At 36.3% G+C, this 57,671-nt stretch carries 52 protein-coding genes; 23 read left to right on the top strand and 29 right to left on the bottom strand.

Annotated elements, in window-relative coordinates; genetic code table 11:
* Positions 1-56 precede the first annotated feature (56 nt).
* Positions 57-2,480 (bottom strand): ABC transporter permease, encoded by a 2,424-nt coding sequence (locus B0A80_RS13045; RefSeq protein WP_089077553.1) that lies wholly within the window; start codon positions 2,478-2,480, stop codon positions 57-59.
* A gap of 3 nt (positions 2,481-2,483) precedes the next feature.
* Positions 2,484-3,197: an ABC transporter ATP-binding protein gene (locus tag B0A80_RS13040; RefSeq protein ID WP_089077552.1), complete on the bottom strand. Its 714-nt coding sequence runs from the start codon at positions 3,195-3,197 to the stop codon at positions 2,484-2,486.
* Positions 3,198-3,477: 280 nt separating this feature from the next.
* Here B0A80_RS13040 and B0A80_RS13035 point away from each other — a divergent pair, with 280 nt between their 5' ends.
* Entirely contained in the window at positions 3,478-4,827 is a 1,350-nt protein-coding gene (locus B0A80_RS13035; RefSeq protein ID WP_089077551.1) for a sigma-54-dependent transcriptional regulator, read from the top strand.
* Position 4,828: 1 nt separating this feature from the next.
* Positions 4,829-6,160 carry a sensor histidine kinase gene (locus B0A80_RS13030; RefSeq protein WP_165769254.1) on the top strand — a complete coding sequence of 444 codons (1,332 nt, stop codon included), beginning with the start codon at positions 4,829-4,831 and terminating at the stop codon, positions 6,158-6,160.
* A gap of 91 nt (positions 6,161-6,251) precedes the next feature.
* Here B0A80_RS13030 and B0A80_RS13025 read toward each other — a convergent pair whose 3' ends face one another.
* The 5 genes from B0A80_RS13025 to B0A80_RS13005 form a co-directional block, all read right to left on the bottom strand.
* A complete protein-coding gene (locus B0A80_RS13025; protein ID WP_089077550.1) occupies positions 6,252-6,968 on the bottom strand; it encodes a DUF3667 domain-containing protein in 717 nt (238 codons plus the stop codon).
* A gap of 270 nt (positions 6,969-7,238) precedes the next feature.
* The gene (metQ, locus tag B0A80_RS13020; RefSeq protein ID WP_089077549.1) at positions 7,239-8,057 is read right to left on the bottom strand and encodes a methionine ABC transporter substrate-binding lipoprotein MetQ; all 819 of its coding nucleotides are present in this window, start codon (positions 8,055-8,057) and stop codon (positions 7,239-7,241) included.
* 100 nt (positions 8,058-8,157) lie between these two features.
* The gene (metI, locus tag B0A80_RS13015; protein WP_089077548.1) at positions 8,158-8,811 is read right to left on the bottom strand and encodes a methionine ABC transporter permease MetI; all 654 of its coding nucleotides are present in this window, start codon (positions 8,809-8,811) and stop codon (positions 8,158-8,160) included.
* A complete protein-coding gene (gene metN, locus B0A80_RS13010; protein WP_089077547.1) occupies positions 8,804-9,835 on the bottom strand; it encodes a methionine ABC transporter ATP-binding protein MetN in 1,032 nt (343 codons plus the stop codon). Before metN ends, metI begins: the two co-directional genes overlap by 8 nt.
* 469 nt (positions 9,836-10,304) lie before the next feature.
* Complete coding sequence (locus tag B0A80_RS13005) at positions 10,305-11,531, bottom strand: PQQ-dependent sugar dehydrogenase (protein ID WP_089077546.1); 1,227 nt, start codon at positions 11,529-11,531, stop codon at positions 10,305-10,307.
* 235 nt (positions 11,532-11,766) lie between these two features.
* Between B0A80_RS13005 and B0A80_RS13000 the strand changes: the two genes are divergently transcribed.
* The 6 genes from B0A80_RS13000 to B0A80_RS12975 all read left to right on the top strand — a co-directional run bounded on the left by B0A80_RS13000 (position 11,767) and on the right by B0A80_RS12975 (position 19,548).
* Positions 11,767-12,492 (top strand): FadR/GntR family transcriptional regulator, encoded by a 726-nt coding sequence (locus B0A80_RS13000; RefSeq protein WP_233430745.1) that lies wholly within the window; start codon positions 11,767-11,769, stop codon positions 12,490-12,492.
* 43 nt (positions 12,493-12,535) lie between these two features.
* The gene (locus B0A80_RS12995; protein WP_089077544.1) at positions 12,536-13,771 is read left to right on the top strand and encodes an MFS transporter; all 1,236 of its coding nucleotides are present in this window, start codon (positions 12,536-12,538) and stop codon (positions 13,769-13,771) included.
* Positions 13,772-14,091: 320 nt separating this feature from the next.
* A complete protein-coding gene (locus B0A80_RS12990; RefSeq protein ID WP_089077543.1) occupies positions 14,092-15,585 on the top strand; it encodes an ankyrin repeat domain-containing protein in 1,494 nt (497 codons plus the stop codon).
* Between the two features lie 89 nt (positions 15,586-15,674).
* Positions 15,675-16,154 (top strand): DUF2271 domain-containing protein, encoded by a 480-nt coding sequence (locus B0A80_RS12985; RefSeq protein WP_089077542.1) that lies wholly within the window; start codon positions 15,675-15,677, stop codon positions 16,152-16,154.
* A 141-nt stretch (positions 16,155-16,295) separates the two neighbouring features.
* Complete coding sequence (locus tag B0A80_RS12980) at positions 16,296-18,488, top strand: PepSY domain-containing protein (protein WP_089077541.1); 2,193 nt, start codon at positions 16,296-16,298, stop codon at positions 18,486-18,488.
* Between the two features lie 46 nt (positions 18,489-18,534).
* The gene (locus B0A80_RS12975; RefSeq protein ID WP_089077540.1) at positions 18,535-19,548 is read left to right on the top strand and encodes an FAD:protein FMN transferase; all 1,014 of its coding nucleotides are present in this window, start codon (positions 18,535-18,537) and stop codon (positions 19,546-19,548) included.
* Between the two features lie 272 nt (positions 19,549-19,820).
* On the opposite strand, the gene B0A80_RS12970 is transcribed toward B0A80_RS12975, so the two are convergent.
* Both B0A80_RS12970 and B0A80_RS12965 read right to left on the bottom strand, forming a co-directional pair.
* Complete coding sequence (locus B0A80_RS12970) at positions 19,821-20,951, bottom strand: FAD-dependent oxidoreductase (protein WP_089077539.1); 1,131 nt, start codon at positions 20,949-20,951, stop codon at positions 19,821-19,823.
* A gap of 46 nt (positions 20,952-20,997) precedes the next feature.
* Positions 20,998-21,831, bottom strand: coding sequence for a helix-turn-helix domain-containing protein (locus B0A80_RS12965; RefSeq protein WP_070908304.1), 834 nt, complete (start codon positions 21,829-21,831; stop codon positions 20,998-21,000).
* A 369-nt stretch (positions 21,832-22,200) separates the two neighbouring features.
* Here B0A80_RS12965 and B0A80_RS12960 point away from each other — a divergent pair, with 369 nt between their 5' ends.
* The 3 genes from B0A80_RS12960 to B0A80_RS12950 all read left to right on the top strand — a co-directional run bounded on the left by B0A80_RS12960 (position 22,201) and on the right by B0A80_RS12950 (position 27,994).
* Positions 22,201-24,606: a TonB-dependent receptor gene (locus tag B0A80_RS12960; protein WP_089077538.1), complete on the top strand. Its 2,406-nt coding sequence runs from the start codon at positions 22,201-22,203 to the stop codon at positions 24,604-24,606.
* A gap of 26 nt (positions 24,607-24,632) precedes the next feature.
* Complete coding sequence (locus B0A80_RS12955) at positions 24,633-25,964, top strand: hypothetical protein (protein WP_165769253.1); 1,332 nt, start codon at positions 24,633-24,635, stop codon at positions 25,962-25,964.
* Positions 25,965-26,299: 335 nt separating this feature from the next.
* The gene (locus B0A80_RS12950; protein ID WP_233430744.1) at positions 26,300-27,994 is read left to right on the top strand and encodes a glycoside hydrolase family 28 protein; all 1,695 of its coding nucleotides are present in this window, start codon (positions 26,300-26,302) and stop codon (positions 27,992-27,994) included.
* Positions 27,995-28,123: 129 nt separating this feature from the next.
* On the opposite strand, the gene B0A80_RS12945 is transcribed toward B0A80_RS12950, so the two are convergent.
* The 3 genes from B0A80_RS12945 to B0A80_RS12935 are packed head-to-tail and all read right to left on the bottom strand — an operon-like array spanning position 28,124 to position 33,889.
* Positions 28,124-29,530: an efflux transporter outer membrane subunit gene (locus tag B0A80_RS12945; RefSeq protein WP_089077536.1), complete on the bottom strand. Its 1,407-nt coding sequence runs from the start codon at positions 29,528-29,530 to the stop codon at positions 28,124-28,126.
* An 18-nt stretch (positions 29,531-29,548) separates the two neighbouring features.
* Complete coding sequence (locus B0A80_RS12940) at positions 29,549-32,719, bottom strand: efflux RND transporter permease subunit (protein ID WP_089077535.1); 3,171 nt, start codon at positions 32,717-32,719, stop codon at positions 29,549-29,551.
* A 6-nt stretch (positions 32,720-32,725) separates the two neighbouring features.
* Entirely contained in the window at positions 32,726-33,889 is a 1,164-nt protein-coding gene (locus B0A80_RS12935) for an efflux RND transporter periplasmic adaptor subunit (protein WP_089077534.1), read from the bottom strand.
* Positions 33,890-34,156: 267 nt separating this feature from the next.
* On the opposite strand from B0A80_RS12935, the gene B0A80_RS12930 reads away from it, so the two are divergent.
* The 3 genes from B0A80_RS12930 to B0A80_RS12920 are packed head-to-tail and all read left to right on the top strand — an operon-like array spanning position 34,157 to position 36,249.
* Positions 34,157-35,206 (top strand): sensor histidine kinase, encoded by a 1,050-nt coding sequence (locus B0A80_RS12930; protein ID WP_089077533.1) that lies wholly within the window; start codon positions 34,157-34,159, stop codon positions 35,204-35,206.
* Positions 35,203-35,937, top strand: a complete 735-nt coding sequence (locus tag B0A80_RS12925) for a LytR/AlgR family response regulator transcription factor (protein ID WP_017495651.1) — start codon at positions 35,203-35,205, stop codon at positions 35,935-35,937. The genes B0A80_RS12930 and B0A80_RS12925 overlap by 4 nt, the downstream gene beginning before the upstream one ends.
* Before the next feature lie 18 nt (positions 35,938-35,955).
* The gene (locus B0A80_RS12920; RefSeq protein WP_017495650.1) at positions 35,956-36,249 is read left to right on the top strand and encodes a DUF3861 domain-containing protein; all 294 of its coding nucleotides are present in this window, start codon (positions 35,956-35,958) and stop codon (positions 36,247-36,249) included.
* Positions 36,250-36,365: 116 nt separating this feature from the next.
* Here the strand turns inward: B0A80_RS12920 and B0A80_RS12915 are convergent, their stop codons facing one another.
* On the bottom strand, positions 36,366-36,629 hold the full coding sequence (locus B0A80_RS12915) for a DUF2024 family protein (RefSeq protein WP_017495649.1): 264 nt from the start codon (positions 36,627-36,629) through the stop codon (positions 36,366-36,368).
* 37 nt (positions 36,630-36,666) lie between these two features.
* Positions 36,667-36,900, bottom strand: coding sequence for a thioredoxin family protein (locus B0A80_RS12910; RefSeq protein ID WP_089077532.1), 234 nt, complete (start codon positions 36,898-36,900; stop codon positions 36,667-36,669).
* 182 nt (positions 36,901-37,082) lie between these two features.
* On the opposite strand from B0A80_RS12910, the gene B0A80_RS12905 reads away from it, so the two are divergent.
* The gene (locus B0A80_RS12905) at positions 37,083-37,814 is read left to right on the top strand and encodes a YggS family pyridoxal phosphate-dependent enzyme (protein ID WP_089077531.1); all 732 of its coding nucleotides are present in this window, start codon (positions 37,083-37,085) and stop codon (positions 37,812-37,814) included.
* A 30-nt stretch (positions 37,815-37,844) separates the two neighbouring features.
* Positions 37,845-38,579, top strand: a complete 735-nt coding sequence (locus B0A80_RS12900; protein ID WP_089077530.1) for an AAA family ATPase — start codon at positions 37,845-37,847, stop codon at positions 38,577-38,579.
* Between the two features lie 52 nt (positions 38,580-38,631).
* Here the strand turns inward: B0A80_RS12900 and B0A80_RS12895 are convergent, their stop codons facing one another.
* The 4 genes from B0A80_RS12895 to B0A80_RS12880 form a co-directional block, all read right to left on the bottom strand.
* Entirely contained in the window at positions 38,632-39,246 is a 615-nt protein-coding gene (locus B0A80_RS12895; RefSeq protein WP_070908286.1) for a thioredoxin family protein, read from the bottom strand.
* A gap of 3 nt (positions 39,247-39,249) precedes the next feature.
* Positions 39,250-39,723: a TlpA family protein disulfide reductase gene (locus B0A80_RS12890; protein ID WP_089077529.1), complete on the bottom strand. Its 474-nt coding sequence runs from the start codon at positions 39,721-39,723 to the stop codon at positions 39,250-39,252.
* A gap of 90 nt (positions 39,724-39,813) precedes the next feature.
* A complete protein-coding gene (locus tag B0A80_RS12885; protein ID WP_233430743.1) occupies positions 39,814-40,212 on the bottom strand; it encodes an LIM domain-containing protein in 399 nt (132 codons plus the stop codon).
* A 61-nt stretch (positions 40,213-40,273) separates the two neighbouring features.
* Positions 40,274-40,591, bottom strand: a complete 318-nt coding sequence (locus B0A80_RS12880; protein WP_089077527.1) for a winged helix-turn-helix transcriptional regulator — start codon at positions 40,589-40,591, stop codon at positions 40,274-40,276.
* 164 nt (positions 40,592-40,755) lie between these two features.
* On the opposite strand from B0A80_RS12880, the gene B0A80_RS12875 reads away from it, so the two are divergent.
* Both B0A80_RS12875 and B0A80_RS12870 read left to right on the top strand, forming a co-directional pair.
* On the top strand, positions 40,756-41,673 hold the full coding sequence (locus B0A80_RS12875; protein ID WP_089077526.1) for a DsbA family protein: 918 nt from the start codon (positions 40,756-40,758) through the stop codon (positions 41,671-41,673).
* 516 nt (positions 41,674-42,189) lie between these two features.
* A complete protein-coding gene (locus B0A80_RS12870) occupies positions 42,190-42,459 on the top strand; it encodes a hypothetical protein (protein WP_070908282.1) in 270 nt (89 codons plus the stop codon).
* Between the two features lie 125 nt (positions 42,460-42,584).
* Here B0A80_RS12870 and B0A80_RS12865 read toward each other — a convergent pair whose 3' ends face one another.
* A complete protein-coding gene (locus tag B0A80_RS12865) occupies positions 42,585-42,959 on the bottom strand; it encodes a SpoIIAA family protein (RefSeq protein WP_089077525.1) in 375 nt (124 codons plus the stop codon).
* A 329-nt stretch (positions 42,960-43,288) separates the two neighbouring features.
* Here B0A80_RS12865 and B0A80_RS12860 point away from each other — a divergent pair, with 329 nt between their 5' ends.
* The 5 genes from B0A80_RS12860 (at position 43,289) to B0A80_RS12840 (ending at position 46,670) form a co-directional block, all read left to right on the top strand.
* On the top strand, positions 43,289-43,663 hold the full coding sequence (locus B0A80_RS12860; RefSeq protein WP_089077524.1) for a YdeI/OmpD-associated family protein: 375 nt from the start codon (positions 43,289-43,291) through the stop codon (positions 43,661-43,663).
* Positions 43,664-44,133: 470 nt separating this feature from the next.
* Positions 44,134-44,583 (top strand): YhcH/YjgK/YiaL family protein, encoded by a 450-nt coding sequence (locus B0A80_RS12855; RefSeq protein ID WP_089077523.1) that lies wholly within the window; start codon positions 44,134-44,136, stop codon positions 44,581-44,583.
* 43 nt (positions 44,584-44,626) lie between these two features.
* The gene (locus tag B0A80_RS12850; protein WP_070908280.1) at positions 44,627-45,439 is read left to right on the top strand and encodes an SDR family oxidoreductase; all 813 of its coding nucleotides are present in this window, start codon (positions 44,627-44,629) and stop codon (positions 45,437-45,439) included.
* A 125-nt stretch (positions 45,440-45,564) separates the two neighbouring features.
* Positions 45,565-46,125 (top strand): DUF2911 domain-containing protein, encoded by a 561-nt coding sequence (locus B0A80_RS12845; protein WP_089077522.1) that lies wholly within the window; start codon positions 45,565-45,567, stop codon positions 46,123-46,125.
* 212 nt (positions 46,126-46,337) lie between these two features.
* Positions 46,338-46,670, top strand: a complete 333-nt coding sequence (locus B0A80_RS12840) for a YegP family protein (protein WP_070908279.1) — start codon at positions 46,338-46,340, stop codon at positions 46,668-46,670.
* A gap of 62 nt (positions 46,671-46,732) precedes the next feature.
* Here the strand turns inward: B0A80_RS12840 and B0A80_RS12835 are convergent, their stop codons facing one another.
* The 10 genes from B0A80_RS12835 to B0A80_RS12790 all read right to left on the bottom strand — a co-directional run.
* Positions 46,733-47,119, bottom strand: coding sequence for a helix-turn-helix domain-containing protein (locus tag B0A80_RS12835; protein WP_017495631.1), 387 nt, complete (start codon positions 47,117-47,119; stop codon positions 46,733-46,735).
* Positions 47,120-47,342: 223 nt separating this feature from the next.
* Entirely contained in the window at positions 47,343-47,756 is a 414-nt protein-coding gene (locus B0A80_RS12830; RefSeq protein WP_070908278.1) for a hypothetical protein, read from the bottom strand.
* 351 nt (positions 47,757-48,107) lie between these two features.
* Positions 48,108-49,010 carry a carbohydrate kinase family protein gene (locus B0A80_RS12825; RefSeq protein WP_089077521.1) on the bottom strand — a complete coding sequence of 301 codons (903 nt, stop codon included), beginning with the start codon at positions 49,008-49,010 and terminating at the stop codon, positions 48,108-48,110.
* Between the two features lie 334 nt (positions 49,011-49,344).
* A complete protein-coding gene (locus tag B0A80_RS12820) occupies positions 49,345-49,521 on the bottom strand; it encodes a histone H1-like protein Hc1 (protein WP_017495627.1) in 177 nt (58 codons plus the stop codon).
* A gap of 446 nt (positions 49,522-49,967) precedes the next feature.
* Positions 49,968-50,402, bottom strand: coding sequence for a YcxB family protein (locus B0A80_RS21125; RefSeq protein WP_165769252.1), 435 nt, complete (start codon positions 50,400-50,402; stop codon positions 49,968-49,970).
* A gap of 303 nt (positions 50,403-50,705) precedes the next feature.
* Positions 50,706-51,452 carry a rhamnogalacturonan acetylesterase gene (locus B0A80_RS12810; protein WP_089077519.1) on the bottom strand — a complete coding sequence of 249 codons (747 nt, stop codon included), beginning with the start codon at positions 51,450-51,452 and terminating at the stop codon, positions 50,706-50,708.
* A gap of 73 nt (positions 51,453-51,525) precedes the next feature.
* Entirely contained in the window at positions 51,526-52,875 is a 1,350-nt protein-coding gene (locus B0A80_RS12805; protein ID WP_089077518.1) for a glycoside hydrolase family 28 protein, read from the bottom strand.
* A gap of 222 nt (positions 52,876-53,097) precedes the next feature.
* Positions 53,098-55,107: a pectate lyase gene (gene pelA / locus B0A80_RS12800; RefSeq protein WP_089077517.1), complete on the bottom strand. Its 2,010-nt coding sequence runs from the start codon at positions 55,105-55,107 to the stop codon at positions 53,098-53,100.
* 73 nt (positions 55,108-55,180) lie between these two features.
* Positions 55,181-56,401 (bottom strand): glycoside hydrolase family 88/105 protein, encoded by a 1,221-nt coding sequence (locus tag B0A80_RS12795; RefSeq protein ID WP_089077516.1) that lies wholly within the window; start codon positions 56,399-56,401, stop codon positions 55,181-55,183.
* A gap of 22 nt (positions 56,402-56,423) precedes the next feature.
* A partial coding sequence (locus tag B0A80_RS12790; protein ID WP_317048186.1) for a glycoside hydrolase family 88/105 protein occupies positions 56,424-57,671 on the bottom strand: 1,248 nt, incomplete at its 5' end.

The raw sequence follows: 57,671 nt of genomic DNA, 5'->3' as shown, positions 1-57,671 counted from the left end.
TGCCATTAAAAAAGCCTCCAAAATGTTCTCACTTTGAAGGCTTTACTTTTTATGATTTATTCGTATTTCAAGTATTTCAAAACATCTATTTTAGTGGCCTGATAAGCTCTTGAAAGCACCACTGCTAGTGTTAGCAGCAATAAGGCGATAAATCCAATTAAAAATGGATAAACCGATATTGTAATGCGGTACGAGAAATTTTCTAACCATTTGTTAAGTAAATAATAAGCCGGAAATAAAGCCATTAAAAAACCTATAATACTGAAAACCACATACTGCTTGCAAAGTTCTTTTAATAGAACATTTGTCTCGGCACCCAGAGTTTTTCGAATCGCGATTTCTTTCATGCGTCGTTCAATAGAGTACGAAGCCAGTGCAAACAATCCAAAAAGCGCAATTACAATGACAATGACATTTAATAACGAAAATAGATTTTTTTGTCTTACATAATTGCTATAAGATCTTTTGTATCCTTTATCGACAAAATCATACGAGAATGGATATTCCGTATCTACTTTTTTAACCCAAAGATTTTCAATATCAGTCAAAGTCTGCTGCATGTTTTTAGCATCCACAGTAATATAAATATTATTCAAAAGTTCAGTAAACCAAGGCACTGTCTTAAAATGAAAAAAGGACATGGGAGGAATAGCCTGACCCGGATCCATCAGATTAAAATCTTTTACAACTCCCACAATAATGGCATCCTGACCATTCCAGTTTAACTTTTTCCCTATCGGATCTTTTTCGTTCAATAACTTGAGTGCAGTCTCATTAATCAACATTGAACTGACGGTATCCTGAGCAAATTTGGGATCTAAATAGCGTCCTTTAACTATTTTAATTTTCAACATTTCCAATAATCCGAAGTCAATTGGTATATTATTTCCATCTATACTTTTGTCTTTATATTGATAAGTGATGGTCGATTTTGGGCCATATCCTAAGACAAAACCTCCACCGGAAACTTCTTTAACCCCCTTGATATGAAGCAACTGATTCCTGATGCTATTATATCGGTCCAATCGCTCTTTGTTGCTGATTTTTTCTCCATAGATATTCTTATACGAAATGTTCAGAATTTGTTTTCCATTAAAACCTAACTCTTTAGAGTTCATATGTTCTATTTGCTGGTAAACAATATAAGATCCGATAATGAAAAAAGCGGCCACACTAAATTGAAAAATCAACATCCCGTTACGAAGCCAAATACCGTTTTTACTTCGGCCAAAGTTTCCTTTCAAAACCTTTAGTGGTTCAAAATTAGAAACATAAACCGCCGGTAGTATACCCGCCAGTACAACCGTTATAAAAAATATAGCCACCAGCTGCAGGTAAAACTGACTGCTTTGTAATACCAGTGATTTTTCTAAAAAAGCATTGTAATACGGTAACGAAATTTCGACAATAACCAATGACACTAAAATGGCAAACAACGTAATGAGAGCCGTTTCAAAAACAAACTGTTGGATTATACCATATTTTGAAGCGCCTATAATTTTTCGAACTCCAACCTCCTTAGCTCTTTTTACCGCATTTGCCGTAGCCGAATTAACATAATTTACAATTGATAACAACAGAATTAAAACCGATAATCCCACCATAATAAGTAAAAATTGAAAATTCCCTTTTGATTCTGCCATACCACCGGTCTTGGTATGCAGACGAACGGAAGCCAGTGACTCTAAAATTGGTTTCACTTCACCGTATTTGCGAATTAGCTCTTGAGGAGTAATTCCCTGCTCCTTTGCAAATCGGACTGTTAAGTTTTCAAAGTATACTTTTTGGAGATTCTTTGCTACTGGTTTCTCATCCTCCTGATTTTTCAGTTTCAGCAATAAAACATACTGAAAATTTCCCCAAAACTGAATGTTTGCATTAATGCGCTGGTCCATAAAATTAACCACACAAGAAGGATTATAGGCTGATTTTTTATCTAACTTATAAACACCTCGTACCATCAAAACTTTCTTCTGTAAAACTACTTTTTTACCTACAGCAGTTTCATTTCCAAAAAGCTTAAACGCCAAATCCTGCGATAAACAAATACTGTTTACATCTGGTAAAGCCCCCTTTCGACTGCCCTCAGTAAATTCATACGGAAAATATTCAAAGAAGTTTCCCTGGGCAATGGTAATCTTGTCAGATTGTACTTTTTTGTCCTTAAAATAAAGAATGTCATTATCATAACCTCCGTTCAAATAACAAAAAGATTCGACTTCAGGACTTATAGCTTTTAGCGCTGCCCCAACAGGTGCCGAACTTGAAGACCAATAGGTTGTAGCATTCATTTTATTGGCTACTAAAAAAATCTTGTCTTTATTAGGGTTCCATTGATCGTAGGATTGTTCCTCATTCCAGTACAAAATGGCAAAAATTAATCCTGCAATTCCAATACTCAAACCCAAAACATTTAAGGCTGTAAAAACCTTATTGTTTTTAATGTGGTAAATAAATATGTTGATCCAGTTCTTTAGCATGATTTAATTTGTTGAATGGTTTACTAATACATCTACATTTCTATGATTCATTTTCTCCGAAAGAATAGCTCCATCTTTCATCACAATAGTTCTTTGCGAAAACGAAGCATCATAATCCGAATGTGTAACCATTAGAATTGTCGCACCTCCCGCATGAAGATCCGTCAACAATTCCATTACTTCATTACCATTTTTACTGTCCAGATTTCCTGTAGGTTCATCGGCAAGAATAATTTTCGGATCATTGATTAAAGCCCTGGCAACGGCTACACGCTGCTGCTGCCCTCCCGAAAGCTGTTGCGGATAATGTTTCAAACGATGTGAAATACCCAAGATAGTAGCAATTTCCTGCACTTTTTTCTTTCTTTCAGATGACGGCACCTTATTGTAAATCAGCGGTAATTCAATATTATCAAAAACCGATAATTCATCAATTAAGTTAAAATTCTGAAAAATGAATCCGATGTTTTCTTTTCTCGCTTTTGATTTTAAATTTTCCTTCAGACCAATCATTTCCTGTCCTAACAGTTCATAACTTCCCCCCGAAGCACTGTCTAATAATCCGATAATATTCAATAAAGTCGATTTTCCACTTCCTGATGGCCCCATGATCGATACAAAATCGCCTTCGTTTACGGTTAATGAAATTTCACTTAAAGCTTTTGTTTCTACTTCTTCGGTTCTAAAAATTTTAGAAAGCTTTTTAATTTTGATCATACTACTTTGTTTTTGATGTTTGTTTTTCTTTCTTAGAATTTTATTGCCGAAGTAAAAAACAGATCCTAAATTAAGATAATTGATAACATAATCTATAAATATCTATTTTTGTTACATTTACCGGCAATAATCATTCTCCTATTTGATGATTTGCTAATAGTAATATGATTTTCGTGCCAAAAATTTAAAATTCGTAACTACCTTATTTTAAATTTTTTAGTATCTAAAAGAATTTAAAAGTGTCCAATAATGGACAGCTTTCGTCCAAAACTGAACAAAAATGAAAAAGACAAATGCTGCAATATTAATCATAGACGATCAGGAAGACATCCTTTTTGCGTCGAAAGTGTTCCTAAAAAAGTACTTTGAAGACATTTATACCCTCAATAATCCAAAAAATATTGTCGAATTATTGTCACAAAAACACATTGATGTTGTTTTACTCGACATGAATTACAGAATAGGTTTTGAAGACGGAAGAGAAGGTTTGTATTTATTGAAAGAAATAAAAACACTATCTCCGAAAACGGTTGTTATTTTAATGACCGCTTTTGGTAAAGTTGAAACAGCTGTTGAAGGCTTAAAATCCGGTGCTTTTGATTATATCTTAAAACCTTGGGAAAATAAAAAACTGCTTGAATCTGTCAAACAGGCTGTAGATCAATCCCGAAAGGAACAGAGGAACGTAAAAAATACTGAAGTCGAAAATGACTTTTTTATTGGTACCTCAGAAATGATCAAAAAATCCTATTCCCTTGCTGATAAAGTGGCTAAAACGGATGCTAACGTTTTGATTTTGGGCGAAAACGGAACAGGCAAATTTGTTTTAGCACATCATATCTTTAGCCAATCCGAAAGGAAAAGCCATCCATTTGTAGCTGTCGATTTGGGAGCCTTAAATTCGAATATTTTCGAAAGTGAGCTGTTTGGTTATGCCAAAGGTGCTTTTACAGATGCCAAAACCGATACTCCCGGGCGTTTCGAAATGGCGCAAAACGGAACTATCTTTTTGGATGAAATTGGAAATGTACCGCTGCATTTACAATCGAAATTGCTGCAGGTTATTCAAACCAAAACAGTAACCAGACTAGGTGAAACAAAGCCAAGACCGCTAAATGTCCGCATCATTACAGCAACCAACCTAAATCTTAAACAAGAAGTTACCGATAAAAACTTTAGGGAAGACCTTTATTATCGTATCAATACCATGGAAATCGTTCTGCCACCTTTACGGGAACGTCACGAAGATAAAATTCCGCTGGCAGAATACCTTCTCGACAAAATGATTGCAAAATACAACCGAAATACAATTCAATTTGACAAAAAAGTACTGGAACAAATTGAAAAACATGCCTGGAATGGTAACATCAGAGAAATGGAAAATAAAATTGAACGTGCTGTTATTCTGTGCGAAAACAATAAAATTACTACTTCCGATTTAGATTTAGAGACCATAACTCCCTACGAAGAAAATCCGGATGATATTCAGCTCTCTTCTGTAGAGAAGGCAGCAGTTGAGAAAGCCTTGCTGAAAAACAACAATAATATCAGTAAAACGGCAGAAGAACTAGGATTGTCCAGAGGCTCTTTATACCGTCGTTTAGAAAAATACAACATCAATATCAATTAATATGTTTCAGACCTTCCAAACCTATAAACTGCTGTTTTTACGATTGATTCTGATTGTGTTGATGATCGAAATCTCTTTTTATTTTTTTAAAACAGACCTTTTCTTTACCGGAATCTTTGGCCTTTTTGTTGTATTCCTGCTTGTTCGCGAAATGTACTTTTATACTCGGAATTTTATTTTGCTTTACAACAAAACCATCTCTTCAATCTTACAAAATGATTTTAGTTCCGATTTTTCACAGCATAAATACAATAAAAACTACCACGAATTGTTTCTCTTATACGATACTCTAAAAGGCAAACAAAACGAACAGATCTCTAAAGACATTGTCTATCGTTCGATTTTAAACACTATAGAATCCGGGATCATCATTCTGCAAAAAGAAGAAATAGAATGGAATATTTTCCTAATGAACGATCATTTTTCTTCTCATTTTAATGTTCCGAAAGTCTCCAAATGGAAATATCTTAAAGATCAATTGCCATCGTTGTGTGAAGTTATCGAAGCTGACGAATTTCAGGAAGTCAAAACCTCTTTAGAGATTCGGGTACAAGAACAAAACATGCAAACCTTTGTATTGCAGGCTTCTCGAACTGAGATCTTTGGAAAAGATTATTTTATCGTTTTACTGGATTCGATTCAGAATGTTGTCGAAAAAAAAGAAAAAGATGCCTGGGTGAATTTAATGAAAGTGATTTCGCATGAACTCTTAAATTCTATAACTCCTATTCGTTCTATTTGCCAGAACCTACAGGATTTGGTAGAACAGGACACTATGTCGGCTGAAGATTTGGAAGATGTCAAAAATAGCGTTGAAACCATGCTCAGACGAAGCGATCATCTGCAAAAATTTGTCGAAGGTTATCGAAAACTGGCCATGTTGCCCACACCAAAAAAAGAGAAAGCTGACTTACAGCTACTGATGCACAATTGTCTTCAGATTATGGCTCCCCTGTTCAGGGAAAAAGGTATTGAAGTTGTCAACACTATTACTTCCAAACACTGGATTAATATCGACTCTCAGCAAATCGAACAGGTTTTTATCAACCTGTTAACCAATTGTATTTATGCTTTAAAAGATGCCACGGAAAAAAAAGTAACGGTGTCGACAGAGTTTAAAGAAAATAGGGCTTTCATTAAAATCACAGACACCGGAAACGGAATCGAAAAAGAAATTGAACACAAAGTATTTCTCCCTTTTTTCACCACCCGAACAGAAGGTGCCGGCATTGGCTTAACGCTCTCCAAAAATATCATTGAAGCACATGGCGGCTATATCACCCATAGAAATGAAAATGGCAAAACCATTTTTGAAATTTGTTTGCTTGAATAAAAATTCAATAGTTAAAAACAGAAAGTCTATAACTATCATCACCAATTATGGATTACTAACCTACCATTGAAAGCCAAAGGCAAATGGAATTTTAATGTTTTATTACTAAGTCAATTAATGTTCCAACAAGCAAAATGGCTAATGAAAATGTCATCATCCCAAAAATGTAGGCCAAAAAGGCTTTAACATAAGAAGATACTTTCCCTCTGTCATAAAACTGTCCAATAGCCCAAGTTGAATACATAAATGCCGCAATTCCGGCAAATTGCATTATATTTAAATGTGTCAGACCGTAAACAACTCCAAAAATGGCATAAATTAACATCCCAATTCCCATTACGAAACAGAGAAGAATTAATATTTCAAATATGTTATAATCTCGTTTTCTGAAAAATAGTTTTGTCCACAATGCAATAAATATCCCCATCATTATATTGGAATAACCTAAATTCATCTGAACCCATTTTGAGATAGTACTTGTTGACGTTTTTTGACTGTCAAGGTAATTAATATAACCATCCTGGAAATGAAAAAAATGATTGCTTATGGAATAAATTAAGGAACTAACAATAATAAAAATGATAGGTTTAACGAGTCGGCTTCTGTTTTCAGTAAGATAATTTCTGATATTTTGTCCCGGGCTTGTTATAAGTTCTTTAATCGTATAAAATATTCCACGTTCAAAATGCAAAACGTGTTCAATTTCGTGAACTATATAATGTCCGTTAATCCTTTTGAGTACTTTTGGCTGTCCACAGTCGGGACAAAAATTAGAATTTACTTCGGTGTTACAGTTTAGGCAGTTCATTTTTTTGGTCAAATATTTTGGTCAATTTTTTTATTTGTAGTCAGTTTGATAAAATTGTCGCTAACTTGTTTATACCCCTCATAAAATGTGATCAATACCTCTTAACAGGGATGATTTTTAGCAACTGATGTCAGTCTTTATTTTTTAAACGGAGCTAAAATACAAAAAAAGTGCAATGATTTTTAATCATTGCACTTTATATAACTTAAAGATTTTACCTGATAAAAAAGATTAACAGCCCAACCCAAACTTACTATATTTCAAAAAAAATTACCAGCCCTTTACTGCTCCGCCTTTAAACTCGCGAACCGCAGCCTGTTCTACTTCAGCAGATTGAAAAGCTGCTACAAACTGTTTTATTTTTTCTTCTTTTTTGTTATCATCACGACTTACAATTAAGTTGACGTAAGGCGAATCTTTGTCCTCTACAAACAGAGCATCACGAGCCGGAACCAGTCCTGCCTGTGAAGCAAAAGTATTATTGATAATCGCTACCGCTACATTCTGATCGTCTAAAGCACGTGGCAATTGTGGCGCTTCTAATTCTAATATTTTAAGATTCTTAGGATTTTCCGTGATATCCGTTACTTTAGGCAATAAACCAACATTTGGACGAAGTTTCAGTAAACCGTTTTTCTCTAAAAGTAATAAAGAACGCCCTCCATTTGTAGGGTCATTTGGAATAATGATTGTGCTTTCGTTTTTCAGTTCTGAAAGGTTTTTAATCTTTTTAGAATAAGCAGCAATTGGATAAATAAAGGTCTTGGCAATAATCGCCAGTTTGTATCCGCGCTGTTTTGATTGCTCGTCTAAATAAGGTTTGTGCTGAAAAGCATTCACATCAATATCACCCTGACTTAACGCTTCGTTTGGAATCACATAATCGTTAAAAGAAACCAATTCTACTTCAAGACCGTATTTGTCTTTGGCTACTTTTTGAGCAGCCTGAGCCACCACATATTCCGGACCGGCCGCTACTCCAACTTTAATATGGTGCGGGTCGTTACTTTTACTTTTTCCGCAATTGGACACTACAACTGATAGTGCCACAATCCCTGCTATTTTTAAAAAATTTAGTTTATTATTCATCCTTCTACTATTTATAATTTTAACTCTTTTTTCTATCTTCTTTATTCTTTATTCTTTATTCTTTATTCTTTATTCTTTCTTCATCGCTCTCAATTAAACGTTATCTATGGTCAAATCGTTTAGACAATGCATCACCTGCGAACTGAATCAGGAATACCAGAACAACCAGTAAAGCCAAAACCGAGTTCATCGTTACAGCATCATAACCTATATAACCGTACTGGTACCCCACCTGTCCTAAACCACCTGCTCCAACTGCTCCACCCATTGCAGAATATCCTACAAGTGTGATTAACGTAATCGATGCCGCATTAATTAAAGAAGGCAAAGCTTCCGGAAGCAAGACTTTAAATACGATTTGCAAAGGAGTTGCTCCCAATGCACGTGCTGCTTCGATTAAACCTGACGGAAGTCCCAAAAGACTATTCTCTACCAATCTGGCAATAAAAGGAGCTGCTCCAATACTTAACGGTACCAATGCTGCACTTACACCAATGGAAGTTCCTACCAGCGATCGTGTAAACGGAATCATCCATACAATTAAGATGATAAACGGAATTGAACGAAAAACGTTCACCAAAACCGATAAAAACCGATTCAAAACCGGCTGTTCTAAAATTTGATTTTTTCGGGTTAGAAAAAGTAAAACACCTGTTGGTAGTCCAAGCAGAAAACCAAAAAAACCGGAGACAAAAGTCATCACTATGGTTTCCCAGGTACCTTTTAATAATAATTCAATAATGGATTCATACATAACCTATGATTTCTGTTTTAATATGTTTTGAAATAAAATACTGGATTGCAGCATCATAATTTTCACGTTTACCCGACAATTCGATCAGCATCACACCAAAATTAACTTCTCCTGCCTGATCCATTTGTGCGCTGACAATTTTAAAGTTAGTATCAAACAAACGCGAAACCTCTGAAATAACAGGCTCGTTAACCGATTTACCCGTCATCTCAAGTCGCAAGAGCGGATTCAATCCCTCACGATCTTCTTTTTGCAGCCTTTCCTGATACACCTGCGGAACATCAAGATGCAAGGATGAAGCGATAAATTCTTTGGTCAGTTCGTGTTTCGGATCAGCAAAAATTTCTCCAACACTTCCCTGCTCTATTAATTTTCCGTGACTGATTACCGCTACTTCATCACAGATCGATTTCACAACTTCCATTTGGTGCGTAATTAGAAGAACGGTAATGTTCAAACGACGGTTAATATCTTTCAGTAAGTTTAAAATCGATCTGGTTGTTGCTGGATCCAGTGCACTTGTCGCCTCATCACATAAAAGTACTTTCGGATTATTAGCCAGCGTACGTGCAATGGCAACCCTTTGCTTTTGACCACCCGAAAGACTTGCCGGATAATCACTGGCCTTTTCTTTCAAACCTACCAATTCCAATAATTCTAAAACACGATTTTTGATTTCGGCTTTAGAAGCTCCAACAAGTTCCAGCGGAAAAGCCACATTTTCGAAAACCGTGCGTGACGAAAGCAAATTAAAGTGCTGAAAAATCATTCCAATCTGTCTTCTCTCTACCGCCAGTTGGGCATTAGACAATTGCATTAATGCTTTTCCGTCTACAATGATTTCTCCCGAAGTGGGTCTTTCCAACAAATTCACACATCGAATTAGGGTACTTTTTCCCGCTCCCGACGTTCCAATTACACCAAAAATTTTCCCGGGCGGAACCCTAAGCGAAACATCCGATAAGGCGGAAACTATTCGATCCTTCTGATGGAAATTCTTAGTGACATTTTTTAATTCAATCATTCCGTAATTCAAGTTTAAAAACAAAAAAGCCTCTCAAAAAATCATGAAAGGCTTCTTAAATAAATACTATTATTTTATAGGTAAGCCAGATCAATTAACCTCATAACAGGGCCGCAGCACATCATCATGTTGCTGTTACAATAGCTTCTATTCTGGTTCTTTTTTCTCATTGATGCGGCAAATTTAATGAGTTATTTTTAATTTCAAGACAAAAACGAATAAAACTTTTATTAACCTATCAAAATAATAGACTAAAAGCATGTTGTGCGTGTTAAAACCATTACTATCAAACGGACAATGTCATTAACAATCTTAAATTAAAAATTAAAAGTCAAAAATTAAAAATCTGCAATCGCTAATCTAAAATCCAACATTCTAAAAATCTAAAAATCTAAAAAAACACTTTTATGCCAACAAAAAATGGCGCTTTTCAGCACCATTTTTTATTCCTATTTCCAAAACTCAGAATTTACTTTTTATCAATCTTATACAACCTGCCACTATCCGTAACCGCATACAAAGCCCCGTCATTTCCCTGAGTAATATCTCTGAACCGTTGATTCTCTGATACCAAAAGCCTCTCTTCACCCACAACTTTATTATTATCTATAGCAAGACGCACGATATGCATTCCGCTTAGAGCCCCAATAAAAAGATTGTTCTGCCATTCCGGAACGCGATTACCGCTGTAAAACGTCATGCCACTTGGCGAAACTACCGGATCCCAGTAATAAACCGGCTGCTCCATACCGTCCTGCTGCTGAATTCCTGCGCCTATTTTTTCTCCGCTGTATTCAATTCCGTAAGTAATGATAGGCCATCCGTAATTTGCACCAGCCTTTAAGCGATTGATTTCATCACCTCCGCGTGGTCCATGTTCCGAAAGCCAGATTTCACCACTAACGGGGTGAAGCGCCAATCCCTGAGGGTTTCTGTGTCCGTAGCTATACAATTCAGGCAATGCTCCTGCCTGACTAAAAGTTGGATTTCCTGATGCCGGCTGTCCTTCTTTTGTAATTCTTACCACTTTACCAAGACCTGATGTAAGCGATTGTGCCAAAGGCCTTGTTTCTAAAACCGAACGTTCTCCGGTGCTAACCACCAAATTACCAGTCTTATCAAACAAAATACGTCCTCCGTAATGAAGTGTACTAGCATTGGCAGGCTTTGCTCTGTAAATAATCGTCGCTCCTTCTATTGTTTTCTCATCAGCCGATAATTTCCCCTTGGCCACTGCAGTGTTATTTCCTCCGCCAGTAGCTTCTGAAAATACCCAATAAATCATTCTGTTTGATGCAAACTCAGGATCCAGACATAAGCCCAACAAACCACCCTGTCCTCCTGCATTTACAGCAGGAATACCGGTAATAGGAGCACTTACCACTCCCGCAGTTGTAACAATATGCATAGTACCTGCTTTTTGTGTGACTAACAAACGGCCATCCGGAAGACTTTTAACTCCCCAAGGGCTTGTAAGCGCATTGGTAATAATCTTAGCCTCAAATGCCGTATTGGTCTGCACACCATTAATACGAGTTTGTCCTGTAAAAGCAGGTTTATAAGTCGTATTCGCAGGATTACCTTCTACAGGGTTTGTAATCGTACCGGGATTAGACGGCGTTTCTTTGTCATTTGAACAGCTCAAAAAAGTAAAGAATACGCCCAAAAGAAGCACAATGTGTTTTAGATTTTTCATATACAGTAGATTTAGTTAAAAAATGATATTTGGGTATCAACATCAAACTTCTAAAATTTAAATTGAAAAATTTTATATAATTCACCCGAAAAGTTATACAATTTCATATCATACCGTTAACAATTAACAGCAAGAGCATTCAAACATAACTTACTATAAACCAAAAACTAACAATTTAAATTAACAATTTGCCTCCTAATTTCCTTATCAATAAAATCATAAAAATATCCTAATAATGGTCGATACTACAATTATTCTTTTACATTTGCGATCATCAGACGATGTGATACTACGCATGAAAACACTAATCCAAAAAAAATCACTTGCAGAAGAAGTTGCTTCCAAAATACAGGAGCAAATCACTTTGGGTCATTATAAAATTAATGAAAAACTACCCATAGAAGCTGAATTGATGAAAAGTTTTGGTGTGGGTCGTTCCTCTATACGTGAGGCGATGAAATTGCTTGCTAACTCCGGTTTTTTACGTATTCAGCAAGGTGTTGGTACTTTTGTAGAGCGATTAACCAGTACACGCGAACCAATGGATCAGCGTATCATGCGCGCCAATGTTCAGGATCTGGACGAAGTGCGACAAATACTCGAAATGAAAATTGCCGAAAAAGCTGCAATCAACAGAACTGATGACGATATCGTTGCCATGAAAGAGCATTTACTCAACAGAATGATCGCTGCCAAAGAAGGAAATCTCGAGGAATGTGTAGAAGCGGATATACAATTTCATATTGCGATTGCAAAAGCTTCAAAAAATGAAATTCTGGCTGATCTTTACAAATCTGCTTCCGTACATCTTAAAAAAGGATTCCTGCATCTTTATGGTGATACCAAAATATTCCAGGAAACATCAGCCGTACACCAGCAACTTTTAGAAAATATTATTGCACAGGATCCTAAAAAGGCCTGGAATACTGTTGCAAAAATTATAGGACATATCAATTACTAATTTTTTACCCATATTCATCAGATGATCTGATCTATTATTACTTATGAAAACAGAAACTACTTTTACCAATACCCTAACAGAGTCTAAGCAATTAGCTCAGCAAACCGTTTTCTCCATTTTGTTCACGATCAGTTTTACGCATTTCATTAATGATATGTTACAAGCCGTAATTCCTGCCGTTTACCCCATTTTAAAAACTAAATTCAGTTTGAGCTTTACTGAAGTCGGGCTTATTACCCTGACCTATCAGCTAACAGCCTCAATCCTGCAACCTTTCATTGGTTTTTATACTGATAAAAAGCCGCGTCCGTATTCGCTGGCAATAGGTATGGGTTTTACCCTCGTAGGTCTTGCGGCGGTTGCGATAGCTTCCAGCTTTATCAATATTTTACTTGCGGTAAGTTTAATTGGTATTGGTTCGTCTATATTTCATCCCGAATCGTCAAGGGTTGCCCATCTGGCTTCAGGAGGAAAAAGAGGTCTGGCCCAATCTATTTTTCAACTGGGAGGAAATGCCGGAAGCGCTATCGGACCATTATTAGCAGCGATAATTGTTGTTCCTTACGGACAGTTTAATATTATCTGGTTCTGCTTAGCTGCTATTGTTGGCATTCTAATACTTTCAGGCATTGCCAAATGGTATCAGGAACATTTGAATCTGAAAGCAAAAAACAAATCGGCTATTTCTGAAGAAAAGCACCACTCCCTTTCGAAGCAAAAAGTAATCATTTCTTTGGGAATTTTACTGATTCTAATCTTTTCAAAATACTTCTACATGGCCAGTATGACCAGTTATTATACTTTTTACCTGATTGATAAGTTTCATTTATCAGTTCAGGAATCACAGATTTATCTTTTCGCTTTTCTGGGTGCGGTAGCTGCCGGAACATTATTTGGTGGTGCATTAGGCGATCGTTTTGGACGAAAGTATATCATTTGGATTTCTATTTTAGGCGTTGCTCCCTTTACACTATTATTGCCTTACGTTTCGCTTTTCTGGACCGGAATTTTATCGGTAATTATTGGATTGATCATATCCTCTGCCTTCTCCGCTATTTTGGTTTACGCCACAGAACTGGTTCCCGGAAAAGTAGGTCTAATTGCAGGTCTTTTCTTTGGTTTGGCTTTTGGTATGGGAGGATTAGGGTCTGCCGTACTAGGAAAACTAGCCGACACTACCAGCATCGAATATGTCTTTAAAATTTGCGCTTTCTTACCTTTAATTGGTGTTCTGACCACTTTCTTGCCAAACATCGAAGGAAAAAAAGGAAAACAATAGTTTGTATTCCAGCAAACTAAATCAATAAAAAACTGCAAATCTTGCGGTTAAACTTTTCAGCCACAGATTAGAATGATTCAATGGATTTTTAGTAATCCTGAAAAAATTTTAAGCTGTGGCTTTTACTTTTCTGAATATTTCAATCTTTAATCCTTAAAAAAAGATTAAAATTGGAGTTTCTTCAGCAAATACATTGATTTACTAATATTAATTTTTACATTTGCGTTATTTTTAACTATTCTAAATAGATTGAACTTCTCAAGCTATTTCAGTAGTGTACCAAAACTAACTCATTTTAAAAAAATAGTAAATCTTACAATATGAAAAAGAATTTCTTTCTCTCTTTTGCATTAGCCGCTTCTTTTTTTGTTAGTGCTCAGCAAAAAAACATATTATTAGAACAGTCTTTTTGGAAAACAGCACCGGATGTAAATGCGGTTAAAGCTGAAATTGCAAAAGGAAACAGTCCAACAGTACCTAATGCTAACGCTTTTGATGCGACTGTTGTTGCGATTAATAATGACGCTCCTATCGCTTCTATAAAATTCTTATTGGATCAGCCCGGTAATACCATCGCTAAATTAACTCACGACAATCGTATTTATTTGCATTGGGCTGCTTACAGAGGAAACCTTGAACTGGTAAATTACCTCATTACAAAAGGTTCTGACATTAATCTGGAAGACAGCCACGGTACTACACCAATTGCTTTTGCTGCTTCAAACGGTCAAACCAATACCGCTTTGTACGATGCTTTTTTCAAAGCCGGAATTGATCCAAAGAAAAAATATACCGATGGTGCAAATTTGTTACTAATGGCTGTAGCCTCAGATAAAGACCTTGTTTTAACCGATTATTTAGTATCAAAAGGATTATCTTTAAAAGATGTTGATGCGAACGGAAGTACTGCTTTCGATTATGCAGCAAGAACAGGAAATATTGCTCTTCTAAAAAAACTTTTAGACCGAAAAGTAAAACCAACTGACAATGCTCTTCTAATCGCAGCACAAGGTTCACGTAGAGAAACCAATACTCTTGAAACTTATAAATATTTAGTGGAAGAAGTAAAATTAAAAGCTACTGCCACCAGTAAGTCCGGAGAAAACGTACTTCACTTATTGGCAAACAAACCCAACCAGGGAGAGATCATTGCTTACTTTTTAGCTAAAGGTGTTGATGTTAACAAAATCGACAAAGACGGAAATACACCATTAATGATTGCTGCAGGAGCAAGAGAAACTGCTGCATTAGATAAATTATTACCGGTTACCAAAAACATCAATCTGCAAAACGCCAAAGGTGAATCGGCATTGACTTTCGCCGTAAGATCAGGAGTACCGGAAGCAGTTGCTACTTTATTGAGCAAAGGTGCTGATGTAAATGTAAAAGACAAAGACGGAAACAATCTGGGAGTATATTTGGTACAATCTTACCGCCCGATGGGCCGTGAGACCAATGCTGCTCAGGATCCATTCGAAGCAAAAATAAAGTTACTTCAGGAAAAAGGACTAAACTTAGCAGCTGTACAAAAAGACGGAAGTTCACTGTACCATTCTGCCATCGCTAAAAATGACCTGAATCTGGTAAAAAAATTAGCGCCTTTAAACATTGACGTTAATGCTAAAAACAAGGATGGTTTGACAGCTTTACATAAAGCGGCTATGGTTGCCAAAGACGATTCTATCTTAAAATACCTTCTTTCAATTGGTGCTAAAAAAGACATTAACACCGAATTTGACGAAAGTGCTTATGCTTTAGCAAAAGAAAACGAATCGTTAACCAAAAATAATGTTTCTATTGACTTTTTAAAGTAATAGCTAAAAACTGCATGTTTTAAGTTTCAAGTTTCAAAAACCTGACAATCCAACAATCTAAAAATCTAAAGATCTAACAATCTAAAAAAATGAAATCAATATTTAAAATAGCCCTTACAGCAGTATTAATCTGCTTAATTTCTTTTCAGTCTGCAGCACAAAGCAAATACAAATGTATGCTTCAAATGGCTAATTACATGGGAGAAGGCGCTTACATCGTTGTTTCACTTATCAATCCAAAAGGAGAATACGAGAAAACACTTTATGTAATGGGTGACGACAAAAAATGGTACAAATCATTGAAAGAATGGAATAAATTCCAAACTTCAAAACCTGCTGACATCAGTGCAAAAACAGGAGCTTCTGTTACAGGTGGAGACCGTAGCATTACCACCATTGAAATTGAAGATTCTAAAATAAACAAAGGATATAAACTAAGATTTGAATCGGCTGTAGAAGATCAAAAATATTACGTAAGTGATCTAGAAATTCCACTTACGACTCAAGGATTGGCAGACAAGACAGAAGGAAAAGGTTATATCAGATATGTGAGATTAAACAAAATTTAATTGTAGTAATCGTACGGTTTACTATCAATTAATTTCTTTAAAAAAGAATAGCCACAGATTCTACAGGATTCAAGAAAATCAGATCCTTTTAATCTGTGGCAAAAAAACGCTTACATTTGATTACATTATAGATTACATTCAATGACTCTTTCTTTTTGGCGTTACGCGCACCTGGCTCTTGCTTTATTCTCTTCTCTATTTTTAATCCTCGCTTCGGCAACAGGTACTATACTGGCTGTTGATGCGATGCAGGAAAAAACACTTCCGTACCGCGCTGAGAATTTTGATAAGATCACATTGGAAGAAGCCCTTACCGTACTCAAAAAGAATTATTCTGAAATCACTACCATAAGTGTCGATCACAATCAATTTGTAACCCTGCAGGCTATTGATGAAGAGGGTAATGACGTTAACGCTTATATTGATCCTAAAACCGGTAAAAAATTAGGAACACCCCTGAAAAAAAGTGATTTTATTCAATGGGTTACCGGATTCCATCGTTCTTTGTTTCTTCATGAAACGGGACGATTTTTTGTTGGTGTTATTTCCTTTTTACTTGTTTTAATTGCAATATCGGGCTTTGCATTGGTTTTAAACCGACAAAGAGGCATTCGTAATTTTTTCTCTAAAGTAGTTAAAGAATATTTCGCACAATACTACCATGTTGTTCTGGGAAGACTGGCGCTAATTCCGATTTTGATTATTGCACTTACCGGAACTTACTTATCTCTGGAAAAATTCAATTTCTTCATGGATAAAAAAGATCAGGAAAAAGTCAAAATGGTAAAAACTGCTGTTTCCAAAGAAGAAAAAGAAACTTCTGTTTTCAAACATACTCTTTTGGCGGACGTCAAACATATTGAATTTCCATTTACAGATGATCCGGAAGAATATTACATCATCGAATTAAAAGACCGTGAAATTGAAGTCAATCAGGTAACCGGTGCTATTGTTGAAAAAAAACTTTCTCCAATGACAGCCCAGTTTTCAGACTTAAGCCTTGATCTTCATACCGGAAGAGCCAACGGAATTTGGGCTTTTATACTTGCCATTGCCAGCATTAATATCCTCTTTTTTATCTATTCGGGTTTTGCAATTACTTTAAAAAGAAGATCTAGCCGAATCAAAAATAAATTCAAAGCCAATGAAAGTGAATTTATATTGCTTGTCGGTTCAGAAAATGGAAGTTCTTTGCGATTTGCCAATGCTGTTCTCAAACAATTGATCGATCAGGGCAAAAAAGCATTCATTACCGAATTGAACAGCTACACTGCTTTTCCAAAAGCAGAACATCTGATTGTCTTCTCCTCTACACACGGATTAGGAGATGCGCCTTCGAATGGAAATAAATTTATAACTTTTTTAAAGAAATACCCGCAACAGCAAAAAATCACTTATTCTGTAGTAGGATTCGGTTCAAATGCCTATCCTGATTTTTGCGGTTTTGCTTTCGAAATTGAGAAACAATTAGGAAATCAAAATTGGGCGGAACGTTTATTGGAAGTTCAGACGGTAAATGATAAATCAGCAGTTGAATTTGTAAACTGGATCAGATTATGGAGTGCTAAGATGGGAATTCCATTGTCGACAACTCCTTCGCTTTACAATCATGTTCCGAAAGGATTGCAAAAATTAATGGTTTTGGACAAAACACTTATTTCCGAAACCGAGCAAACTTTCCTGATCACCTTGCGCGCTAACATGAGGGCTAAATTTACTTCTGGTGACTTATTGGCTATTTATCCGGCTAACGACAGCAGGGAACGTCTCTACTCCATCGGAAGTCATTCCGGAAACATACAATTAGTCGTAAAACTACATCCACACGGATTAGGCTCAGGTTTTCTAAACGCTCTGGCACCCGGAAATGTGATAAAAGCCAGAATCATCAACAATAAAGCGTTCCATTTTCCTAAAAAAATACCTCAGGCTGCCTTTATTTCAAACGGAACAGGTATTGCTCCTTTTCTTGGAATGATTGAGCAAAATAAAGCCAAGACAGAAACACATTTATATTCAGGATTCCGTATGGAAACGGAAACGGTTTCGGGTTATAAAAAATTTACTACCGAAATGATTCAGAAACAAAAACTGCATAGTTTTCATCTGGCTCTGTCCCGCGAAAACGAGCATTTTTATGTGATGGATCTCATCAAACGTGATGCTGATTTCTTTATCAACTTATTGCAAAAAGGCGGTGTTATTATGATTTGCGGTTCACTTGCCATGCAGCAGGATGTCGAAGCAATTCTCGATCAATTGTGTCTCGAAAGAAATGTCAAGAATCTTTCTGAATACAAGAAAAACGGTCAGCTTTTGAGCGATTGTTATTAATGAATTATTACACCTGATTTTCGTTTAAAATGTAAAATAAATTTCAATGTCAATCAAAAAATCAATCCTTACTTTTTACTTGTTTTTACTGCTAATACTAAGTGGTCTGACCAGTAATGCACAAGTTTTGCGAAAAAGAACTACACTGCTCATGGGAGGACGTTTTGACATTTCGATCGTTGCAAAAGATTCCCTTACCGCAGAACAAAATATTGATGTTGTAATTGCTGAAATTACACGAATTGAAAACCTGATCTCCGACTGGAAATCTGATTCACAAGTCTCTGAGATCAATCAAAATGCGGGAATCCGTCCTGTAAAGGTAGATCGTGAAGTTTTTGAACTCACTCAAAGGGCATTACAATTTTCTGAAGCTACCAAAGGTGGTTTCGACATCAGTTTTGCCGCAATGGATCGAATCTGGAAATTTGACGGATCGATGACAGAAATGCCTTCTGCCGAGGCCATCAAAAAATCTGTAGAAAAAGTAGGTTACAAAAACATTATCCTCGACAGCGTTCAATCGACCGTATTCCTAAAACTCAAAGGAATGAAAATTGGATTTGGCGCTTTGGGAGAAGGTTATGCGACCGATAAATGCCGAAATATAATGCTTGCAAAAGGCATCAAAGCCGGAATTGTAAACGGTTCAGGCGATATGACTGCCTGGGGAAGACAACCCAACGGAAAAGACTGGAACATTGGCATGACGAATCCTTTTCATCCCGATACTTTGTTTGCCGTTGTTCCGTTAAATAATGGTGCTGTGACTACTTCCGGAAGTTATGAAAAGTTTGTTGTTTTCAACGGTAAGCGTTATTCTCATATCATCAACCCCGCAACCGGATATCCTGCTACGGGTTTGTGTAGTGTTTCTATTTTTGGTCCAAACGCCGAAACTGCAAATGGGTTAAGTACTTCTCTTATGGTTTTAGGACAAAAAGCGGGACTTCTTCTTTTAAAAAAATATCCCGACTATAGCTGTATCATGATCACCGACAACGGAAAACTAATCAAATCCAAAAACTTCAAGATCAAAAAATTCAAGACTAAACTTTAAACTGCTGAAGATACTTTGCTGCGAGTGTTTTTTTCACTCAGATTGCTTCGCCAGTTCGCTATCGCTCGGGTTAGCAGATAATGCAGATTTCCATCCCTTCAAAGCGCTAATATTGAAGCATTTTTTTTATAATTTCAGATTTCTTTCTTTAATCTATAACTTTAAAAAAATTAGCCACGAATTCACAATTTTTTTAAGAATACAAATTAAAAAGAATTCGTGAATTCGTGGCTATTTATTACACGACACTTTATAAAAATAAAACCAGAAAATTACCTGTAAAATTTCAGGAAAGAAAAATCAGGACTTAGCATTGCTGCTTCATTAGTTGCCGTCTCGAGTTGGGCTTGTGTGGCGTAAACAAACATCTTATGTTCGTAATCACTGATTGCTTCCTCTATCGTTTCAAATTCTCCATTGGTCAGATTATTAGATAAAATTAAGGCGTCTAATAATCCTATATTGGCTCCCTGACCCGCAAACGGAGGCATAATATGTGCTGCATCTCCAATGAGTGTGATAGGTAACGGACGTTCTTTCTTCCATTGAAGATTTAAACTGATCTTTCTCGTTGGCCATAAAAAAAAAGAAGAAGTAGCTTCAAGCAATTCCTTATAACATTCGTCCCATTCAAAAAACCGATTTAAGAGGTACTTTCGAATGCCATCTGTACTCTCAAAAGTCTCCTCTTTTCTCAGAAACTCCATCGGACTTTTAAAAATGACATTATAACTCAATACTTTGCCATTCTTTGGATTCGCAACCAACAAACCTTCTTTTCCGGAAGTCATAAGTATACTGCCATTACACAATTTATTGAACTTCTCGCAGGATGTTTCCGGACAAAGCACTTCACCTTGTATCATCAATGTTCCGGTATATTCGATTGTAGCGGGTGTGATCAATTTTCTGGCTTTAGACATTCCTCCATTAGCTCCAATAACAAAATCGGCAATCACATTTGTTTCATTCTCAAACTCTAAAACCCATTTTCCCTTAGTCACTTTAAGATTGGTAAACTTGCTGTTCCAAACTACAGTATCGCTTTTCACACTATTAAGCAATAACAATCTCAAATCGTTCCTGTTAATTTCGGGATTATCATAACGTTCTTCTTCGGTTGTTGTTTTAGAAAATAACACATTTCCTTGTGGATCTGCTACTGTTCTTCCCATTGGTAATGCCCTGTCAAAATAATCCTCTAATAAACCAGCTTGTTTTAAAGCTTCTTGTCCTGAACCTTTGTGGAGATCAAGAGTCCCGCCTGAAATTCTGACTTGGGCATTTAAATCTCTTTCATAAACGGTAACATCAGCTCCGTTTTGCTGTAATAATTTTGCCATAGTAAGACCAACCGGTCCTGCACCGATAATGGCTACTTTTTTATCTTTTAATAACATCATTTTATCTTCTAAATTATGAATGACAAAATTCTGCTATCCGATTATTTTAGGATTGTATAAATGCGACAAAATCATGGTTTATCAACTGTTGCTTTGCTTTTCGCGCAAAAGCACCCGGTGTGGTACCACTGTAACGTTTAAATTCTTTGCTCAAGTGAGACTGATCCGTATAACCTAATTCCTGTGCTAAACTTGCAATACTTAGATGGGGATCGAGCCACAATCGGTTGCGGGCCTGTTCGAAGCGCATGACAGCCGAAACATCTTTCACCGTATAACCTGACGATTGCTTAAAATTTCTTTCTAAAGTACGTATTGTAGCATGAGAAGCGGCAGCTACCTCCCTGACCGATATACGTCCTCCGGCTGCCGTCATAGCAATTCCTGCTTTAGATATCAAACTATTGCTGTCAGACTTTGCTTCTGCTGCAAAAAAATAGTCTTCGACTTTGGCAATAGCCTCTTCAATTTTGTGAGAAGCGATCAGATCGTTCAAAACAGACTGAAGTTTAGCAATAGGATGCTCAAAAACCTGTACTTCCTCCTTACCCTTTTGATAAGATAATCCAAGCAGGTCAAAAACCATCCACGGATAGCATCTAATACCGATAATTTCAAGTGAATTAACAGAATTAAAAACAGCAGGCTGATGGAGTAACCCTATCATAAATGGTGATGTCAGTGGTTTCAAAACTCCATTAGAAGAAATACGAAGCTCATTTCCAAAATAAAAAATAATTTCAGCATAACCATCCGGTATCACTTCAAAGTTCGACTGCACTTTGCCGTAATCAATCTTATCATACCAAAAGCACTTTACGCTTTTTTGTAATTCTTCGGGCGGAACAAATTCCTGATGGTTGGTTTGAAAAGAAAGCATAATTGGAAGAAATTAGAGACAAACGATTATAAAACAAACAAAAGCCACTTCAAAAAACTGACCGTATTTTGACAATAATCCATTTCAAAATTAAGAAATTATTAGGTACTATTACAGCATAACATAAACAACTGTTTATCAACCACAAAATAGAATAATAAACTTTGCATTGAACTATTCTCAATTTCGACCTTTGCAATTTAAAAAGTATTATAGTACAAAACACATCCGATTCTTAGCCTTTAAAATCTAAATTTATGCCAACATTAGAATTTCTAATATAATTCTAATGATCTTCTAATTCCTTTATTTAGATTAAATATAAACAATGATTTAGCTTTGCATTTCTATTTAAGAAGTACATAAATCATGAGGTTTTTATTGTTATTGTTGACGTTCGTTCATTTTTCAGTTTGGTCCCAAAATGGAAATATTAAAGGAAAAGTTACTTTTGAAAATTCTGAATCTGCATTTGGCGCTACAGTTACAATTGCCGGAACTCAAAAGTTTGCCCTAGTTGGTAACAACGGTCAATTTGAAATTAAAAATGTTGCTTATGGTATTTATACACTTGAAATTACATCACTTGAAGCGAAAACTAAAACAGTAAAGGTAACTTTAAACAGTCCTACTGCTCAGGTAAATATTTCATTAGAAAAATCAAATGATCCAAAAGCCTTAAAAGAGGTTGTCGTAAAGAAAAACTCTGTAAAAAAAGAAATCATCAGTAAAGGTTTCTCTGTAAATGTTATAGAAACTAAAGACGCCGCCACACGAAACCTGCAAACCAATGAATTACTTGATCGTTCCGCAGGGGTACGAATCCGACAAAACGGTGGTTTAGGTTCAAGCGTAAATTACAATCTGAATGGAATGTCCGGAAATGCTATCCGAATTTTTATTGACGGAATTCCGCTTTCTACTTATGGTTCTTCCTTTAGTCTTAACAGCATACCACCTGCCTTAATCGAACGCATCGAAGTTTACAAAGGGGTCACCCCCGCAGAACTGGCGGATGATGCCTTAGGCGGAGCCATAAATGTAATTTTGAAAAAAGGTGCTAAAAACACGCTGAATGCTTCTGTTTCTTATGGATCTTTTAATACCATTCAGTCCAACTTTAATACGACCTATCGTGACAAATCGGGATTTACCGTAAAAGGATCGGGCTTTTATAATTACTCAGATAACGATTATGAAGTATGGGGAAGATTCGTTTACAATATAGCACCGGATGGACGTTACGAACTTACACGCGCCAAACGTTTCGAAAACCGATACAGATCCTATGGAGGAAGATTTGAAACCGGTTTTACCAATGTAAAATGGGCTGACAATTTTTTAATTGGTATAAATGTCTCTGAAGATCACAATCAGATTCAACACGGTCAATTCATGACAAGGCCTTATAAGGGACGTTTTTCCGAAGCTGATGCTACTGTAATAAGCCTGAATTACTCTAAAAAAGGTTTTCTCTTTAAAAAACTTGATTTTTCAACCAATACCGTCTTTAGCAATAAACATGAAGTCGTAAACGATACGGTAAAATGGAATTACAATTGGAACGGTGAAAAAGCAATAGGTTTATATGGTGAACCGGTTTTATCCTATACTGGCGCACAGCAAGGTGGTCCAACCATTAATAACATTTCAGAAAATATATTAAGCTCCAGAAGCGTATTTACCTATAACCTAAATGAATATAATAGATTTATATTCAGTAATTTATATTACAAACTGGATAGAAATGAAGACGATTTAATCAAACCGGAATTTCAAAAAGATTTTGAAGCAACATTTGATTTGCAAAAAACAGTCACTTCATTAGCTTATGAAATGCAGGCTTTTGAATCACGTTTGAGAACCAATATTTTTGGTAAGTTTTACGAACAAAAAGTAAACCACAGAAAACCGGAATTGGTTACACAAAACGGGCAAGCTACCGTTGTAGAAAAGATTACCAAAAGTGCAACTCCATTATTTGGATACGGACTGGCTACTTCTTACTTTATTACTCCTGAACTAATGATCACGGCATCTGCGGAGAAAGCCATCCGATTAGCAACTTCAGATGAAATGTTCGGAAGACCTAGTGAAAATGTACTGGCTAACCCCAATCTAAAACCAGAGCAAAGCAACAATTTCAATGTAGGCGTACAATTTGGTCCCTACGAAATAAATACACATAAGATTTCAATTGCTGCATCAGGTTTTTCAAGGAATGCCAAAGACCGAATTGTTCGCACTTCCGGTAACAGGGTAAATGATGCCATACAAACCCTACCATTTGAAAACCTGGGGCGTACACAATCTATTGGTTATGAAGCTTCTTTTAATTATAGTTACAAAGATCGCTTGTTCTTATCAATGAACATGTCAAAATTTAACTCTTTGTTCAAGATGCAATTTGATGGTAATGGAGGACAGTTATCCAACTATAATAAGCAAATTCCAAATGAGCCTTTCTTCACCGTAAATGGTAATGTACAATACAATTTTAAAGAACTGATACAGAAAGATTCGCAACTAAGTTTGTATTATAATTTTGGTTATGTAGATCCCTTCGCCACACTTTGGATTGACGTCATAAACTCAAAAACACCAGCGCAATTTGTACAGGATTTAGGTTTGAGTTATGCATTTCCAAAAAAACAATTCGTACTAAGCTTCGATGCTAAAAACATTTTCGATAAACAAGTTTTCGATAATTACGCTGTTCAAAAACCGGGACGCGCTTTTTACTTGAAACTGAATTATACCCTTAATAAATTTTAATATCTAATTTTTTTAAAACAATCAATATGAGAAAAAATACGTTTAAACTATTTACATGTAGTTTACTTTTAGGTGCATTGTCATTGACAACAAGCTGCAGCAGCAATGACGAAAAAAGTGCTGATCCGGTAAATCCGGAAACACCGGATCGTTGGATTACAGTTTCGGGAGCATTAATGCAGGATGCTCCTGGCGATGGAAACGGAGGAACTATGGTTTATGCTGTAACCAAAAAAAATGCTAAAGATCCAAACTATTCGATTAATGTTTACGCAGACGGAATGCCGGTACAATCTAACAGAACGGCTCGTTTGCAATCGTCTGTAGACGGAAAAACTCTTTTCAACATTACCTACACAGGGGCTAACGGAGGAGAATTTATGACCTATACTGTAAATGGAGCTAAAAACTTCACACAATCAGGTACGACCGTAAACATTTCTCAATATGCCGGAACATCTCCAAGATGGAATAAACTTTTTGACGGAGACAAAACCGGAGTTGCAGTAAATGTAACTGCTCCGGTAGTTAAAACAAATCCGGACAAAACGTATATGTATACAAGAGGTACAGCTACCGTACTTTCTTTAGATCTTAAAGGAATACGTATTTCAGGATTTAAACAATATGAACTTCCGTTAACCGCTCAGGAAGAAGCTCAAGGGCACCATATTTTTCGTTTAGATGCTCCTACGATCAACAAAGCAGGAAATAAAGTAATTATCGGAACATGGTTACGCAAAACGAATCCTACTACAGGACAAATCGAAACTACTTACGACCGCCCGGGTGCTAAATCTGTTGTAGTAGATTATCCATCATTAGAGAATCCACAAATCATTACTTCTAAAGTTGGTTTTGGAGATACCAGTGGTTTCCGTAGCTTCAACAGCTTCTTAGGAACTGACGGTAACATTTATCAGGCTACACAAAGAGATACCAACAAAGGTTCTTATATCGTAAGAATCAACCAAAACAATCAGTATGATGATTCATTTGTTATCAGTCTTGATGCTGCATTAGCCATAAAAGGATCTTATATCGATGCCTGGAGATACGCAGGAAACGGAATCGCTTATGTACTTTACACCAGCACTGCTACTGGAGATCAGGGATTTGTTGCAAGAGTAGATTTAAATGCTAAAACAGCTAAAAAAGTAGAAGGTATTGATTATGACGCGGCTATAGATTTTGGTCAGTACCAAGGTTTTGTAGTGGATGGAAATGAGCTTTACTTAGCGGTTACACCAGTTGGAAAAGACGGAAATATTTACGTGATCGATATCCCAACAGGAGCTGTTACTAAAGGAGCTAAATTGGTAAACAAACCTGGAAACCACTATATTGGAGTATTCTAAAAAATATCTGCACCAGCAGTAAAAGCACTCATAACAATTGTTATTACTTGAGTTTTTTTTTAATTAAAACATTCCGTTTCAGATTTCTGGGACGGAATGTTTGTTTTTAGATCAAACGATAATTCAGATAATTCCTGAAAATTTGAATTTTCTTTTGACAAACAATTTCTTAGTTACTTTTAATTAAATATTTTTCATAGTTTTGTGTAATCGATTACATTTAAACCTTGATTGCTTTCGAAACTGGTTTTCAGATTTACAAAAAAATGACATTCAGCAATAAAGTAAACAACCTATTCATTTTAAAACTAACTTTCAAACCAAATTCATACTACATGAACGCGAAGCCAATTCCACTTTTACACATTGCCCTGATCCTGATGATCCACTGTTTTCTATCCGGCGCTTTTGCTCAAAATCTAAATACATACGATACTTACAAAAATGTAGAATTTAAAATGCCCAAAGTCAATGAACCGGTAATACCAAATCATACTGTAAATCTAAAAGATTTTGGTGCTGTAAATGGTGGCTATGTTTTAAACACGAAAGCTTTCGCTGATGCCATAGAAGCCGTGTCAAAAAAAGGTGGTGGAAAAGTAATTATTCCACCCGGAATCTGGCTAACAGGTCCAATTATACTAAAAAGCAATATTGAACTTCATGCCCAAACAGGCGCCTTAATTAAATTCTCTACCGACAAAAATTTATATCCCATTATTGAAACCAGTTTTGAAGGGCTTAACACCTGGCGCTGCATCTCTCCTATTTATGGCAAGAATCTCGTAAATGTAGCCTTTACAGGAAGTGGTGTGTGGGACGGTTCCGGAGAAGCCTGGAGACAGGTTAAAAAAAACAAACTGACGGAAGAACAATGGAAGAAATTTATCGCTTCCGGCGGTGTTTTAAATGAAAAGAAAGACAGCTGGTATCCTTCTGAACAATATTTAAAAGGCTCCAAAGGTGCTGATCAGAATGTTCGTCACGATCTAAAAACGAAAGAAGAATTTGAAGCCATTCACGACTTCCTTCGTCCGGTTTTAGTGAGCATACAAAATAGTAAAAGAGTGTTATTTGATGGCCCTGTGTTTCAAAACTCACCTGCCTGGAACCTTCATCCGTTTATGATAGAGGATTTAATCGTTAGAAATATAACTGTTCGTAATCCGTGGTTTTCTCAAAACGGTGACGGTCTTGACGTAGAATCCTGCAAAAATGTCATTATCGAAAATTCAAGTTTTGATGTAGGTGATGATGCCATCTGTATCAAATCGGGAAAAGATAAAGACGGTCGTGATCGAGGTGTTGCCTGCGAAAATATTATCGTAAAAAACAACATCGTTTATCACGGACATGGCGGTGTAACAGTGGGAAGTGAAATGTCGGGTGGGGTGAAAAATCTGCACGTCTCCAATTGTACTTTCATGGGAACGGATGTTGGTTTGCGTTTTAAAAGCACCCGTGGACGTGGAGGAATTGTGGAAAACATTTATATCTCGGATATTTTTATGACCGATATTCCCTCACAAGCCATCTCTTTTGATTTGTATTATGGGGGAAAATCCATAGCAGAAACTTTGGCAGAAGGCGGAAACACCGTAACTACAAAAGCTGTTCCTGTAAGTGAAGAAACGCCACAGTTTAAAAACATATCGATTAAAAACATCACTATTAAAGGCGCACAGCAAGCGGTATTTCTGCAAGGTTTGCCTGAAATGAATCTGGAAAACATCGAAATCTCCAATTTGACCGCCAAAGCAGAAAAAGGCTTTTCGATTATTGATGCTAACGGAATTAAAATCAACCATGCAACATTAGACATCGAAAACCCTATCGTATTTGAAATTTACAATACTAAAAATATGTCTTTAAAAAATATAGCTTTTAATTCGACTTTTGCGAAAGCAATCTCCATTAACGGAGAAGCTTGTCAGAATATTGAGTTGGCTGCATCTCCAAAAACAGATTTTTCTAAAACAACTACTCTCGGAGAAACTGTTCCCAAAAATGCTGTTAAGTTTTGGGATTGAAATTTAAATGTAACTAACAAAATTATTCTCTTTAACAAAATAAGTTCACGAAACTCTAAATAAAAAAAGCGCCTCAATACTCTGAGGCGCTTTTCGTTTCAAAATTTAAAATAATAGAAGCCGCGAAGACTATTTCCATCCGCCACCTAAGGCACGATACAAATCGACCACGGCTTGTAATTTTTGCAAATTATCGGTGATCCCGCTTAATTGCGCCGCCAATAAATTTTGCTCTGAAGTTAATACATCGGTATAATTGGTTGCCGAGCTGTACTCTAAAAGCTGTTGTGTAAAATCGACTGCTTTTTCAAGGGCTTCAATTTGTTTTTGTCTTGAGTCTTCTTTTTCAACGGCCATTTCATAAGCATAAAAAGCATTTGATACCTCCTGCCCTGCTACTAAAAGACTTTGCTGAAAATCATTCAGTGCCTGAACTTGTTTGGATTGTGCTGTCGTTAATCTTGCCTTATTCAGTCCCTGATTGAAAATAGGCTGTGTTAAGCCTCCTATCAAAGAATAAAAAACAGAATTGGTAAAGAAATCCGTTAGTTGGAGGTTAGAGAATCCGCCACTTGCGGTAAGCGTTAAACTTGGGTAAAAATAAGTTTTAGCCATATTGGTACTTTCAAACGCAGTGCGGAAATTAAACTCGGCCTGACGAACATCCGGACGGTTTTCCAGTAATTGCGCCGGCATACCTACAGCAAGATTTTCCGGAACGGTCTGATTCCCTAACGTCCCTCTCTCAACAGCGCCAGGAGCTTGTCCCAACAAAATATTAAGAGCATTCTCCGTTTCACGAATACTTCGTTTTAAATCCGGAATCAATACTTCGGCTGCATGCTGATTGGCTTCACTCTGCACCACTGCTGCTCCGGTAACTATTGCACCTTCTTTTAAAGCTTTGATCGTTTCCACATTTTTAATACGGCTTTCTAAAGTCGCTTTGGTAATTTCTAATTGTTTGTCATACGCTAACAACAAAAAGTAATTATTCGCAATATCAGCGATCAATTGTGTCTGAATGGCTTGTTTTGCAGCATCTGTAGCAAGATAGGCAGCTAAAGCCGCTCTTTTTGAACTGCTCAATTTTCCCCAAATATCAAGTTCCCAGGAAGTACTTAACCCTAACTTATAGGTTGTTGTCAGTGTATTGATATTAATTCCCGGGGGGAAATTCAGTCCCGCCTTTGATTGTTTGTTATGTGTAGCACTCGCATCAAAATTCAGCGTTGGATAATAAGCCAACTTTGCCTGACGCAAAGTAGCTCTCGACTGCACTATATTTTCGATCGCATTCTTTAAATTGAGATTCTGATCTAATCCTTTTTGAATTAAAGCATTCAGTTTCTCATCTTTAAAAACAGTTTGCCACGGCATACTTGCCATAGTAGTCGAATCGGCAGCATTTTGATCGCGATACAACTTATCGGTCGAAATAGCCGACGGACGTTCGTATTTCTTGGTAATCGAGCACGCACTCAACAGTGTGGCTGCCACTACCAAAAGAATATATTTATTAGAACTATGAGTCATTTTTTTAAAATTAAATTACTACTCTTTGTGAGTTTCTATCAATTGTACTTCCTCGTCATCGTCACCTTCATCATCATAATTTTCTTTTGGCGGACCACTCACACGCTCTTGCAATGTCTGGAAAATAATGAACAATACCGGAATTACAAATACTCCTAAAATGGTACCGATCAACATTCCGCCAACAGCACCCGTTCCAATCGATTTATTTCCAACGGCACCTGCGCCCGAAGCAAACATTAAAGGAACAAGTCCCAAAATAAAAGCAAAAGAGGTCATCAAAATCGGACGGAAACGTGCTACCGCTCCTTCAATAGCCGCCTGTACAATTGGCAATCCCTTTCGGCGTCTTTCGAGTGCAAATTCGACAATCAAAATACCGTTCTTGGCCAATAACCCAATTAACATGATTAAGGAAATCTGTAAATAAATATTACTGTTCAACTTGAAAATAATCGAGAACAAATAGGCTCCTGCCAATCCAAACGGAATTGAAAACAGTACAGCAAAAGGCAGGATATAACTCTCGTATTGTGCACTTAGCAGGAAATAAACAAACACCAGACACAATACAAAAATAAAAATCGTCTCACTTCCTGATGCTAATTCTTCACGCGTTAATCCCGAAAATTCATAACCATAACCTGCAGGGAGACTCTCTGCTGCTACTTCCTGAATCGCTTTAATAGCATCTCCGGAACTATAACCCGGTTTTGGTGCTCCCGTGATAGAAATAGAGGTGAACAGGTTAAATCTTGAGATAGATTCCGGTCCGAATACTCTTGTCATTTTTACGAACTCGGTAATAGGCGCCATGGTTCCGGCACTGTTGCGGACAAAGATCTTGTTCAAACCCTCGGTATTGGTTCTAAACTCCGGAGAAGCCTGAATCATCACACGATATTGCTTTCCGAATTTATTGAAATTGGAAGCGTACAATCCACCATAATAACCTTGCATGGTTGATAAAATAGTATTGACGGAAACTCCTGCATCTTTTGCTTTTGCCAGATTAATATCCATCATGTATTGAGGGAAACCCGGATTAAAAGGTGTCGTAGCATATTGTATTTCCGGACGTGCCGAAAGCTTGGCCAGAAATTCATTGTTTACTTTATAAAATTCTGCTGTACTGTGGCCTCCTTTGTCCTGTAACTGAAATTCAAATCCACCACTTTGTCCAAATCCCTGAATCGTTGGCGGGGAAATAAAGAAGATATTGGCTTCACGAATTCCGCTCGTTTTAGCAAACAGCTGACCAATTACATCATCGACACTCAGCTCACGATCTTCCCAGCTTTTCAATCTCACAATTACCATACTGTAGGCACTACCCGCACCTGCTGTAAAGTTCTGACCCACGATACGAAGAGTATTTTCGACACCTGGAATGGTGTGTGCTATACTATCGACCTTTTTCGCTACAACGTCAGAACGTTCCATAGAAGCCGAAGGCGGCAAACTGATATTGGCAAAAACTACACCCTGATCTTCCGCCGGAACGAAAGCAGACGGTGTCGTTTTCATCATATAGAACAAAGCTCCCGCAGCAAAAAGTATGGATCCCAGTGCAATCCATTTTTTGATGGAAAGGAACTGAACGGAACGTTTGTATTTTTCGGTTACATTGTCAAACGCAACGTTAAATGAGGTATAAAAACGCTGAATAAAACTTTGATGTTTGTGATCGTCAGCATGTGGTTTTAAAAGTAAAGCACACAACGCCGGACTCAAAGTAAGTGCGTTCACGGCCGACAGAATAATCGCAACTGCCAATGTAATTCCGAATTGCTTATAGAAAACCCCGGTCGAACCTGTGATAAAGGTTACCGGAATAAATACCGCCGCCATGACCAGTGTGATCGAAATGATCGCTCCCGAAATCTCATTCATCGCATGAATAGTAGCTTTCTTAGCTGATTTGTACCCATTGTCGAGTTTGGCGTGTACTGCCTCGACGACTACAATCGCATCATCGACCACAATACCAATGGCCAAAACCATCGCAAATAGCGTCAGCAGGTTAATGGTAAAGCCGAATAAATTCAGGAAGAAGAACGTTCCAACAATCGCAACAGGAACTGCAATCGCCGGAATTAAAGTCGAGCGGAAATCCTGAAGGAAAATAAATACTACAATAAAAACCAGAATAAAAGCTTCTACCAAAGTGTGAATTACCTTCTCAATTGAAGCATCCAGGTTTTCATTGACATTGATTAATACGGTATACTTTATGCCTTTCGGAAACGTTTTTACGGCTTCGTCAATCAATTTTTTAGAATTATTAATGACATCACGTGCATTCGAACCGGGAGTCTGACTAATTGCAATACCCACAGACGGGCGCCCGTTTGTGGTACTGGTCGAAGAATAACTTAAAGAACCTAATTCTACTTTTGCCACATCTTTTAAACGCAATAATTGTCCGTTTCCGGCTGATTTAATGACGATCTCTTCAAATTCTTTTGCGCTTGTTAAACGCCCTTTGTATTTGATTACATATTGAAAAGCCTGATCTCCGTTTTCACCAAATTTTCCCGGTGCCGCTTCAATATTTTGTTCTGCCAAAGCAGCCGAAACATCGCTAGGAATCAATTTATACTGCTGCATTACATCAGGTTTCAGCCAGATACGCATAGAATAATCTCTTGAACCAAAAACGGTAACATCTCCTACTCCCACTACACGCTGAATTTGCGGTACTAAGTTGATCTTAGCATAATTTTGAAGAAATGTCTGATCGTAGGCTTTATCATCACTGTACAAAGAGAAAATCAATAAGTTACTACTCTGACTTTTAGTCACGGTTACCCCCGCCTGAGTTACCTCAACCGGCAATAAACTGGTAGCCCTTGAAACCCTGTTTTGTACGTTTACTGCAGCTAAATCAGGATCGGTTCCTACTTTAAAGAAAATTTTTATAGAGGCATTACCATCATTAGTCGCCGTAGAAGTCATATAGGTCATGTTTTCTACACCGTTGATCTGCTCTTCAAGCGGAATTACGATACTTTTTAGTACCACATCTGCATTCGCTCCGGTGTAACTTGCGGCTACATTTACGGTTGGTGGTGCGATGTCCGGATATTGCGCAATAGGAAGTGCGGCCAGTCCCAGGATTCCCAGGATTACGATAATAACCGATATTACCGTAGATAGTACCGGTCGTTGTATGAATATTTTAAACATTTCTTTTTATTTTAAATCCGCGTAAACCGTTTCTGCACTTTGATTCTGAGCTTTAATTTCAGTTCCGTCTTTAAGTGCTGCCACACCCTCCAAAACAATTTGGTCTCCGCTCTGCAAACCGCTTTTTACGACATAATAATTTCCTGCAGTATTTTCTAAAACCGTAATATTGGCATTTTTAGTTTTTCCGTCTTTTCCAACTACTACGGTAAACAATTTATCCTGAAGTTCAAAAGTGGCGCTTTGAGGAACAATAATCGCTTGATTCACTTCGTTTGGAATTCTCACTGTAGTACTGTTTCCGCTTCTGATGATGCTTTTTGTATTGGGGAAACGTGCTCTGAAAGTAACGGACCCCGTCTCGGTATTGATTAATCCGTTTACGGTTTCAATACGTCCTTTTTCACCGTAAGCTGTACCATCTGAAAGAAGCAGAGAAACAGCAGGCATCTTTTTAATTTTTTCTGCCAGTGCAATTCCGGAATCTGTATTCTGAGTAAAACTTAGAAGTTTTTTTTCATTCACTGCAAAATAAGCATATACATTTCCGATGCTTGAAACCGTCGTTAAAGGATCTGCGGTATTAGAACTCACTAAACTTCCCAAACGAAACGGAATAGAACCCACGACACCGTCAACAGGACTGGTTACTGTTGTATATCCCAAGTTTGTCTTGGCATTTACCAGACTGGCATTGGCCTGCGCCAGTGTTGCTAAAGCCGATTCATAAGTATATTGTGCCGATTCTAAATCGTATTTACTGATGATTCCTTTTTCGACCAACGGCTTTACTTTATTGACTGCCAGTTTAGCCGCACTTAAATTAGCCTGAGCACTTTTGATACTTGCAGCGGCTGCGCGAACTTCCTGCTCATATTCCGGAGCACTAATTTTAAACAATGGCTGTCCGGCCCTAACCACAGCACCTTCATCAACAAAAATCTTATCAATATACCCTTCTACCCGCGGACGAATTTCTATATTTTGCTGTCCCTGAATGCTGGCGGGATAATCTGTATATAAAGTTGCCGATTTAGGTTCTAAAGTCAGCGTTTTATATTCTTTAACTTGTGGTGCACCTCCGGCCTGAGCCGCTTTATCATTTTTGTTTCCACACGAAGTGATCACAATAGATGCTGCTAGAATACTTAAAAAAGATTGCTTCTTCATTTTTATGGATTGTATGATTATCTATTTATTAAGGAACAAAAGAACTGAAATAGAACACACAAAATTTTTACAATAGACGAAAAGCCCCCTGCAATCGATAAAGATTAGATGAGAACCGATGGAAGATGTTCCCTGATAAATAAGTATTTTTGTAATAGCCTCGTCGACTCTAAAATGGTTTTTACGGGTTGTAAATCTATTTTGAGCGATTGGTTTTATATACTGTTCAAATAAAATGTAATATTGTCCTTAAAATCACAACTTACAATGACACCCAATTTTTTTAAACCGTTTATGTCTACCGGATTACACATCCTGGCCTGGGTATTATTAGGATATATGCAACTGTTTTATATTCCGCTTACCTGGAATATAGCACTTCCCCATATATTCTGGATTTGGCAAACCATTGTTTTGCTTTTCATGCTTGCGATTTTTTACTATAATGCCAAGGTAATTGTTCCAAAAACCATCATTAAAGACAAAATTGGCCCTTTCTTGTTATGGATTCTATTGATTATTTTCATCATGCAGTTGGCATCCTATTTTTACAACCTCAACACCGATTTACATAACAAACTGGCTGCACTTATCCGATTCAAACGATACCGAAACACCTATTTCGATAACTATATTTTTAGTCTCACCTTACTGGTTCTGGCCATCAGTACCAGTTATGCCATGTTGCTGCATTGGCAAAGAGCCGCTCAGCACAAACAAAAGCTGGAGCAGGACAAAACGATGACCGAACTGGCTATGCTGAAAGCACAAATCAATCCGCATTTCTTTTTTAATTCGCTTAACAGCATTTACTCCCTTACGTATACCAATATTGAAGATTCCCGTAATGCGCTTCATACTTTAAGCCGAATGATGCGATACCTGCTTTACAGCACTGAAGGCGAAAGAACAACCTTATTGAAAGAGGTGGCTTTTATGAAGGACTTTATTGCTTTAATGAAGCTTCGAGCCAACAGTAAACTGACTATTACCGGCGATATTCCGGAAAAAATTCAGGATTATCCGATTGTACCGATGCTCTTACTGCCGTTAGTCGAAAATGCCTTTAAACATGGCGTGCATGCTACGGACAAAAGCGAGATTCATTTTGCGCTGAAACAAAACGGAACGCTGCTTGAATTTGAGGTAGAAAACACTTTTTTCGAAAAAACAACTCCAACAGAACAGGGCGGAATTGGCTTAACCAATACCAAACGCCGATTACACCTCATCTATCCTGACAAACACAGTTTAACGGCCGGTATTGATCCAAACGGAAAATATAAAGTAAACCTGCAAATAACTTTAGAACAATGATTGTATTAAAATGTATCGCAGTAGACGACGAACCGCTAGCCTTAAAATTGGTGGAAACTTTTATAGAACAAACTCCTTTTTTACAGTTGGTTCAAAGTTGCGATAATGCTATTGAAGCTATGAGTCTGATACGGGAACAACAACCCGACATTATTTTTCTGGACATCAATATGCCGAATTTAAGCGGTATGGAACTTGCCCGCCTTTTACAGGAACAGCAGGGAACATTACCTAAAATAATTTTCACCACAGCCTACAATCATTACGCTATTGAAGGTTATCGGGTCAACGCTGTTGATTATCTTTTAAAACCCTTTAGTTATGAAGAGTTTTTAAGAGCCGCCGGCAAAGTTTTGCAATTAACAGAAGAGGCCTCCGGTCAATTTCAGTCCATTACAGCAGATGATGATGATTTTATTTTTCTGAAAGTAGAATATCAGTGGGTTCGAATTTCATTAAAAGACATCTTGTATATCGAAAGTCTCAAAGATTATGTGAAAGTACATCTTGAAAATTCCCCAAAAGGATTAATGTCTTTGATTTCTTTAAAAGCGCTCGAAGAAAAACTACCCTCCCTAAAATTTATGCGAATCAACCGCTCCTTTATTGTTGCACTGGACAAAATAAACTCCATCAGTAAAAATTCAATATTCATTAATAAAACCGAGATCACGGTTGGTGAACAATACAAAGAAACCTTTAAAACCATTGTAGACAAATGGTTGAAATAAAATTAAAAAAATAATATCATGCAAAAAAGATCAAACAAATATTACCTGACTTTAAGCTTAAAAGAATACGCAAACGGCGAAACGGAACCCGCAAAAGAACTTGGAATAGAATTCGACAATCATGATGAAATATTTGATATCATCGAAAAAATAAAGGCTAAAAACCTGTTTGAAAATCCACACGAAGCCACCCAATTTGCACTTGGTCTCAAATTGTTCAGCGAAATAAAACTGAAACACCGCAACAACCCTCTTTTTGAAGAATTAAATGAAGTCTTTCCGGTTTTCATGAAAAAACTAAAAAGTTTATAATTATAAGCTGCTCTCTACGTAATTTATTTTAACACATAGAAACATAGACTCTGTATCTATAAAAAAGGCTGAAACAACAACGTTTCAGCCTTTTTTATACAAAACAAAAGAATCAGTTAATTACAGTTCTCCATTTCGATAATCGAAAATCCCTGTTTAAGAATCTGACTTTGCACAGTCTCAGGAGCCTTGTCAATATGACAAAATTTGCATTCTTTTGAGGTCAGCGGTTGCCCTTCCTGTGCTACTGTTTTAAGATACCTTTTGCCATATTCAAAAATCTGATTTTCATCAACAGTACGTTCGTCAACCAGAATATCAAAATGCATTACTGTTCCATCTTTTCGGGTTACATAGGTATCCCACACTGCTATTTTCATACGATTTACATTTTACATTTTACCTCTCACAGTGAATCTATCCAATTACATCTGCTATAGAAGCGCCAAAATTAATATGAAGCACATTTCCGTTTGGCGTTACCAAAGCCGGAACCGATTGCAATCCTGCTTTTTGAGCTTCTGCAATTCTGGATTTATCGACACCCAGATCGACAACTTCAACCTCAGCAGGGTTAATTAAACTTAAAATATCCTGTTCTGCACTAATACAAACCGGACAGCCGGCATGATAAAAAATTGATTTACTCATTTTAATTTGTTTTAAATTTGACTTTATTGTCAGTACAAAATTACTTCGATTCAGGATCTGCTAAATAATCCAGTTTTTTCATTTATAGTCCTAATCTGGTCCAGTTTACCTCCAATCTGGACTATTACTTATACTAAAAACTGGATCTTTTAAGTACGTCTGTTTACCGGTAATTTTGCCTCATGAAAGAAGATATTATTTTCAATTTAAAACAGGTTCATCAACGCATTGAGAATGCCTGTAAAAGTTCTGGCAGAAATGTATCAGATGTGAAACTATTACTGGCGACTAAAACCGTTTCTGCAGCAGACATTCAAATTGCGATCGATGCCGGAGAAACACTCATTGGCGAAAATAAAATGCAGGAACTCCGTGATAAAAATCCGGCACTAAAAGATTTAAAAATCGAACGCCATTTTATTGGCCATCTTCAAACCAATAAAGTCAAAGACGTTCTTAAGTACGTCACTTGTATTCAATCTCTCGACAGACTAAGTTTGGCCAATGAATTGGACAGGCAATTACAAAAAGAAGGACGAACACTGGAGGTTTTTATACAAGTAAACACTTCATTTGAAGAAAGTAAATTCGGACTGCCTCCAACAGAAGTACTTTCATTTATTCAAAAGATAAAACGTTACGAAACTCTTAAGATTAAAGGACTAATGACTATTGGATTGCTGGATGTCGAAAAAGAAAAAATGCGTCCGTCATTGCATTTGCTTCGAAAAACAAGAGATGAAATTTACGCAGCTAAAATTGAAGGGATCAATAATTTACAACTTTCAATGGGAATGTCACAAGACTTAGAACTGGCCATTGCCGAAGGTTCGAATCTGATCCGAATTGGAACTTCAATTTTTGGAAACCGCTTTTTAGGAAAAGAAATCTGGAACGAAAATATTGCAGAATAAAGTCTAATTTTGCACCAAATAAAATCACAAATGAATCTGCACGAACTTGTTGTAAACGATACTGAAAAAATAGCACTGGAAGATTTGCTTTTTAGCACAGAGAATAAAACGGTATTAATTCAGACGATAAAAGAACATAAATATATCGAAGAATTAAAAAAATACAATCTCAAAGTAGATAACAAAATACTACTGCACGGGCATTCCGGCTGTGGCAAAACCACTACTGCAAAAGCCATTGCAAACGCTTTAAACAAGAACATTGTTATTGTGAATCTCAGTACCATAATTGATGCTAAAATTGGAGAAACTTCTAAAAATGTAAAAGTGTTGTTTGATAAAGCAATTCGTGAAAAAGCGGTTTTATTTCTCGACGAATTTGATCAGATTGGTAAAAGCCGTGACAGTCAGGACAAAGATGTGGCTGAAATGAAACGTCTGGTAAATACGATCATTCAACTGATTGATTATCTTCCGGCAGACAGTTTACTTATTTGTGCGACCAATTATTACGAAAGTATTGATACAGCTTTGCTGAGAAGATTTCAAATCAAATTAAAATTTGAAATGCCCGATGATTCACAACTGAATGCCTATTATGATAAACTGCTTGCTGATTTTCCGATTCATCTTCAGGAAATTAATCGCAAGTATGCTATTTCTTATGCTGAAGCCAAAGACTACATTCATACTACAATGAAAAAGCAAATTATTGCCGAACTGGAATTTCAGGAACAACAGAGACTAACGGAGATCATAGCATAAAAAAATGCCTCATCACTGAGGCATTTTCTATGACATTGAATTTCTTAAAAAATTAAGCTTTCGCTTTTCTTTTTACCGTACAGCCGATTTCTTTGGTTTGTGTAACGGCAGGTTTTTTATTGCTTTTTAATGCTGCGATCACCTCTTCAGCATACTTTGTTTTTTCGGTTTTAGTTCCTTCCGGGTCACTATCAATTGCTCCTACATATTCTACCACATTTCCTTTATCGGTTTTAGAAACGATAAAAAGATGTGGTGTACGTTTCGCCCCATATTGATCGGTAACTTTTTGTCCGGCATCAAATAAATAAGGGAACGGATATTTTTTATCTTTTGCCAATTCCTGCATTTTCTCAAAAGAATCCGCCTTAGAAGCTTCAGGATCATTTGGATTAATGGCAATTACCGGGTAACCCTGGGCTTTGAACTTTTTATCCAATTCAATTATTCTTTGCTCGTACGCTACCGCATAAGGGCACGTATTACAGGTAAAAACAACGATGTATCCTTTTGCTTTTGGAAAACTGGCAAAGGAAACTTCTTTTCCGTCTACGTTTTTCAATTTAAAATCCGGAGCCGTTTCGCCGGCTTTAAGGGTGGTGCTCTGAGCCTGAGAAAGCAGCAGATTAAACAAAAACAAAGTCACAGCAGTAATAAACTTATTCATAATTTACAGTTTTTTATATTCGGTTAATAATTGTTCGTAGGTAAATTCAGATTCAATAAATTTTCTTTTATCCTCTTTAATAAATAAGGTTGCCGGAATGCTTCCCGACCAGTCTTTATCAATGCGGTCTATATATTCCTGCGGATTGCTTTCGTTTAACAGAAAAACTTCGTTCTTCAGGTTTTTTCTTTTCACAAACGGAACTACAGCTGAGTTTAACTTAGATTTAAAATCGACACTTACCAATAAAACCGCTAATTTATCTGATTTATGATCCGCCTTTAACTTTTCAAAATGTGGCAGCTCTTTAATACAGGGTGCGCACCAGGTAGCCCAGAAATTAACAACATAAGTACTGTCTTTGCCGTTCTTAATTCTTTCGTTCAGCTGATCGATGTTTAACAGCTTTACATTCTGACTATAACCGCTTACGGAGAAAGCAAATACAACAAAAATTATTAATACATTGATTTTCATACCTGTTCGTGCTGTTTTTAGTTTTTGCCTTACAAATATAAACGAATGCCAATTTGCTTTTTGTTAATAAAAGTTTAATGCGAAATAAATTTAATTTGTTATTACGATATTGATGTCGTTAACAAACAAGATCGCTTCCATATTACTCATATTCGTCATCGATAAAACGCCACTCTTGTTCTCATTTATAGCGTTTATTCTAAAACAATATTCATCCCCATCCTTATCCATCAGCGTTACAAATTCGAGTGTATCATCTGAATTATTCTGACAGCTGTTTGAAATAGTATATCGATACATTACTTTAAACGTGTTTTTATCGTAATTGAAAACTTTTCCGTCTGCCGTAAAAACCCACCTTGTATTTCGATTGGCATCGGCGTACCAGGTTCCGACAATTTTTTTAGAGGAAGGATCTTTACTTTGACTGTACCCTGTTATTACAGTCATTTGAAACAACAACACCAAAAATAATAATAGCTTTTTCATCGTTTATATCATTTAATTGTTTTATTCTAAACAGCAATCAAAATTATCCAAACTTACTATTTTACACTCTTGAGAAAATCTCCAACTGTTTAAAAACCGGAACTAATGATGCTCCTTTTTCAGAAAGATGGTATTCGATATGTAAAGGTTTTAAACGAACTACTTTTTTGTCCAAAATTCCAAAATCTTCCAGTTCCCGAAGTGCCGTTGCAACAGATTGTTTGTTCGCTCCTTTAAGTTCTCTTAAAAGTCCGTTGAAACGCAAAGGACCATTAACGGCTAGTAAAAAGATTTGCGATTTCCACTTGCCCGAAAGCAATTTTAAAAGCCCTTCTGCCGGACATTCATTCTCCGTTTCTGATGTATTTGCTGTAGTCATATTTTTTAGACTAATTGACTTGTGATTAAAGATGGACGAACTTTACAGTAAAATTATAAAATTTAAACCGAAGCGTAAATCTAAAACAGTTATTTATGAAAAGACTGTCGCTATTATTAATTCTGATCTGCAGTACAAACTGTCAATCACAAATAAATTCAAAAATGAGTACAGACAAAACAAATCCATTATTGTGTGATCCTGAAACGGGAACCTGTGAAATGCCAATTCAGGAAAAAGCAAATGAAACTTCCATCATTCCAACTACAGATAAACCGATAAAAATTATTTATTACACTGATCCTATCTGTTCTTCCTGTTGGGGAATTGAACCTCAGTTAAGAAAACTAAAACTCGAATACGGCAATTATATCGATATTGATTACAGAATGGGCGGTTTACTTCCGGATTGGTCTTACAATAGTGGCGGGATCAGTAAACCGTCAGATGTCGCTCATCACTGGGAAGAAGCAAGTTTGTACTATGAAATGCCTATTGATGGAAATGTATGGCTCGAAGACCCGCTGGATTCTTCCTATCCATCTTGTATTGCGATGAAAGCAGCGCAAATTCAGAGTAAAGATAAAGCAGTAAAGTTTATGCGGATTCTTAGGGAGAAATTGTATCTCGAAAAGAAGAATATTGCGAAATGGGAAAACATTTCTGAAGCGGCCGAACTTTCCGGTTTAGATACCAAAAAATTAAAATGGGATTACGAAGGAGAAGCAAAAGTACTTTTTCAGGAAGATCTGAACTATGCCAGAAGTCTTGGCGTACGAGGCTTCCCTACTTTGTTTTTCTCTGATGGGAATCAAAATCAATTAACCGTTTATGGTTCTAAGCCTTATGCCTCTTATGAAAATGCAATATTAGCACTGTTTCCTGACGCTAAAAAGAAAAGAATAGCAAATGAGCATCCTTTAGCTCTATTTGAAATTTATCCTACTCTTACACCAAAAGAGTATGCCGTTATTCTGGATATTTCTTATGCCGAAGCCCATACAATTCTGGAGCAATTATTTGAAAAAGGAGAACTAAATAAAAAGTCAGTAAAAAACGGTGTTCTGTATGGTAAAAAATAGTCACTTTAAAAACCAATTGTTCAATTAATCAATAAAATTGCCAGTAGCCGCTAAGCAGTAAAACTTAGCGGTTTTTTCTATAAAGGGTTATTTGTACTAAAATTGTGTAACAAAAGAGGAAAACTATGTAATATCAGTACACTTAAATAGAGTAATTTTAAATCAACAATTTTGTTCTGTAAAAACGAATACTAAAAATTTATGCCATACAAAGAGCATAATTTAAATCATTTGATTATTTGCATTTACAACAACTTGTATCAAACTGACCATAATGTGAAAAGGATCTTATAAATGGAACGTAAACCATTTCTTAGAATTATAAAATTTTGCTAAATAAGTAACATGGTAACAATTTGGCAGGATTTTCGCTTGTTTTTAGAGCGTATGCTCAACTAAGTGTTTTTTTGCATTGTTACGTCAGAAAATAAAAATGAAATAATAAAAACAAAACTGATTGTTAAGGACCATCAGAATGAATAACAAAAAAGTTTAATTAAATAAATAAGTATAATCATGGAAAAATTGAATTTTATAGATCCACTATTACACGGAATTACTCCAAAACCAGCCTCTAAGTTTTCTGTAAAAAATTTGATTTTTGCAGGTGTAGGAACTCTTGTAGCAGGTGCTATTTTGAAAAAAGCGGGACAAGATAAAACTGCTGCCGTTGTTGGAAGCCTGGCTATTCCTCTATTGGCTACAGCTTGCTACAAACAAGTTTCAAAAACCAATAAAGCTAAAAGAGATCTTAACGTAAGCAGCGGTATCGAATACAATCATTAGATTTCGTCTGTTTCAGATCTATTTCGAAATCTCTCACAAATAGTTTAGTCTCGAATTCATGGATTTTGCTTAGTCTCATCTGGCAATACTTCATGAATTCGGGGCTTTTTTTTATCTGATAAAAACTAATGAATATTGATATTTCCTTCCACCCAGTTTAATGCTTTATTGAAAGATTCTTTTTTAAAGCCAAGAAAATCGCCGGGAATGACAGAACCAAACCCATTAGTAAAAGAAATAATCTCTTCCGAATCTATAATTATTGCGGCTCTGTTCCATTTTCCAAGATGTTTTAAACCAAGCAAGGCATCTTGCAGCCATACCTCTGAAGTAGAAGCCTCAGTGTCTGTATCCAAAACCAATAAAAAATTGATTTCGTTAGTTTGTTTTACCAAATGTTCCACTGCGGGGATCACGACACTTAGAAAATCTTCATTTGTTACCACTGCCAATGCCCGAAAAGCGACAATATTGTCTGTTGTATCAATTTGATGTATCATAGCATTTATATTTTAAATTGTTATTAATCCTGATCTCTATATCTTTTTCACCTGTCCATTAGAAGAGCTTTCCGTCACTAATCATAACACACTTTAAATCGTATCACTTCTAATTGTTTTAAATTTCATTAAAGCTAAGAACTACTAAGTTACAAATTTACAAAGGTTTACACTCATTAAACAATTTCTATTTTTTTAAACCTTTGAAAATAGTACTCCCATTTCATTCGCAAACATACCGTTTCCAAAACACGATTAGAATCCTTAAAACTTTACACATTTTACCATTAAATTTCATTAAATTTATGTCCGCACTCAATTCTAAACTCATGGAAACAAAAGATGGAAGAATAGCACTTTATGCCAAAACCCGAAAAGAATGGCGCGATTGGCTACAGGAAAACTGTCAGATCGAAAAATCAGTCTGGTTGATTTTATACCACAAAAAAAGTAAAACAGAAAGTGTAAATCTTATCGAAGCTACAGAAGAAGCACTCTGTTTTGGGTGGATTGACAGTTTGTGCAAGAAACGGGATCCTGAAAGTTATTATTTGACATTTACCCCACGAAATGCCAAAAAAAGCAAATGGAGCCAACCCAATAAAGAGCGGGCAGAAAGAATGATTGCAGAAGGTTTAATGACAGAATACGGTCAGCTTTCGATTGATCTCGCCAAGCAAAATGGCAAATGGGAATCAGTTTAAAGAACTTTAATGACTGTCTTTCCATAATGTTGTCAAACTACAAAATTTTTACATTTTTACTATCATTTTCTTAGTGGTAAATGCAATTTGATTTGTAGTTTTAGGCTTCAAAGAGTACTACTGTTTACATCCATTTCGGTAAGTAGTTTTGGCGGAAGCGACAGGAACTTGTCCAATAAAAACCACTCAATACAAAAACAAGAAATTAAAAATCAGAATATTAAATCCTTTTACATCAAGTATAAATACAAATATTCCAGTCTCAAAAACACTTGTATTTAGACGAACTGACAGTCCAAAAACGAGCTTTTGACAAGTACTGCCATCAAACTAAAACAAACCAATAACAAACTAATAACCAGTGTTTTAAAACAAAACATATCAAGTAAAAAATAAATCATAAATAAAATCCGAATGCATTCATTCGGTAATCAATGCAGAAACTTAAAATACCTAAAAACCAAATAAAAATGATTGTAGATTCCTTACAAAACCCAGCCAGATACTACAGCCTGCATCCTAATTTTAAAAAAGCATTTGATTACGTAAACCAAAACGACATCAGTACTCTTGAAGAAGGAGCCTTTGAAATTGGCGAGGGCTTAAAAGTAATTGTAATTGTTGGCGAGGGCACCACTAAAGAAGAAAGTATAAAAGGGTTTGAATGTCACGATAAAAATATCGACATCCAAATTCCGATCAAAGGGCCGGAAACTTTTGCCTGGAAACCCAGAGAAAAATGCATTAGTCCGAACGGAGAATACAGTGACGAACGCGATGTTCGTTTCTTTTACGACAAACCGGATATGTTTTTCGAATTACAGGAAAAGCAGTTTACAATTCTATTTCCCGAAGATGTTCACTCGGCAATGATAAGCGAAAGTCCACTTAAAAAAATTGTTATTAAAGTCAAAGTTTAAAATCGGAATACCATTCAAAACACTATCAATCACAAAATTTTACATGGATTCAATATTTAATCTAAAAGGAAAAATTGCCTTAATTACTGGTGGTGCCGGTGTACTGGGAAGTAACTTTGCTAACGTTCTGGCCGAACAGGGTGTTATTACCGGAATCATTTCCCAGTCTATTGAAAAAGCCAATACAACCGTAGCTGCAATAGAGAGCAATGGTGGAAAAGCTTTTGCCATTCAGGCGAATGTTTTAAACAAAGAAGAACTGGAAAAAGCCAAAGATTTTATCGTAAAAAAATACGGTCGTCTCGATATTCTAATCAATGCTGCAGGAGGAAACATGCCCGGAGCTACCATCAGCCCGGATCAGGCCATCTACGACCTTCAAACCGAAGACTTACAAAAAGTAATCGATCTGAATATTATTGGAACTATGCTGCCTTCACAAGTATTTTCGGAACTTTTTGCTCAACAAAAACAGGGAAACATCATTAACATCTCATCGGCAGCCGCACAACGTCCTCTGACAAGGGTGGTAGGATATGCCGCTTCTAAAGCAGCAATCGACAATTTCACACAATGGATGGCAGTAGAGCTGGCTACTAAATATGGTGAAGGGATACGTGTCAATGCCATTTCACCGGGTTTTTTCATAGGAGAACAGAACCGCTCTCTCTTACTAACTCCGGAAGGAAAATTAACGCCAAGAGGAGAAAAAATCATCGAACATACTCCAATGGGAAGATTTGGTACTCCCGAAGATATCAACGGAGCACTTTTGTATTTATGCAGCGACCTGTCTAAATTTGTAACAGGAACGATCCTAAAAGTAGACGGAGGATTTGCGGCAGCAAGTATTTAAAACGAAAACAGAACCTTATCAATCCTATCGTATTACCAAATCATTAACAAAAAAAGAAAAAAAACTATATGATTTCTGTTTAGGATTTTCTTACTTTGTGTGAACACTTAAAAACTATTCTAACTATGAAAAAAATTAATTTATTGGTAATTGTCTTATTGACAGCTTTTTCAGTTAATGCACAAGACGTTAAATTTGCTCCTTTGGATGCGAGTCCGGTTGATATTGCGTATTCTCCAAACAAAGCGGTAAAATTCAAGAAAACCGATAATCCGGCTCCGACAGTTAAGGTTATTTATTCAAGACCTTCTGCTAAGGGACGCGCTATTTTTGGTGAATTGATTAAGTTTGGTGAAGTTTGGCGTGTAGGTGCTAATGAAAATACCGAAATCAAATTTTACAAACCGGTTACTATTGGCGGAGTAAATATTCCTGCCGGAACTTACAGTTTATTTGCTATTCCTGAAAAAGACAAATGGACCATCATTATCAATAAAGAAATCGATTTATGGGGTGCTTATGCGTATGACGAAAGTAAGGATATTGCAAGAGTAAGTGTTCCTGTAAAACCAGTATCCAACACAATTGAGGCCTTATCTATTGCTTTTACTACTCAGGGTTCCGTAACGAATTTGGTAATTGGCTGGGACAAAACAACTGTTGAAGTTCCAATCACAATAAAATAATAGTCTGCACAATTAGCGACAGCAATAAAGAGATACCAAATGGTGTCTCTTTTTTTTATGCTTCAACACAAAACAAAAATGGTGAAAAAGAGAAAAATCATTATGATTTAGTGCTCTCTAATTTATTTTTCATCCGGTTATACTTTATACGATGAAGTTTTGTATTTTTATGAATATCAATGAATTTAATTTTTAACTTAATCAAAAAATAGATGGGAAAATTTGTAATTACTAAGAGAGCCAATGGTGAATTTCAATTTAATTTAAAAGCTGGTAATGGGCAAACTATTCTAACAAGTGAAGGTTATACTACCAAAGCGGCCTGCTTAAACGGAATTGAGTCTGTTAAAACAAATTCGCAGGACGACGGAAGATTTGACAGACTGGAATCCAAAAGCGGAAAACCTTATTTCAACTTAAAAGCCAGTAACGGTCAGATTATTGGAGCAAGCGAAATGTATGAAAGTACCAGCGCCCGAGATAACGGAATAGCATCGGTAAAAACAAACGCACCCGAAGCTTCTACAGACGATCAAACTACATAACTGCGGTACAAAATAATAAGAAATGGGGCTACTGAGCCCCATTTCTTTTCCATTTCCTTAGACTAAATCTCTCCGAATTTTTCTTTATAACGACGTAGCTCTTCTTCCGTTTTGCTTAACAATTTCTCTAAAAGCACAATTTTATCTTCATACAAAGCCTTTAACGCTGCACTATTATCCGAATTAATCTGAATACTTCCATTATTGTTTCCTCTCACTTTATTAAAACTATTGAAGTATCTCTGACTGTCAAAACTGATTACATCTTCTACACTAACTTCTAAAATTCTGGCTATTTCAACCAATTTTTCATACGAAAGAATCGTTTTTCCTTTCTCGATTTTACTATATCCTGCCTGTGTAACACCTAACTGATCTGCCATATATTCCTGCGTGTAATTTTTTAGTTCTCTTATGCTTTTTATTTTACTTTTTATCGAAGAGGTCATAATTTTATTTGGGGTATTTTGTATCGCTAAAAACCAACCGCTATTAAACTTATAGTATTACAGCCATACTTCTTTAGTATGCGATCCTACTACTTCAATCGTAGGTTTATGAAGCAGCAGATTTTCATTTTTTCCTGGTGGTAATAATAAAACCATAAAGTATGGCAAGGGCTATAACCAAAAGATCATTTTGGGAAATTTCATCTAATAACATTATTAATTTTTATAGATTTGTTTTCGTTTTCTTCAAAAGTCTGTTAAAATTCAAGTTTAGAAACTCATCGATCTGTTTCCCGATTTCGTGACGGTCTAAAACCTTAATTTTCACTTTAATTTCTTTTTTATATACATCTTTTACAATGACATAATAGTCAAATTCAAAAGTATTATAGAATCTTAAAATGATAAGAACAGCATATACTATAATCGTGGGGCCGATATAATACAAGTCATTTAAATTGGAAAAAAACATACAATAATAAGCCAAAGCGGTAGTCAGAGTAAAAACTCCGTTTTCAAGAAGATAGGTCTTCTTTTTTTTGAGTAAACCAAGTTCTGTAATTTCATTAAAACAGTATTGCCATCGTTTTGAACCATACTGAAACTGAACCTGATCCTGAGTAAGGGTAATGAACATAGTAATTAAAGATTATTAATAAAAGACAAGAAATAATTAGGCTGAATACCAAATTCAGCGATAATTAAAAGTGGTTTATATTCCTAAAAAAGCAACCAATAGCGGTCTCTTTTTTTTGAATAAAACTCTCTTTCGCAATATTACGCATTCTATGTATTTTCTTTCTTACAAACCTCCTTATAGAATATAACTAACTGTTGTAATTAATTCTGAAATGTCAATTTTTACCTATATCCAATGGTGCAGACCGTTGATTTTTCCTCTATTAAATTTCATTTTTCTTCTTAATGTTAAAAACAAAAAAAGCCCTTAATCAGAATTTGTTTAAGGGCTTACTATTTCTTCTTAGAATTAAATTGTCCCAATCAGGAGGCTTTCAATTTTTGAAAGCGGAATCTCGGGATTGGCACCGGGTGACGCAGCAACCAAGGCGCCTACAGCACAAGCAAAATCAATTGCGTCCTGGGGCTTTTTTCCGGTGAGCAATGAAGTAATTAAAGCGGCTAAAAAAGAATCCCCAGCCCCTACTGTATCAACAACTTTTACAGTATAACCGTAATTCTCATACAATTGATTTTCCCAAAGCAATACTGCACCATATTGCCCTCTGGTTACACAAATAGCATTGGTACCCGTTTTCTCTGCAATAAAATAAATATTTTCTTCCAGTGTGGTAAAAGGCGAATGCAGTGCTGCAGAAACTTCTAATAATTCTTCATCATTAAACTTTATAAAACTGGCGGCATACATCAACTGTTCTAAAATCTCATAGGAATAATGAGGCTTTCTTAAATTGACATCAAAAACTTTATAAACATTTGTCTGTAATAATTCTTCCAGAGATTTCCTCGATACCTCATCGCGACAAACTAAACTTCCAAAAATCAAAACATCGGCATTCGCTGTCAAACTTCTGGCAAAATCACTCAAAGCAATCTTGTCCCAGGCCGCCGGGTAATGAATGACATAACTCGCCGACCCTTTCTCGTTCAGGGTCACATGAACCAGACCAGTCGGAAAATCTTCTGACTTGATTATCGCTTCTGCTTCGAGTCCAAGATTTTTTACATGATTAATAATGGTAACACCGTCTTCATCGCTTCCTACACAGCTAATCATTGCAGCATTGCATCCTAACGATTGCATTCGCAGGGCAACGTTTAATGGTGCGCCTCCAATCTTTTTTTCTGCAGCAAAAACATCCCAAAGTACTTCTCCGTAGGCGACTGCCTTTAGACTTTTTCCGTTACTCATTCTAAAAACAATTTTATATTAGCAAGTCTGTTTAACACACGGTAATGTTGATTTTCTTCCAAAAAAGAAGATTATCTAACTCTTTTTACCGATGTGTCTAAAATACAACTATAAAATTAAACTTTGATCGGGGCAATACTAAAAACTGTTGGCTGATTTAAAATAAGAATCAGGAAGATTTGAAAGTTGACACTGTTGTTAAAAAACTTTATCAGTCTTCCATTTTTTGTTAATCCTGAACAACTTTATAATAAAAAATCTTTCTAAAATTTTCCCATAAAAAAACCTCGCTTAAAGTTCATTAAGCGAGGTCTTTTTCTTTCGAAAAAAAATATTATTTTTTAGATTCTTCGATAGAAACTTTTCTAAACTCTTTTAAAAGTTTTTCAATTTCTAAAGTAGATTTACGCGCTCTTGGTCCAGCAGCTTTAACACCTTTTTCAGTTAATGATTCAGCCTCTGCTTTAAATGTTTCAATTTCGGCGTTGATTTTTACTAATAGATCGTTCATGCTTATAATTATTAAATTAAGTCGCAAAAATAGAAGTTTGAATGGGAGTTACAACACATTTGCTGTTAAATTTATCCTCATTTTTAGGTCTCTGACTTAACGATAAATTTACTTTTTTAGTTTTTTGCATTTCATTTTTCACAACAAACTAATAGTCAATATTTTATTTTCCAACCCTGATAACTCCTGCCCTGTAAGGCATTCCGAAGTATTTTCAATAAAATTTCATTTTCCAGCTTCAAAACACATCAAAAAGCTCACTTTTTACTCTTTTTAGCAATTGTAATTCTGCTTTTTTTGACGAAAATCAGTCAAATATGCACCTGATTCGACTCAAAAAGCTTCAAAAATGAAAGTATTTGTCATGCCGGACTCCAAATATGAAAAATGGTTTACTCCCTTATTTCAGCTTTTACTTTTGTTAAAAAAACTGCTGTACAGGTCAATCAAATTCTTTCTACATGGGTGACATTAGCGTCAATAAATGCAATTAATTTTTCTATTTTTTTGCTGCAATTCTCTTTGTTTGAAATTGAAATAATGTAACCATTCTTATCTTTAATATATAACAGAAAATAGTCCTTCGTGAGGATTGCCTTCTCTATCTGGTACCATCTATGAGTAAATCCGCCCAAAGGGGAATGAACCTCTATAAATGAATTCGTAAAACTAAATTTATACTGACGTGAAAAACGATCAAATTTTAATAATTTTCTGAGCAATCGAAAAGTTACTTTGCAAATTGTATTTACTATTGGATAATGAAAAAGTAAAAAAAGGATCACTAAAAACAAGTCTTTTATAATCCATTGAAAAAAATCATTATTACCATTCCAATCTGAATAAACAAAGACCACTAAAGTGACTGCTAAAAAAAACATTACTCTTTTTTTGTACAGATCTTTGAAGTACATCTTATGCAAATTACGTATCTCTGCAATATTCAAATCAAACTCCAATGAAAAAGTAGAGGTGCCCATATGCTGTTACCAGTGTTACTAATTAATAAATAATACATTTTATCCTTCCTCTTCTCTTCTTAAAAAATAGTGAAGAAGTAATAAAGTATGCAGCAAATTTAATTGTAACATTTTTTTTCAAGCACCACAATAAGCCATAAAACTATCATAATAAGACAAATATGAAATTAATTTGTCTATGAGTATCTTTTTTGCCTAAGTCTTTTATTGAATTCCTTTTTTTAATGCAGCCAGGGCGGGATCTATTGCAGCTTTAATTTGATTGATTACAATTTTGGCAATTTCTGTGGCTCCTTTTAATGACAAATGGGTATCATCATTTTTATCTTTATCGTAATAGGCGTTTTCACCGACTTTAAAATGCAAATGCAACAGTTTCGATTTTTCGGGTCCGTAGCTTTGTTCTAATATTTCTGTAAAATATTCAAGATCAATAAAAGGAACTTTAAATTCTTGCGCTACCAGTCTGGTTATTAAAGGATAATCACCGTGTGTGGGTATTAAAACTCCTTTTTCGTTAAAATTACGTCTTGCGATAGAAGTCAATAATACAGGTGTTGCTCCTTTTTCTCTACTCTCTTTTACAAACTTAATCAGGTTATACCGATAACCTGTATGGGGATTTGTATAACGGGTTGAATCTTCGATTTTTTCGTCGTTATGGCCAAACTCTATGAAAACGTAATCTCCTTTTTTGAGTTTTTTATAAATCGAATCCCATCGTTTTTCATTGATAAAACTTTTAGTACTGCGACCGTTTACGGCTTTATTCTCCACCACAATATTTTCGGTAAAGAAAGGCTGTAAAACCTGTGCCCATCCGTGTTCCGGATTGCGTTCGGGATCTTTTATATTAGCCATTGTCGAGTCGCCTATAGTATAAAGTGTTGTTTTTTGAGCAAAGCATGCCATTGAAAACAAACCGATAATTAGCAGATAATATTTAGTCATTTGATTAACATTTAACTCTTTAAAAAAAATCTTAGCAACTCAGAACCTTAGCCCCTCAGAACCTCTAAAAAAACTATTTCGCTGCCGTTGGTACTGTTGCTTTCTCTCCAATAACTACTTCATTAAGCAATACATCTTTCGCATTTTCGCTTGAAATCGCATTTTTTGCCCACTTGATATTGATAGCATTAAAGGAGATGTTACGCACTTTTTTATCCGGAAACCCCTGAATTACAATTCCGGATGCTGTGGCCTTATTGCAGGTAATATTCGAAAATGAAATATTTGAAATCTCAGATTGAAAACCGCTTCCTTCTCCGTGATAATTGGCTGTGATATACAAACAATCCTCGACTTCATCGAGTTTTATATTTCGCACAAAAACATTCCTGATGAAACCGCCTCTGTCAGCATTGGTTTTCAAATAAATGCCTCGTTTTAAATAGCCTGCTGTTTCACAGTTTTCGACGAATACATTCTGAACTCCCGCCGACATTTCGCTCCCAATCACTACTCCATGAAGTCCTTTAAACTTGCAATTTCTAATGACAATATTCTCGCTTGGTGTAGCCGAATTAGCTCTTCCTTCATGATCTCGTCCCGCTTTTATGGCTACATTATCATCGCCATTATCAAAGGTTACATTTTCAATTAAAACATCTTTCGCATACTCGGGATCGATTCCATCGTTATTATGATTCAATGATTTGTAATGTACACCACGCACCGTAATACTTTGCGATTTTAATAAATGCAAACACCAAAAAGGAGAATTTTCAATATGAATATTTTCAACCAAAATGTTTTTACAATTTAAAAACTGAATCATCTGCGGACGCAAAAAGTACCCTTCTCCAAATTTCCTGTCCTCAAAAGGTGCACTATTATGGTTCATTTCACGGCTTCTGTTTTTTCCAGCGCCTTCCTTTGCTTTAAAACTTTTCCAGATTTTACCTCCGTTACCGTCTATCGTTCCTTCTCCTGTTATGGCTATATCCGAACATTGATTAGCATAAATCAACGGGCTGTAATTGTATAACATCGTTCCTTCCCAACTCGTTAAAACCATTGGTAAATAATCTGTGGGAGTATCGCTGAATTTAATTTTTGCCCCTTTTTCTAATTTAAGATTGACATTACTCACAAAATGAATCGGACCATTGATTTTATAAATTCCTTTTGGAACAATGATTGTTCCGCCCTTATTCTTTTTACACAAAGCCATTGCTTTATCAAAGAAAGGTTTGTTATTGGTAATGGAATCCCCCTTTGCTCCCAACTTTACCATATTAATTTGATACGAAGGAATTACGGGAAGCTGAATTCTATTGACAATTGAGTCTATTTTTGCTGACGGAAATTCGGTATACTGAGCCACAGAAATCCATGTGATGAAGAGAAAAATAAAGTATTTAAAATTCATGATTTTTTTTTAGGTTCTGAGGTTCTGAGATGCTAAGATTCTAAGGTTTTTGCTGTTTTTTTTATACTAACCCGTTAAACCTGTATAATCTACCTCATCCTTGTGTCATTTATCGCCCACCGATTGAAACAGGTTTAACCGATTTACGCTGATTTCTTTTTTAACCACATCTAACATTTTACATTTGAAAAAATAATCTGTGTCATCAGCATGCCATTTTTTTTATCTCAAATACCATTGAGGAATTGAATCTTTCAAAATGTTGTCTATCGTATATTTTTCTGCATCTTTCTTCTCAAGCTGATGCGACCATGAAACTCTTTTTGCATTTTGAGCTCCTTCACCTTTACAATTGTATTCGGCATAAAAAGCCGTTTTTTCCGCTTCGGGTTTTGACCAATTTTCCCAGCCTTCCGGTCTGATATGCTTTCCCATGTCACAGTTCATATAAACAGTTTTGGCATAGATACGCCAAGGTCTGCCCAGATAAACTGCTGTTGCTGCCGGCTCTGCTGTGAGTTTGCAATTTTTAAAAACAAATCCAAAAGCGGTTCCTTCAGGTGTTGAAGCAGCAGTAATATAGGAGTTTTTGATACTGTGAATCTCGCAATTCTCAAATAGAGCCGTTGCGCTTCCGAAAATAAAATCGGTTGTTCCTTCGATGTAACTGTCTTTAATGTAGTGTTTGGCTTCTTTTCCGGACAAATAGAGCGTATCCTGATTTCCGAGAATTAAACAGTTTGAAATCTGAACTCTGTTTGCTACAACAGACAGTGCAATGGCCTGACCGTTATCACCTGAAGCATTTTTGATCGTTAAATTGGATGCCGAAAAATCATCGCCTTCCACTAAAAGGGTATAGGTATGAAAAGTGCTGTTTCTTCCGACATTAATTTTAGAGAAGTTATCATCAAAAGTAATGATGGTATTTTCTTTGCTTTCACCAATTAGGTTCACTTGACTATTCCATTCCGGAATACGGATTTTCTCCTTGTAAGTTCCGTTTTTCACAAAAACAGTTACCTTTTCATAAGGAAAAGAAGGGCACGCATTTATGGCATCCTGAATTTTTGTAAAATCTCCCGAACCGTCTAAAGCAACGGTAATCCGGTTACTTTTTTGGGCACCTGAAGATTCTTTAGACGTTATTTTTACTCCGTTTTTTACAGCCCAGGCGGTGTATTTTTTAAGTACTTCTTTGGCTGAATCTGAATACCAGGAATAGCCGTTTCGTCTTTCGGCACCAATTTCCTCTATTGATTTTTTTCGGATTCCGTCACGATCACAAAAGAAGGGTTCATTGGTAGAAAGATCCATAAATCTCGCCCAGATCGGGGCCGCATTTTGCGTTACAATCATTTTTTTATCGATCACTTTTCCGGCATCGTTTAAAACACGCTTTTCTTCCAGGTTGGTGATTTTTGTTTTTTCAAACCAAAGCTTTGCGCTTTGTACTGCTGTTATAATTTCTGGAGAAGGTTTTTCGATCGACATTAAAAGGAATACAATTTTTGCGGATTCAGAACCACTTAACGATGCCAGTTCGAATGCTCTTGCATTTGCAGGTGCTAAAGTAACCTCATCATGTTGTGCGCACCAGGCCGTTAAAGCACCATTCTGTTTGTATTGTGTTTTTAAAATACAATCTATTCCTTTACGGAAAGATTCTTTCGCTTTTTCAACAATTGCTTTAGACGGTTTTATACTAAAATAATCGGTTTCCTCGCTTACCTGACGTATAATGTTCAGGATATTCACCATCGAATCATCATTGTACGTGATGTGCGTGTAATAGCCTTTTTTTAAAGGGTAAAACTGAGGCCATCCCCCATTTTTATATTGGGCTTCCAACAAATAATTCAATCCGTTTAAAAACGATTCTTTGTATCGGTCGTCTTTTACCTGCGCGTACATTTTAGACATGAAAAGCATCTCCTGACACGTTGCTCCATTGTCTGTAGTTGTTTCTGCAGTTGTTTTTTTAAGCTTCAGTAAATCCTTTTTCTGCTCCGCCGTTAATTCATTCTGCATCTGAATGTTCTTGGGCCACCCGCCTATCTCTCTTTGGTAGAGCAGTACATTCTCTGCTATATTTTTGGCTTCATCGGTACTAAACCAGGCTGCATCATTTTTTCGAATGATATCCGGCCAGTTTTTATAGGTGTTCTGTGCCTGAATACCAAAACTCAGAGCCATACCAAAAAGCAACAGAATATTTTTTAACTTAATCATTTTAAAATTTTATTTTGTTATTCTAATCCAATTAAACCAACAGGTTTTAAAAACCTGTCGGGTTAGTTCTATATTATCTGTTTAATTCAACAGCTGCTAGAATAAATGGTCCGGTTGCTTTAGGATCGTTGTCTTTTTTCTTTTCGTTTACATAATAGGTATACGATCCATCACGATATGGATTCCCTCCCAAACCTGCCACCTGACAGGCCTGCGTAAGTGTGATTCCGCCATCAGCATCTACCCTGATCAATTGTTTGGTTAAACCGTCAAAAGCTTTATTGGCCAAACTTTTATATTTTGCAGGCAGATATCCCTTGTTCGCTCCTTTTGCAAAAGCATAAGCAAACATTGACGATCCCGAAGCTTCAAGATAGTTTCCTTCTGCCCCGCCTTTGTCTGTAACCTGATACCATAAACCGGATTTGTCCTGATATTTAGCTAAAGCAACCGAAGCCGTATGCAGGTATTTTACCAGTTCTTTTTGTTTCGGATGGTTTTTAGGGAAATAATCCAAAACATCAACCAATGCCATTACATACCAGCCTAAAGCTCTTGACCAAAAATTCGGAGAGGTTCCGTTATCCTTATTTGCCCAAGGCATTTGTTTGCTCTCATCCCAACCGTGATACAATAAACCTGTTTTTGGATCTGTTGCATGCAATTGAATTAACTCAAATTGTTTCGCAACATCATCAAGACTTTTTCCTCCCTCAAAGGTAACGGTATATTGGGCGTAAAATGGTTCGCCCATGTACAAACCGTCCAACCACATTTGATTCGGATAAATTTGCTTGTGCCAAAATCCACCACTGGCTGTTCTTGGCTGCTCTGTCAACTGCTTGCGCAGTAGCTGAAGCGCTTTTAAATACTTTTCTTCTTTGGTAGTAGCATAAATATCAAACAACAAGCGTCCCGGTACAATTAAGTCAATATTGTACTTGTCCAGTTCATAGGTTTTAATCGTTCCGTCGTTTTGAACAAGAACATCTGCATAGCTTTTTACATAGGCTGCGTATCTCGGATCCGGATTTTTTTTGTTTAGTTCTTCAATTGCATGTAAAACCAATCCATGAACATAATCCCATTTTGCTGTTTTTGAATCATCGATCCTATAACTTTCGGGATGACGTTTCATTAAAGTCAAAGCCATTTTATCAGACCATTTTAAATCCTTTCCGATAACAATTTCTTTGTTTGAAGGTTCCTGCGAAGTCACTTTACAACTCGCAAAGACCATCAGACAAACCAATGTCATTGCTGTAAAATAACCTTTTGTATTCTTATTTCTCATTTATACTTTATTTTAAATTCTACTATTGATCTAATTCTAATGCGCTCAGCAAAAATGCCGCAAGAGCCGGTGAACTATTGTCCTTTGCCTTACTTTTGATATAATATTCATTTGATCCGTCACGAAATGGTTTTCCTCCTAAACCTACATTTGAAGATACCTTTGAAATCACAATATGCCCCTGATCGTCTGTAATCACAAATTCTTTTACGTAGGATTCAAATGACTTTTGCGCTGTCTTTTTATAGACTGGATTCAAATATCCTTTATTTGTTCCTTTTGCTAAAGCATAAATAATCATGGCTGACGATGATGCTTCTAAAAAATTCCCATTCATTTCAGGTTTATCAGCAATCTGATACCATAAACCTGATGTGCTTTTATGCTGTACGGCACTTTTGGCGATTTGATTCAGGTAATCCTTCAGCACTTTGTACTTGGGGTGTGTTTTTGGATAATATTCCAATGTTTCAACCAAAGCCATCATGTACCAGCCTATACCACGTCCCCAGATGGTTGGCGAGGTCCCCGTTTGCAGATTTGCCCAAGCTATTTCTTTACTCTCGTCCCAAGCCTGATAAACCAAGCCTGTATTTTTATCTGTCAAATGATCGTGCACCAATTCAAATTGTTTGGCAATATCGTTCAAAGCTTTCCCATTTTCAAATTTCACCGTGTATTGGGTGTAAAAAGGCTCGGCCATGTACAAACCATCAATCCACATTTGATTGGGATAAATTTGCTTGTGCCAGAATCCGCCACTTGCTGTTCTGGGCTGATGGTCTAACTGATCCCGGAGCTCCTGTAGTACTTCTAAATACCGTTTGTCCTTAGTTTCGTCATAAAGTCCGAACAACAGTTTGCCCGGGTTGGCACAATCAATATTGTACTCGTTCTTATCATACTTAGCGATCTTTCCATTGGCATCAATCAGTTCATCTGCATATTCTTTGATATATTTGAAATATTTTTTATCATTTGTTTTCTGATATAATTTTTCAAAAGCAAACAAAACAAATCCCATTTTATAATCCCATTTAGGCTTTTCAGCGCCGTCAATCTGCCAGGCTTTTGGGTATTTATCTATAATTGTAAGCGCTGTTCTCTGTGACCACTTTAAATTGTCCGGCAAGACGTTATTTTCAGTCGCTTGCGCCATTGTTCTAGTACTGAAAATCAACAGTAAAACAATCAAATTGATTTTTATAAAAGTCCGTTTAAGCATAAAACTAATATTCTGGCAATAGGTCTTTTTTTGCCACAGATTAAA

It is taken from the genome of Flavobacterium tructae (genome assembly GCF_002217475.1).
Lineage (GTDB): Bacteria > Bacteroidota > Bacteroidia > Flavobacteriales > Flavobacteriaceae > Flavobacterium > Flavobacterium tructae.
This window is presented reverse-complemented; position numbering and strand designations above follow the sequence as displayed.

What these genes read in the sequence shown, in the direction of transcription:
- B0A80_RS12885 (WP_233430743.1), bottom strand. Translation starts at nt 40,212, where the DNA reads ATGAAAAAGCTATTATTATTTTTGGTGTTGTTGTTTCAAATGACTGTA.
- B0A80_RS12940 (WP_089077535.1), bottom strand. Translation starts at nt 32,719, where the DNA reads ATGTTTAAAATATTCATACAACGACCGGTACTATCTACGGTAATATCG.
- B0A80_RS12910 (WP_089077532.1), bottom strand. Translation starts at nt 36,900, where the DNA reads ATGAGTAAATCAATTTTTTATCATGCCGGCTGTCCGGTTTGTATTAGT.
- pelA (WP_089077517.1), bottom strand. Translation starts at nt 55,107, where the DNA reads ATGATTAAGTTAAAAAATATTCTGTTGCTTTTTGGTATGGCTCTGAGT.
- B0A80_RS12960 (WP_089077538.1), top strand. Translation starts at nt 22,201, where the DNA reads ATGAGGTTTTTATTGTTATTGTTGACGTTCGTTCATTTTTCAGTTTGG.
- B0A80_RS12890 (WP_089077529.1), bottom strand. Translation starts at nt 39,723, where the DNA reads ATGAAAATCAATGTATTAATAATTTTTGTTGTATTTGCTTTCTCCGTA.
- B0A80_RS12845 (WP_089077522.1), top strand. Translation starts at nt 45,565, where the DNA reads ATGAAAAAAATTAATTTATTGGTAATTGTCTTATTGACAGCTTTTTCA.
- B0A80_RS12825 (WP_089077521.1), bottom strand. Translation starts at nt 49,010, where the DNA reads ATGAGTAACGGAAAAAGTCTAAAGGCAGTCGCCTACGGAGAAGTACTT.
- B0A80_RS12875 (WP_089077526.1), top strand. Translation starts at nt 40,756, where the DNA reads ATGAGTACAGACAAAACAAATCCATTATTGTGTGATCCTGAAACGGGA.
- B0A80_RS12850 (WP_070908280.1), top strand. Translation starts at nt 44,627, where the DNA reads ATGGATTCAATATTTAATCTAAAAGGAAAAATTGCCTTAATTACTGGT.
- B0A80_RS12995 (WP_089077544.1), top strand. Translation starts at nt 12,536, where the DNA reads ATGAAAACAGAAACTACTTTTACCAATACCCTAACAGAGTCTAAGCAA.
- B0A80_RS13005 (WP_089077546.1), bottom strand. Translation starts at nt 11,531, where the DNA reads ATGAAAAATCTAAAACACATTGTGCTTCTTTTGGGCGTATTCTTTACT.
- B0A80_RS12840 (WP_070908279.1), top strand. Translation starts at nt 46,338, where the DNA reads ATGGGAAAATTTGTAATTACTAAGAGAGCCAATGGTGAATTTCAATTT.
- B0A80_RS12795 (WP_089077516.1), bottom strand. Translation starts at nt 56,401, where the DNA reads ATGAGAAATAAGAATACAAAAGGTTATTTTACAGCAATGACATTGGTT.
- B0A80_RS12980 (WP_089077541.1), top strand. Translation starts at nt 16,296, where the DNA reads ATGACTCTTTCTTTTTGGCGTTACGCGCACCTGGCTCTTGCTTTATTC.
- B0A80_RS12830 (WP_070908278.1), bottom strand. Translation starts at nt 47,756, where the DNA reads ATGTTCATTACCCTTACTCAGGATCAGGTTCAGTTTCAGTATGGTTCA.
- metQ (WP_089077549.1), bottom strand. Translation starts at nt 8,057, where the DNA reads ATGAATAATAAACTAAATTTTTTAAAAATAGCAGGGATTGTGGCACTA.
- B0A80_RS13000 (WP_233430745.1), top strand. Translation starts at nt 11,767, where the DNA reads ATGGTCGATACTACAATTATTCTTTTACATTTGCGATCATCAGACGAT.
- B0A80_RS12900 (WP_089077530.1), top strand. Translation starts at nt 37,845, where the DNA reads ATGAATCTGCACGAACTTGTTGTAAACGATACTGAAAAAATAGCACTG.
- B0A80_RS12955 (WP_165769253.1), top strand. Translation starts at nt 24,633, where the DNA reads ATGAGAAAAAATACGTTTAAACTATTTACATGTAGTTTACTTTTAGGT.
- B0A80_RS12925 (WP_017495651.1), top strand. Translation starts at nt 35,203, where the DNA reads ATGATTGTATTAAAATGTATCGCAGTAGACGACGAACCGCTAGCCTTA.
- B0A80_RS12865 (WP_089077525.1), bottom strand. Translation starts at nt 42,959, where the DNA reads ATGATACATCAAATTGATACAACAGACAATATTGTCGCTTTTCGGGCA.
- B0A80_RS12880 (WP_089077527.1), bottom strand. Translation starts at nt 40,591, where the DNA reads ATGACTACAGCAAATACATCAGAAACGGAGAATGAATGTCCGGCAGAA.
- B0A80_RS12895 (WP_070908286.1), bottom strand. Translation starts at nt 39,246, where the DNA reads ATGAATAAGTTTATTACTGCTGTGACTTTGTTTTTGTTTAATCTGCTG.
- B0A80_RS12915 (WP_017495649.1), bottom strand. Translation starts at nt 36,629, where the DNA reads ATGAAAATAGCAGTGTGGGATACCTATGTAACCCGAAAAGATGGAACA.
- B0A80_RS12905 (WP_089077531.1), top strand. Translation starts at nt 37,083, where the DNA reads ATGAAAGAAGATATTATTTTCAATTTAAAACAGGTTCATCAACGCATT.
- B0A80_RS13030 (WP_165769254.1), top strand. Translation starts at nt 4,829, where the DNA reads ATGTTTCAGACCTTCCAAACCTATAAACTGCTGTTTTTACGATTGATT.
- B0A80_RS13040 (WP_089077552.1), bottom strand. Translation starts at nt 3,197, where the DNA reads ATGATCAAAATTAAAAAGCTTTCTAAAATTTTTAGAACCGAAGAAGTA.
- B0A80_RS12975 (WP_089077540.1), top strand. Translation starts at nt 18,535, where the DNA reads ATGTCAATCAAAAAATCAATCCTTACTTTTTACTTGTTTTTACTGCTA.
- B0A80_RS13045 (WP_089077553.1), bottom strand. Translation starts at nt 2,480, where the DNA reads ATGCTAAAGAACTGGATCAACATATTTATTTACCACATTAAAAACAAT.
- B0A80_RS12810 (WP_089077519.1), bottom strand. Translation starts at nt 51,452, where the DNA reads ATGACTAAATATTATCTGCTAATTATCGGTTTGTTTTCAATGGCATGC.
- B0A80_RS12990 (WP_089077543.1), top strand. Translation starts at nt 14,092, where the DNA reads ATGAAAAAGAATTTCTTTCTCTCTTTTGCATTAGCCGCTTCTTTTTTT.
- B0A80_RS12970 (WP_089077539.1), bottom strand. Translation starts at nt 20,951, where the DNA reads ATGATGTTATTAAAAGATAAAAAAGTAGCCATTATCGGTGCAGGACCG.
- metN (WP_089077547.1), bottom strand. Translation starts at nt 9,835, where the DNA reads ATGATTGAATTAAAAAATGTCACTAAGAATTTCCATCAGAAGGATCGA.
- B0A80_RS12930 (WP_089077533.1), top strand. Translation starts at nt 34,157, where the DNA reads ATGACACCCAATTTTTTTAAACCGTTTATGTCTACCGGATTACACATC.
- B0A80_RS21125 (WP_165769252.1), bottom strand. Translation starts at nt 50,402, where the DNA reads ATGTTTTTTTTAGCAGTCACTTTAGTGGTCTTTGTTTATTCAGATTGG.
- B0A80_RS12965 (WP_070908304.1), bottom strand. Translation starts at nt 21,831, where the DNA reads ATGCTTTCTTTTCAAACCAACCATCAGGAATTTGTTCCGCCCGAAGAA.
- B0A80_RS12855 (WP_089077523.1), top strand. Translation starts at nt 44,134, where the DNA reads ATGATTGTAGATTCCTTACAAAACCCAGCCAGATACTACAGCCTGCAT.
- B0A80_RS12835 (WP_017495631.1), bottom strand. Translation starts at nt 47,119, where the DNA reads ATGACCTCTTCGATAAAAAGTAAAATAAAAAGCATAAGAGAACTAAAA.
- B0A80_RS12920 (WP_017495650.1), top strand. Translation starts at nt 35,956, where the DNA reads ATGCAAAAAAGATCAAACAAATATTACCTGACTTTAAGCTTAAAAGAA.
- B0A80_RS12860 (WP_089077524.1), top strand. Translation starts at nt 43,289, where the DNA reads ATGGAAACAAAAGATGGAAGAATAGCACTTTATGCCAAAACCCGAAAA.
- B0A80_RS12985 (WP_089077542.1), top strand. Translation starts at nt 15,675, where the DNA reads ATGAAATCAATATTTAAAATAGCCCTTACAGCAGTATTAATCTGCTTA.
- B0A80_RS12935 (WP_089077534.1), bottom strand. Translation starts at nt 33,889, where the DNA reads ATGAAGAAGCAATCTTTTTTAAGTATTCTAGCAGCATCTATTGTGATC.
- B0A80_RS12805 (WP_089077518.1), bottom strand. Translation starts at nt 52,875, where the DNA reads ATGAATTTTAAATACTTTATTTTTCTCTTCATCACATGGATTTCTGTG.
- B0A80_RS12820 (WP_017495627.1), bottom strand. Translation starts at nt 49,521, where the DNA reads ATGAACGATCTATTAGTAAAAATCAACGCCGAAATTGAAACATTTAAA.
- B0A80_RS13035 (WP_089077551.1), top strand. Translation starts at nt 3,478, where the DNA reads ATGAAAAAGACAAATGCTGCAATATTAATCATAGACGATCAGGAAGAC.
- B0A80_RS13025 (WP_089077550.1), bottom strand. Translation starts at nt 6,968, where the DNA reads ATGAACTGCCTAAACTGTAACACCGAAGTAAATTCTAATTTTTGTCCC.
- B0A80_RS12950 (WP_233430744.1), top strand. Translation starts at nt 26,300, where the DNA reads ATGAACGCGAAGCCAATTCCACTTTTACACATTGCCCTGATCCTGATG.
- B0A80_RS12945 (WP_089077536.1), bottom strand. Translation starts at nt 29,530, where the DNA reads ATGACTCATAGTTCTAATAAATATATTCTTTTGGTAGTGGCAGCCACA.
- metI (WP_089077548.1), bottom strand. Translation starts at nt 8,811, where the DNA reads ATGTATGAATCCATTATTGAATTATTATTAAAAGGTACCTGGGAAACC.
- B0A80_RS12870 (WP_070908282.1), top strand. Translation starts at nt 42,190, where the DNA reads ATGGAAAAATTGAATTTTATAGATCCACTATTACACGGAATTACTCCA.